A 45,096-nucleotide genomic window follows, 5' to 3' on the forward strand; every position below is an offset into this window, starting at 1 on the left:
ATCGAGCTGGTATCAGTCAGGTCGGCGAAATAAATCTGCCCAGGCCCTTACCCAAGCTGGTAAAGCTCCAGTGGCGTTCGTTGGCCAGCAAGTAGGAATAGACTTATGACTACCCGCGATCAGTACAACCGCACTACACCGCCGGCAGTATTGACCGAGCCGGTAACGCAGATTTTGGATGATCTGGCGCTCGAATATCTGAATGCCTACCGGCGCCTTCGCCATGAATGCGCTACGCATGAGGAAAGTGGGGATGTGAATGCCGCCGAGCGCGCACGCTCGCTGCTTAGCGTCGCCGAAGGTCGGTTGGCTGATGCCGTGGATGCCTTGACGCGTCGTAGGCTGGGCGAAGAGCATTTTTGGGCGGGCTTTAGGCAGGTTGTCATTCCGGACACTGTCCAAGCCAACCCACCAGAGATACCCGAACCTTTGTGGTTGGTTGAAGAACAATTGGCCAGTGGCGAGTGGATTCCCATCGAGCAAACCAACGATCTGGCCGAAGCTGAAAAGAAGCTGTCTACTGCGGAAAACAGCTTTTCCGGCCTGGCCTATAGGCTCTATCGCACAGACTGGTACGAAACAGCCGACAAGGCCAATCGCTCCCGGCCATAACTTCACGGAAAACGCCCAATTCTGCCTAAGCCCAGCCATCGAGCTAGGCAGTGGCAGTAGAACGATGTCACTTTTTGCGCCCACGACATCGAAGGACTGACGACATGGTCACTATATCCCGTAAGTACATTCGTACCGAGCCGCCGCCGCTGTTGACCGAACCCCTGGCCGTCCATCTGGATCGCAGCACCCTGGACCAACTGAATGATTACCGGCAGGCGCAACATGCCTGGCTGGCCTGCACTGGGGATGCCGGCGAGCGTACTCGCCTGCGTGCAGTGATGGAGCGCGTCGGCGCCCTTCTGGCTCTGCATATTGCCAATCAAGCAGCGCACCAGCTGGGCGAGCCCAGCAAATGGGCCGCTGCCGAGTAACCAACCAACTTCACGGAAAATCTCTATGAAAAAAGAAAAGGCTGAAGCACAAATTGCTCGCTATGAGCGAATAATTAAAGCCGCCACGGTCATAACTAAGGCGGAAAAAAGCGCGCTGGTCGAATGGGAAAAAAAGCATGTGACTGGCGACGGTGAATTTGGCACCAGCGATTGGCCTGGCTGGGAACCGATCATTTCCCGAATTTCACATTGATATGAAAAAATAGCAGCACCACCAAGCTCGCCCTGCGGGCTAAGTGCGCAGGAGAGGGATGGTTTTCGTTCCTCAGGGCTGAGCTGCAAAAAATGGATATCATCGCGCTTTTACAACAAGCATTAGACGCCTCAAACAATCTTAGGGACCTGGCTAAGAAAGTCGGGGATGCAGATTTCAAAATGCTCGTTGCGGATCTGCATTCGGCGCTTGGGGACGCTAAACTTGAATCTGGCGAGCTGAAGATGAAGCTTGCGGCAGCTCAAGACCGGATTGCACTGCTTCAGGCTCAAATTAATCAAAGTGCAACTGGTCAGCCAACGTACACGGAATAAGGTGTATACAGCTTCGATGGAGAGGTTGGGAGGTTTTGTACCTCATGTTGGGATGCTCACCAGCTCCGGGTCAGATTGGCCAACGTCTCACCTGATTTTCACTTTGCAGGTAAATGGATGTGTCCCAAGTGTAACGCACACTACAGCCCTGAGGAGTGAGGAAAAAGTCGCTGCACCACCAAGCCCGCCACTGCGCGGGCTAAGCCACTAGGAGAGGGAGCTTTTCGCGCCATGAGATTGAGCAGGGAGTTACCAATGCAGATCGTGAAAACTAAAGGGCATCTCATCTACAGTGCTAATCAGGGGGCACCAAGCCATGCATGCCTTGGGAATTGTCAGAAGGTTTGGTGGCCGGATGACGTCCAATCCAAATTGGCGATTCTGGCGAATCCAGCATGCCCTCAGTGTGGCGGGACGCTTACTAGCGATATCCCACCAGGTCATTACAGCGTGATTTCTGCTGACGCAGGAGTGCTGAAAAAAGGTGGCGCAACGATTACAAATGCTGGCCTCAACCTCGGCAAGTAATCAGCAAGGAAAATTGCGATGACTACAAAAAGTGTCGAGCGCGATGTGGCGATCTCAGAGCTTGCCAACCATTTGGAGCGCGATTTGATGCCTTGTCCGGCAGGACGCACCGCACTGCTGACGTGGATAGAAAAAAAGCTGGCTCAAATAGCGCTCAATCCTGTACCCACAGCAGCTGATGCTACGTGGTTGATCGAAAGCGCTTATATCCAATGGGCCGCTGCACAGCCAAGGGGCTAAGGGACATTCTATGAACGCGATTCCTACCCCTGCCATTGGGTTCAAGTCATGAGTGTAAATCAAGCCTTGAGATGGGAGCGGAATTCCCATCCGACGTCGACAGTGATACCCCATCGCCTGCCGTCGATTGGGCGCATGCCGCTGCTCGGGGGTGTTGGCTGACCTTGGGGACCGTCGCGGAGTTGGCCAAGAGTTGGAACAAGTGGACGATGAAACCCGCGTTGAGCTTGTCCAGGCGGTAGCCGAAATCATCAGGCTTGCGCATCAAACGAAGAGTTGAGGGAAAACGCCTCAGCAGCACACCAAGCCCTAGCCTAAAAAACCGGGGTGATACCGCTGAAGCAGAATTGACCCATGTGCCGACTTGGCGTTGCCCAATAAGTATTCAGCCCAAGGTCAGACCTGCTAACGCTTTACGGAGCAGAAGTTTGGGTCAGCGAAATTTCGGCAGCTGGGTCAACTCTGCATCAGCGGCGACATTCTCGCGTTTCCTGGGGAAGAGCCGCAATACTTGCCAAGGGGTAAGGTATGCCGCTAACGACTGACATGGTGTATGCCGCAACATGTCCCGCTCGACCACGAAACCAGGCGGCAGCTCTGTTAGCTCGTCCGTAAAGATGTCTTGGATCGTCGAAAACGGGATGGCTCCGTTCATGTGTACATGAAGTTCTGCACGATCCGGCTCGCTAGATTCTAACGCCAAGCTCTCGTGTGCAATTTCATGGCCATTGACCCCATTTGGCGTCGTTGCTAGATCCATCTGGCACTGATTCAAGCGCTATCCTTTGTTGTAATGACTCTGGCTCCACGCCGCCCAACTGCGTTTCTGTTTGCGACAATCTCAAAAAGCCATCCTGTGTATCAGTTGGTCAGGTAGTTCGTCTAGTGTTGCTGACTCAACATTTTTTACGGCTACGGCTTGCAAGGGCGCCTACCGATTCATAGCACCATCGCAAGGCGTGTTGTAGGCTGCGTTTTAAAACGAGACAGCGATGACTAATCGGCCAGCTGTCTATGCAATGAAATGGAGTAGTAATGTCTCGATTTGCATTTGGCAGCATTTTCACGGAACTGGATGATGACGAGATCGAAGATAAGAAAGGCTACGGATTCTTCGATTGGCTGGCTCATGGCGTCGTAGGTTACGACGAAGAGTCGGCGACATATTTCGCGAATTTGGACGGTAGCTGGGGAATTGGTACGGGATACCAGGAGATTCCCGCTATAGCCGACCTCCAGCGCCGACTGGTTGAAGCTTTTCAGGGGGTGGAACTTCCGTTCAATCGAGTAGGGCTTGAGCGACTGACTCAAGGTGTCGAAGACAGTCCGACGATCCTGACCCCATCCCAAGCCGCATCTAAAAGATCTTAAAGGAAATAAGATGTCCATCGTTTTGTATCACCAAGCAGGTCCAGACAAGTCCGCCGTTGATCAGGTTTTGAAACTAGTCGCATCTTTTTGCACTGACCTGAGGCTTGACGCAATTCCTGCCAGCAACGCTTTCTATAGCCTTTACCAGTGGGCGCTCGTATGTGAGGTCGAGTCGTACATCGAGCGAATCGGATACGCTAATGCCCCCGTCGAGCTGCTCTTGGCTTTTGATGAAATGAAGCAAGATGAGGTTGTTGGGTTCCTACTTTACCTCCCCGTGATGAGACAGATCGACACTTGTGGTGTTTGCTACATGGCGGTGAAGAGTACTCATCAAGGACGTGGGATTGGGAAAAACCTGCTAGCCGCGATGCTTGATCGCTATCCTCATGCTGAATTGACGTGCTCAGTCTCGAATGTAGAGTTTTACGAGAGTATGGGGTTTAGCGTGGTCGGTACTCACAGCTCTCAAGTCGCGATGAGTACCAGAGCGCAAGCTACAGAGGGAGAGATATTGCTCATAGATTCGAGATCGATCCTCGGATCACCTGAGGCACGAAAACGTCAAATGGAGCTGGAGCAGCGTTGGGGTAAAAAAGAGATGCGTTACGCCATACAGCAATTTGAACGCCATGTGTCCAAACTCGTTCTTCAAGCCGATAACTTCGTGAAGGAACGGCTTGGGAGGTAGAAAGGGCAAGCGTCTGGTTACCCGTGCGGACAAATAGCAGGCGTCTGGCCGCGAGAGTGAATTTATGATGGACGTCGACGACCCAAGTCGCCGCCGGTGAACGCATCGCAAACCTAGCCGCCCGCCAATTCATGCGAATTCGACGGGCGAACCGGGCAACGACCGTCAGTGCAGGGGTTGCCCCGCTAACGGAGGGATCTCACTCAACAGGTAAGCCAGCTCGTGCCAGGGATGCAGCCCATACTGGCTTGCCACACAGTCGGGCGCATGCTCAAAGGGTTTTTGCGCCAGGCCTATGGACTGCGCGGCCAGGCACTGGGTACACAAGACGAAATCACCTATCAGACTCCAGCGCCCGGCCCAGCCGATCTGCCGTTCATGAAGCAGCTCACTGCCATCCAGCGTGACGCAGCGAGCAAACACCGTATCTTCCGTCATACCACACCTCCATCCAGGGAATTGGGTACAACCTCACATCACCCATTCTAAAGCGTAGGCCATGCCTTGGCCGTTGGATGACCGTTCAGCGCCTCACACTTCCACCTGGAAAGCGCGAATCCCCGCCGACTCGGCAAAGCGGCCCACCGCCGTCAGGCTGGCCCAGGTGCGCAATGCTTCTCGACGCGAGCGCACCGGCAACCAATGACTGCCTGGCTCACCGGCGACGATGCGGCAGCAGGTCTTCTCCAGAATCAACCGGGCCAGATCCGGGTTGTCGATGGTCGAGGCGTCGAACGCCAGCGCGACAGCCGTGGCCAGCTCGCCCAGGTCGGGGTCGGTACGTTGCAGTGCGCGCAGGGCATTCAGTTGCCGAGCGGTGATGGGTAAGCACAGTGCGGCTGCGCCGCACCGAACACAGCGGTCACCTTGGCCAATGCCGTCTCGGTACCGGCGCGCATGTCCATAGATGACTTGGCCGGACGGTTACTGACAAACGGATCTTCAAACTAGAAGAACTGCCAAGCTGAGACACGAAGGGGTCGAAGGGGTCGAAGGGGTCGAAGGGGTCATTGTTGCTTATCCCCCTTCCGCCCTTTTGCCAGGCTCAACTCTTTAGGAAAGCTTGCGCCCGATTCGGAACAAAGCGTCTTCCAGCCACTGGTTGAAAACGCCCTGTGACGCTGGAATCAGCAGTTTTCTTTCCTCAATGTTTTTCTCACTGCGGTGCGGCATGGACATCGACGATGCGGGGGTGGTTGGCGGCTCTGCGTAGATGTGGTGAGAAATTCCGTAGATCCCCAGTTGGAACCAGCCTCCCTTACCTCGGCTAATCAAGCTAAAAACTTCTTCCGCAAAGCGTTTTAGCCGGCTGGGCGAGATGTAATAGGAGGCAAAATATTCGCCGCCCTTTCCTGGGGCTGCCAGAGGGATAGAGAGCCAGCTCATACCATTATCGTGATGCCGCCAAGAGGCCTCCTCCGTATCTAGGCCGGTGATGTCTCCCTCGTCAAATGACTTGTAACCACCCTTGATAGAAACCAAGCCCGTCTGAGAAAGCTTGAGGAAGAATTCATCATGCTGGGTATGCATGGAACGCAACGTACCCGAGAGTATGGGCTGCGGCAGAAACACGAGCTCTAGGCGATCTTCACGAGGCCGGCTATTCCAGTTCCGGCTGTTGCTACGATTCTGCAGGTGCTGAACGAAATCCTGTTCGGAAATGGCGCTGCGACTGGCTGTAAGTTGGCTTATCCCCTGGATGATTTTGTCTGAAAGGTCGCGATCACCTGTGAAGGTTGAACGGAAAAGGCCGTCGACGTAATCGGAAACCTCCCAGTGAAAGCGTTTTTGATCATCCTCGACCGGAACCTCTTCCAGAAAAGCCAGGATGGGTTTATTGGCAGCTTTGGCGCGACGGAACTCCTGCTGAGTGACGGACTCACCCGTGTGGGTTTTGAAACCGAAGTCCGCGCCAAGAATCAGCACCACTACGTCGGCTTGGTCAACCTCGGTCATGCATGCGACTTCAGAGGAATAGGGTCTTGCACCAAAATCCTCACACATCACAGGGGTGTGCCCCAAAAGAGAAACTGCTTTTTTAGCGGCCGCACGATAGTGCTCGAAATTACGTACTACAGAGCTGATAAACACGTTCATAGCAGTCCCCATCACTAATAGGTCACATCCGTTTCTCCTCATCATACCGGCCGCTCTCCTCGAAGTGACAGCTGCAGAAAAAAGCTAGCCGCTGAATCACCCCGACTTCCTAGACACTGACTATTTTTGGCCGATCTCAGCCGTTTGGGAAGGTCGGCATTGGGTCTACTCCAGCCGGTCAAGTCTCGTGCAAACGCCTGGTCACGTCGAATGCAAATGACTGGTCAGTGGCAATGCAAACGGGTGGTCAAGTGGAATGTAATTCTCCACTTACCAAGGCAAGGGCCGACTCTGGTATTTAGACGCGAGCCAATACACGGTCGCAAGGCTGCCCAAGGCGGGCGTTGGATGGAATTAGAGTATTGTGCCTCCCTTATTGCGCCAAGAGCGCGCACAGGGAGAAATGTTCGATGTCGAGTAAGGGCGTCCCTACCCTGGATAAAGCGAAGGTTCTGGAAAATGCTGTAACGTCGATTCAGCTAGGGATTGAGGGCTATCAGCTCACCCAGGGAAGTAACGGCAACCTCCTTCGAGCTGTCTCATCTGCTCGCAACCTCTTCGCAGGGGTCCTACTGCTTTTTAAGTACAGGATTGCAATGCTAGCGGACTCCCCTGAACATGCCGCCAGCCTCATCTACAAGGCCAGAAAATTTAAACCTTTCCGTGATGAGGGTGGCGTTATCCAATGGCGCCCCGAGCTTGAAAGAAATAAGACAATCGACGTAGCAGATATTGAGCTTCATTTCGATGCGCTGGGTACCTGCGGGCGATGCCCGCAGCACGCGTAGCGTGGCCCATCGGATCCTCTCCTCTAGCCTGTGACAACCTTTATTATCAATACACACAGTTATCGTCGGGGCATAATGCCCTGTACGACACATGGTAGAGAGTGAATGCATCGATGATAGAACAGCCAAAAAGGCTTACTCCGACACGCAACACTGTGCGAGAGTTGTATCTGAAATCAGGTAACCGCTGCGCTTTTCCGGGATGCAAAAAAGCTCTTTTCAACAGCAAAGGCTTGTTCGTTGCGCAGGTTTGTCACATCGAAGCTGCCGAGTCTGGAGGTGAAAGATTCAACCCCAACCAGACAAATGAGGAGCGGCGGGACGCATCGAATCTGATGCTGATGTGTTACGACCACCACATCGAAACCAACAACGTTGCACAGTTCCCGGCAGCCTTGTTGAAACGCTACAAAGCAGGTCATGAGGTTCGGTTTTCGGATGTAGTCGGAGTGATGGTGCAGCAGGTCTGTGATCACACGACGCTTAGCAACCCGCTGACTGCCGTCAATTTGCTGAAAATCAACAGAGCACTTTCGTGGGGGCATTCCAAAGTAGAGCTTGACGCTGTTCTGGAGGAAGTCGCTGAGCTCGCCAGTCAGCTAAAGAATCTTCCTATTCCTTGCCGTGAGTTTTTTCTCGTTCTCGTCAATCGTGCAGAAGAGTGCCGTGTCCTCAATACACTTGAGGTGTCCACTGTCGACATCAAGCAAGCAACGGACATGGGGCGGCGCGAGATCCGAGAGTTTTTCTCAATTCTTGATCAACACGGGCTCACGTTTGACAACGGCCAGAACGATTCTGGAATCCAGATGGTAGGCATCACTAAAGCGCGATCCGATTGGCCCGCGTGGCGTGATATCAAACTGTTTTGCAAACAAGAAAAAATTGATGTTGCCCAGATCATCTTGGGGCTGAACTTCGCTCTTCTGGACGAATAACTCCCCTTGAGGTAACCCTCTGGGCGCCGCCGAGCTTGGCCACTGAGAGTTTCAGGCTGATTCAGTCAGCGCGACACCGTCATCAGGGCAACGCCTGCCAGTCGCGCCACATCGCCCAGCGTTACACCCCGGCCAACGCGACCATTGCCGTCATGCAGCGCACCGTAGCCCCAACATGCTTGTCCAAATGCCCGTGGAATTCGCATCCCATTCTCAGCAATGGCTCCCTGCCACTAAATTACCCTTCCGACTCGCTTTCTCCCGTGATAAAAGCCCATCACACCCACAGATTGCACGGACTGCCTTACGCCATCCGGGACAGGCTTTCCAACAGGACGGAGAAGCAAGATGCATTTGAAGCGGATCAGGGCGTCAAATTTTCGTGCGTTTGGCGACGGTACGGTTGCCCCATCACTTGACTGGGAGCTTGCCTCCGGACTGAACATTCTTGTCGGGGAAAACGATTCCGGTAAAACCTCTGTAATCGACGCGATTCGCTACGTGTTGTGGACAACCAGCTACGAGTTCATTCGCCTCTTCGAAACTGACTTTCACATCACGGGCACAGCACGAGCCCGCTCCCTGTTCATCGAAGCCACTCTTGTGGACCTAGACCCCGCGCAAGAGGCTTCAGTTCTCGAATGGATGACCCACGAAGCAGACGGGTCTCATAGCTTGATCGTCTATCTGCAGGCGCGCTGGGTACCACCGAAGGCCAACAAGCGAGGACGGGTCGAGGCAATTACCTGCTCGGGTCCGAACGGCACGGGGCCAGAGATCGGCACGGCGGTTCGCGAGCTCATCCGAGCCACCTATTTACGCCCCCTTCGAGATGCCGAAGCCGAACTACGCCCCGGTCGCCAGTCTCGGCTGTCCCAAATTTTGGGCGCACATAAACGTATTGATGGGCAGGAGCAAAATGACTTCGACCTAGCGGCTCCTGCCACCGTCCCCAGCAACCTGGTCGGGCTGATGGCGTTTGCTCAGCACCACTTGGGCGAGCATCAGGTCATCAGAGATGTGCAAGACGACATCAACGACAACTACCTGAACAAGTTCGCGTTCGCTGGCGATGCCCTGTCCTCACGTATCCAGATCGCTCCAGAGTTGGGCCTGCAGCCCATTCTGGAGCGCTTCGAATTGGCGCTGCTGCCATCCTCTACCATCGATCCAGGTGAGCGGTACATTCGCGGACTCGGCTATAACAATGCTCTGTTCATGGCGACCGAATTGGTTCTGCTGCGGGACGGTGATGAACTCGGACTGCTACTGATCGAGGAGCCCGAGGCCCATCTCCATCCGCAGCTGCAGGAGCGCGTTCAGCAGCTCCTCGAACGCACCTCCAAAGCGGCGGAGCCAGATAGTCGCCCTGTTCAGATCATCATGACTACCCACAGCCCATCTCTGGCGGCGGGTGCGGACATCGCAAGCCTGACCTTGGTAAACCGTGCCCAACTGTTCAGTCTGGCTCACGGGAAGACCAAACTGCTGAAAAGTGATTACGAGTTTTTGAGGCGCTTTATCGATGCTACCAAAGCGAATCTGTTCTTCGCTCGCGGCGTTGCGATCGTGGAAGGGCCAGCAGAAGCGCTGCTGCTGCCCGCTCTGGCTGCTGCTTCAGGATACTCGTTCAACGAACACGGCATTTCTTGCGTTAATGTTGGCGGAGTTGGGCTTTATCACTACGCGCGAATATTGCAGCCGATTGATGGCTCGGCGATTCCCATTCCTGTCGCCTGCATCACGGATCGTGACATCGTCCCCAATGAGGCCACCTACATATCTCCTCCCAAGAACAACCGTAAACGATTCGAAAAAGACTACACGCCAGAGGAAGTCGAGGCACTGGTCAAAACGAAGGTCGACCGCGCCCAGGGTGGTAGCACAATTGTCTGCGTCTCCAACAACTGGACGCTGGAATTCGATCTCGCCCTTCATGGATTTGCCCAGTTGATGCATGACGCAATTCACTTGGCGAAGAAGGCAGACTCGAGGGGTGAACGGCTGACGGAGGACGATGAGAAGAAGACGATCGTCGAGGCAGGCGAGCGCTGGAAAGAACTCTCGAACGCTGGGCACACGCCAGTGGAACTGGCGTCACTCATCTATCAACCGCTCGTTGAAAAAGAGGCATCAAAAGCGATGACCGCCCAATACGCTGCTCACCTGATTTCAACAGGCGACTATGGGAAAGGCGATGAGCTGTTCAACAAGCTACCGCCTTACCTACAGCAGGCGTTACGGCATCTGACTGGCAGGGCTAAGCCATGACAGTCCCTGTGATCAATGCTGCCGATCTTGCGGCTCTACGCGAACTGACACCCGACTTGAACTTCGATGATCAAGAGCGGCGTGCCGTATTGCTGGAGAACCAGTCTCGTGACATCAACGCCGCGCCAGGCAGTGGCAAGACAACGGTACTCTCCGCGAAGCTCCTGATGCTGAGCCGCAGATGGACCTCAAGCCGCACAGGCGTTTGTGTGCTCAGCCATACCAATGTCGCCCGTGATGAAATTCAACATCGGTTAGGTACAAGCCATGACGGGAGTCGCCTGCTCACGCATCCCCACTTCATCGGGACGATTCACGCCATGGTGAATCAGTTTCTGGCTCTGCCCTACCTGCGAAGCAATGGGATGACTGTCGATGTCATCGACAACGATATCTTTGCTCGCCGGGCATTGGCGTTAGCCCAAGCTAACTTTGGCTTGAATCTGTACATGCAAAAGAATGCGAGCGTAACGCCCATGTTAGAGGGGCTGGTCTACAAGGGTGCCTCTCTGGACCTCGCCAGCGAGTTTGGCTCGCTTCCTAAACCAGGCGCAAAAACCCTTCCGACAATCGTCGGTATCAAAGAAAAACTCGCCGCTGAAGGGATTTTCCGGCACGCGGACATGTTCGCGTACGCAGAACGTTTGTTGACCCTTTTCCCTAAGGTTCGCACCCAGCTATCCCGCCGGTTCCCTATCGTCTTCATTGACGAAATGCAGGACACGTCCTGGGAGCAAGAGCGTTTGTTGCAGCTGATGTTCGATGAGACTGTCACAATTCAGCGCTTCGGCGACATCAACCAACGAATCCTTGGAAGCTCGGAAGGCGCGGAAAACCTGACTTTCCCTCGAGGCGACGTACTTCCGATCTCCTCCAGCAAGCGCTTCGGTCCCCACATCGCTAAGTCCGTGTCTAGAGCACAGCTGGCAGGTACCGCTATTACCGGAGAGGGCGAAGACCGTCAAGCTTCCATGCTGATCGTCTACAGCACCGGGCGAGTACAGGAAGTGATCTCGACGTTTGGAGACCATGTACTAGACCGGTTCAGCGATACCGATCTGACTAGTGGAAAAGTCAAAGCCCTTTGCGCTCGCAAACAGGGCGATGCTCCAACACAGATAGCTGGCCGTACTCTCCTGGACTACTGGCCGGCTTCGGGCGGCGACCAATCACCCGGCCTAAAGCTTGTGCGATTCTGGGCGCTTCTCGGGGGGCCCAAGCCTGCCGTAAACGCATCGTTCTCATCACGATTTGAGGAGATCCGCAGAGCGCTGTTTCTGGTACTGCGCGCGGCCAAGGCAGAAATTGTCGAAGGCTTGAAAACCGACCATCAGTTAATTCGAAAACTGCGTGATGCTGATGAAGATGTTTCAGCCTTCCGGCTACTGATTCGTGATCTGTGCATGAAAAACGTGAGCGATGCGGATGAAGCTAGGCGTATCCGTATCGTGAATTTTTTATACGTGAGGCTGCGCCCGTTGCTCCCAAATCACATGACGCCACAGATATTCGCCGCGCTCCCGGTTTTTGAGCGACCAGAGGCCATGGCTATTCACGGAGCCCACCGGTCCATGTGCTCTATCGAAAAAAATGGTCGCAGCTTAGATATTCATATCGGTACCCTCGCCTCGATGAAAGGCGAAACGCATCTGGCGACCCTCGTCATGGAGTCTTTAGGCCATCCAAGTCGTCGCTTCGACCTACAGCTGGCATTACCCATAATTGCTGGGATTGATACTCGCTACGCTAAAATGCCTGAGACTCAGCTTTCTCAATTTCGAAACCTGTATGTCGGTATGTCGCGACCTACAAGCTTTCTGTGCTTGGCAGTCAATGCAGAACGGGTTTCAGACGAGTGTAAAACGGCATTGACCGATCAAGGATGGACCATCACCCATTTGCTGTAGCAGGCCAAGGGGTGCAGCCTTCGAGAGCAAGGGCTTGCTGACAGGCTTTGAGTCGTTAGCACTTCTCAAGTCCCGTAAGTCGTTCTGCCGGCTGCAGTAGAGCAAAGTAAGATTTCTGGGAGGTCTGGTATGGATAACGATCACCGTTGGAAGCTTTTCAACCTGGACTCGCTACTGGATGAGATGGACGGGCCTCTTCCGGAGGCATCAACAATAGACCTCTTCATTGCCGCTATCTCATTCAAGAACTTCGACTTCGTAGAGCGGCGCTTATCTTTTGTATGTGAAAGCGTGACCTACAGGTTCGAGGTCTGGCAGAGACTGATTGACGCCGCACCTGTGAAATATTGGATTAAAAACAAACAGGAGGGCGTACTGATTTACCCTCAGTCCGACTTCTGTGGTGCTCTGAGGAGCTATCGATATAGAGGGCCGCTTCTCGATGTCAAAGCGATGTCTTCCGATTGGGTAACTGTCGCGGATACTCGAACGCTTTACAGCGCTCTCGACACCCCGGCTGCCCGCTCTGTCTACGATGCTTGGCATCGGTGGGTGACGTCGACCACCAAAGAGGCTGCCGATCTGGCTGAAGGGCGTTTCGCCAACACTACCGTGGCCAGATCCTTGATCCTTTCTAGCCTGGGTGCCTGCCTCGCCTGCAAGGAGCCTGCAATCAGCAGCGCCAGAACCACAATCGCCAGCGTGCCTGGTAGCGGGACACTCATCCAGCTGCCGCTCTGTAGGTTGCACCTAGAACAGGCCAAACAGCAGCCGAATGTGCTGAAGTTTTTGGGAACGCTGTTTTCCCTCTCGATAGATATCCCCGAGTTCGGTCGAAGCGAATTCATCCCTGACGAATTGATACCACACGTTCATGCCATGGTCGCTGAAGAGCTTGGAGGTATTGCTGCGAGTGCGGAGAAGCGTGAAAAGGGATGGCACCTCAGAATTGACCTGCCGCACGGCTGGTGGTGGCTACTGCGGCTGAAGTCGCTGATTAATTACTCCTACATGCTTTTCAGCCCTTCAGAAAAAAAGCAGGTGTACCGGGCGGACTCTGCTCCTGATCATCACGACCTCCCGTTTTTCCCTGACCACGAACATGCTCGTCCTGACAGAAATTCGGATGTCCGCTCGCCGAGTTTTTTGTACGGCAATCCATTTTTTGATTTCAAGCGACTACGACAGGTCAGCGACGAGCGAATGAGGCCGACTGAGCAGGCTCGCTAGGCCTTTCCGTTGCTCGGCACGCCCATCGCTGAATTTGCAGTTGGAGAGGGTCGTGCGTGGGTAGGGGCTGTTGATGGCTTGCCAGGCCAGAAAATTCACGCTGAAAAGCTCAAAAATGACCATTCGTGAACTAATTAAGGATCATAAAAGACTTCACTTTTTATCACAACAATATGATTTTTAAAGTTTTTTAGCAGATTTTTTGAAAAGTCGCGTCACCTATATCTAGAGAGAGGTTTCCCGATTTCGGTAGAAAGGTCCCATCAAAAGCCATTTGAGACCTAACAAAGTGAATAACTTTCGCAAAGTTGTAGAAGCTCTGGAAAAGCTCGCACCTAACGCGGACAAGCTAGTTCCGCTCATTCTGTCTTTCGCAGTCTTCGCTGCGATCATCGTCATTGGTTTGCAGCAAGGAGTAGGCAAATGAGGATTTTTCCTTGGGTGAAGATGCCAGCGCTGTGGATCAAGGGAGGAGGCCTGCGTGACTTCGGATGGGCGAACTCCAGCACCGTGCAGCGCTCCAAGGCAATCGCTGCGCTGCAGTTGTACATCGCGCTTTTGACTGTCGCAGAAGAGGACTGGCGTACAGATGGCTGCAAGATGGTTGCAGATATCACCTATAGCGATCTGATGCGGATCACCAATCTGAGTCGGCAGCTGGTCGCAACGGGACTGGACGGATTAGTGGCGGCCGGGCGGATCACCACGGAGAAACAAGGCCGGAAATGCCGGTACCTGATTACTGGCTACGACTTCACCGGCAACTGGTGCAAGCTGCCTGCGAGGGCGTTGTACGTTCCTTTGAAGCAGACACTGATCGAGCCCTTCCAGCTGTTCCAGAAGCGGTCGGTCTGCGAGTTGGATGCACTCAAGCTCTTCCTCTATTTCGCTTTCGCCCGGGATAACAAAACGCCCTACACCATGGCCTCATTCGAAACGATCTGCGAAAAGACCGGTGTGCCCGAAAAGCGCATCCCCCGGGCGAATGCATTTCTCATCAATTGCGGGTTGCTGGCCAACTTGTCGCGCGAGCATTCGGAAGACGCCAAGAAGAAGGAGCCGAACAAGTATTTCCTGCGTGGTTACAGGGCGCTTTTTGTAGGTCGGCAAGCGCTGGCCCCCGCGCCAGCAGCGTGACCGGGGCCTGACCAGTCAGCCGAAGCTGCCCAGCTGATATATCCAAGGAGCGACGGGCTCCATATACTGGCACAAGGCTATTTTTGGCGTAGAAGTGCTGTGCGCTCGGCAGTATCGATAGGAAGGAACCGATGCAAGATCTAGTGAACCCGGAATATGCTGTAGAAATTGCAGATCTAGCACCCGTCGCCAGGCGAGTTATACGCACTAGGCACCCACGGAGCGCGCCTGAAGACGTGGAAAAAGCTGAAGCACCTCAGCAGCTCTTAGGGCCTGCAGTAGCGTTCCCGGATACGCGATCGACGCGTGCGAAGCGCTGGAGCCCTTTGGAGTCAATCACTGTTCAGAACTTTAAGGCTGCCAAGCGCGCAAACATACCTTTGGGCAAGGTAACCATTCTGGTCGGCCCGAATGGTTGCGGAAAATCATCGGTACTTCAGGCTATTCACTGGGCTGCGCGCGCCGCGAGCTACATTCTGCCGAAAAACACGAAAGAAATGATTTCTTTCGAGCGGTTAGATTACATACCTTCAAGCGATCCACTATCGACGCTTCACAATGGTCAGTTAAAACCAGGAGCTACATCGACGCCTGTCGAGGTTGCTTTCAATCGCACAGCGGCCGGCGACGATCCAGTTCAGACTGTCGTGCGGTTGAGGGCGGCGAGAAATAAAGCTGGGGTTACGGCCCATATCGACGGGGGAAGTGCTGTCACACCGTACAAACAGCGGTTTCAGTTTCTAACTACCTATATACCTGGCTTGGCGGGGCTCTCTGAAAGGGAGGCTATCTTGGCTCAGCCATCATTGCGTAGACAGGCTGCCAGCGGTGATGCGGGAGGAGTCCTCCGAAACATACTATTGAACCTCAAGGCCCGCAAAGCGGATGAACCTGATAGTTTGATGGGAGAGGAGCGTTTGAAGCAGCTAAATTTGTTGCTGCAGAAAGTGCATCCTAACGTGTCTATCGATGTGTCCTACGATGACAGGGAAGACTTTCATATCTCCGCCACGGTGCAAATGGATGGTTATAAAAGGCCACTAGAAACCGCCGCTACAGGCATCCTGCAAACAATTCAGATTTTTGCTTATCTCATTTTCTTTGAGCCGAGGCTCATGTTGATTGACGAGCCAGATGCCCATCTTCATCCGAATCGACAAGAGCGGCTGATTGAAGCTCTTGAGCAGGCAGCTGATGAACATAATACGCAGATCATCTTGTCCACACATAGCCCACATGTGGTTCGTGCAGCTAGCCCTATGACGAAGCTGGTTTGGATGAGTGAAGGCTTAGTCAAGACAGATGATGACGAGGCGATACGCCGGCTTTTGGGATGGGGTGGGCTGGACAAATCTGTTTTGTTCTTCATAGAGGATGAGGATGACAAACCCTTGCGGGCCATCCTCAAACAATGGCCGGAGCTTGGTCGCCAGCTGTCGCTATGTCGATGTTTTGGGATCGAAAACCTTCCCAAAGACAAACTACTTTCCGGCTTGCTAGTTGATGGCAAGATTGATGTTGCAGCAGTAATTCACCGTGACGGTGACTTCATGACGCCTGAGGAAGCGACCAAATGGGCAGAAACATTCAATACGAAGGGAGTATATCCTTGGACAACCGCAGGTTCGGATATTGAAGGATATTTCTGCTCAGCCGACTATCTGGCATCACTGTACGAAATCTCGCTTGATGAAGCTGAGCAATGGCGGAAGACTGCGTCCAAGGCTGTAAGTAAGGCACGAGCTGATTTTTTCTCAAAACGCCAAGTCATCAATAGGCTAATTTGGCCGGATGGTGGTTCACCTGCGACCGAAGACTTATGGGCTCTGGGGGCGGGGCCTAGTCCAATTACCGTCAAAGGTAAGAAGCTATTGGCTCAAATAAAAGTTGTGGCCACCCAAAACGGGTACAGCGATAAGCTTCTGAACAACTTCACCATCCCAGAGGGTTTTACGGTCGCTCCAGATCTGAAGCTCATTTTGGAGAAAGCTTTAGCCAAGCGCTAAGCAGAAGTCATTCGCAGAGATGGAATCAGCCGCTGATCACTGGTTGGTATCTGGCGAGAGCAACAGAGCTCAGTGAGGCCCTCATAATGATACCTGCATAATGGCCTAGTATTGATAAAAAGAGAGTTAACTTGAAAGTCTTCCTCACAAGTAATAAAATTTATTTTGAAACTTGCGTCTCTGTACTGTTAGCGATCATGGCTATCATTGTTTCGATTAACGCTAATTCCATAGCCAAAGCCCAGCTATCCTTGGCGAATGATGCCCAAAGGATTGCTACGCTTCCTTATTTACCAAATATTAAGGCTCGTTTTAAGTTTGTATCTTCGGAAGATGGAGTTCGAAAAGAGAAGCTGGAAGTTACTAACTCTGGGGATTCAATGTACGAACTGCGCGCTGTTCCTATAGCGTTTTTAGAGCTGCGAGAGCTGCGAGAGCTGCAGGTTGTTCCAATTAACGGACCTTATACAAAAAATACTCATCTTAATAAATCTACTATACCCCTTGAAGGGTATTTTCCTAACGTGACATGGGTGGATGGTAGCGACAAGAATTTTGTGCTGTACCAAGATATAGAGGGTGCAGGTCTCTTGGAAGATAGATTAGATGTCTTTTCCAAGAAGTATAGTAGTAAGGAAAAACACATTATAGGCGGCATTGAGAAATATTTGCTTGTCTCATATAAAGACCGTTTCAAAGCACTCCATACAGACTATTTTCAGTTTGACCCTATGGGTGAAGGGGTGTTGATGGATAGTTCTGAAGGTGAGGCAGTGTTTAAAAGTCATAGCGAATTTTCTCAAAAAAAGATTAAGCTAGACTATAAAATTTCTACACCAGAAGAAATTGGCAATTTTTGGCTTAAACTGAAAATCTAGAGAGCTGGACCAAAATCTGCCAGAGATAGAACATTGGCGGTCCAAGCGACTGGCTGAGCCATTAATATCTCTCAGCTTCAATATTTAACTTATGCTTCTTCAATCGAATCCGAAAACCATTATGAAGATTAGATGCAAGACCCCAGGCTGTGGGCATACGGAAGAAACCAATCTTGAGCTGTTCATTAAAATTCTCGGCGGGGCACTGCCGATGGGTGGGTTCCAAGCGTGGAGATACTATCTTTTCGCCGGTACCGGATTTGCTCTCACGATTGTGACTGCGATCATTACTGGTGGTATCGCTCTTCTTGTGTTTAAAGACGAGATTGTCACATGGATCGTCAACCGTGGATACAAATGCCCTTGCTGTGAGTCCGTTGACTGGGAGGCTTGATTCCAGGCGGGGCAGTCAACGGTGCGTGGCTCGGGCTGAAGCGAATAGCTTCGTATCTGGCCTTGCAAAGATGCTGTCATTTCTTAGAAAGTTGAAGCCATCGAGAGTCTATGGTTGCTTTCTGAGATCTTCCACTTCGACCTGCAGCAGTTTGGATTCTTTAAGTAGCTTATCCATCATGGCGAAGCAACTCAGTCTGTAGCCATGTATTTCTTCGTCTGTGAATAGCTGTTTACCGTTCAGATTCCAAGTTTTCCGGTTGTTATTTGTTGCTATCGTGCATCTCTCTACCTCGCTCGACCAGAATTTTATTTCTTCAAACTTTGCTGCAGCTTGTATGCTCAGGATCTGAGCTTTTGCTAGCGCCTCTTGATGTTTGGCACTGTCTTCCAGAGCGATCTTCGTTGCTGATAGTTCTTCTTTTTGGCTCAAATATGTTTTTATAAAAAAATACAGCGCAATAAGCGAAGTTGGCGGGTTGATTAAGCCGCCAAAGTAATCGCCAATGGTGCCCCAGTCACCTGGAGACTTAGAGAATGGATAGTCGTGCAAATTAAATATATAAACTCCAGCCACTGAAACGATGTAGAAAACTATAGCGCCCCACATCCATTTTTCATTCCACTTCATTGTTGTGTCCCCAATTTAGTCAAGGCAAGCGTTATAGTCGAATTTTAGTTAGTTCGAAACTGTAATTTATGACAGTTCACTCCGTTCGGGGGTGATGAGCGGCTTTGATTCATGGCAGCAACAACTGATCTGATACGCTGAATCAGGCCGCTCCCTGAACTGAGCTAGTCACGGAAGCTCTTCAAGTTGGGCCTGTGCTTTTCCCAGATAGACGTGACCGCCCATGGGTATGTCGTATCTTGGAGGGCCGAGCCACTGTTGTGTCACGTCTGTGGATTTGAGTAGTTCTTCCAGATCAACATCCGCGCTTTTGAGCTTTTCCAAATCCAATTCGAAAAAACTCACGACCGCTTGCCAGGCTGGCCAGGGTGTCGTGGCAAGCAGATAGTAGTCGGTAGCTGTCGGAGGAAGGCTCAACCTGGCCATCTCCGCTAAAATCCAGATTGAGCGCCGCAGCAGGTAATGCCATCTGGATTCAAGATGCAACTCGAGCTGCTGAGAAACTAGAGGGAATCGTGCCTTTCGTTGGGTGGGGGACATAAGCACGCCCCGCCTACCTCGACATGCCGTAATGAATCGGCGAGCCGTGTGATGTGCGTTGCCAACGGTTCCAGCGCATCTCTTTACGAATTTCGTAACCCAAAGGCCTCGTGACAATCTTTATTGTTTGCAATGGAACCGGTTTTTTGGAGGTTTTTGAGTTTTGTGACAAACTTTATTTTTATGGAGCTAGCTTTGTAATGACCTACGGCCCCCGGAATACGAGGGGCACTGTGACAATCTTTATTGTTTCATCACAGTGTGTGAAGCTAAGAAATAAAGTCTGTCGGAAATAAACAAAGTCTGTCGCTGGCGCCTCCGAACCCTGCGGTCGAGTAGCCGGTGACGCTTTTTCCAGGCCACTGTGCTCGGGACGTACTACAAGGTTTTGACGAGCGAATGGTCTTAACTGCCGATTGATAGCGGAACATCGCAATCTTTCGTTGTCAGCTCAGACCGCTGTCGGCAGGTCCTCACCGAACCACACGACACCCAGGTCGGAGTTTGCAGTTTCAGCTTGGGCAGTGTGGCCGCTCGATTCTGCGCTGGCGGTAACAGAGTGAGGCATTTCTCGGCCGTCATAGCTCTATTGTGCTTGCGCTGGGTACATTTGCTGGTTTTATTGAAAATCATTTTTTAACCAATAGCTTACATGTCCCCGACAGACTTTATTCCGCGGGATCAGACCTGCGAGATCCAAAACTGCCGCAGGCTTATCAAAAAATCAGCCCTCACCTGCATTAAATAATCCCCCCGCCCTCTCTGTTCTGATTGATACAAACCCCAATCGCCAGTTCTGGAACCAGACTGATCCCGCTGACCACTCATCAAAAATACATGGCTGCCGGTTAGCAGTACGCGAGAGATTTTCCAGGCAGTGCCCTGTACAAGGCATCTACATCGACGAACAAATGCCGTCGCCAGGTTATTCCAAGTCAGGGTAAGTTTGTTGTCCCTACAAAAGAGTTGTTGAATAAGGAGTTTTCATGAAAGGTTCTGCGACGTTGGGTCTTTTGGTCGCCGCGCTGTTTTCCTCCGTCTCCCAAGCCGCTGACGTCAAGTCATGCAGCGATCTGGCCGGGCGGTGGGAGACAGCCGCAGACGGTCAGCATGTCGTGATGGACATATCCCCATCAGCAGAGGCGTGCGGGACTGACTGTGTGACGTTGGAGTTAAAGTACAACCTTGATAAGACGCGCGTTAACAAAGCCTACTGTCACGAAGGGGTTGAGGGCGTCAAAGGGCAGGGGCCAATGGTCATCTCGTTTGAGGGTGCCTACGGTGGGCATTCCATAGGGACATACAATCGAAAACTGAACGTGCTGTGGGCCGGCGTCATACCGAAAGACAGCAAAGGGAACTGGGAAACAAAAATGGACAATTACTGGTTCAAGCGAGTGGGCAACTAAGCATCCGGCTGTTTATCAAGTGTGTCCGGAGCAGCCTCAATCCCGCTTCATCATGAAAATGAAAAACATCCCGCCCAACAGCGCTGTCGCGATACCTATAGGCAAGTCCTCAGGCGCGATCAGCGTGCGGGAGACGACATCCACCCAGATCATCAGTAACCCGCCCAGCAGGGTGGCGACGGGCAACAGTCTTCGGTGCTCCGAACCCACCAGACGTCTGGCGATGTGCGGCACCATCAGGCCGACAAAGCCTATGGAGCCGCACAGGGCGACCAGTACGCCGGTCATCAGTGAAGCGATCAGGAAGACCAGCAGGCGCACGTTGCGCACTTGCAGGCCGAGGCTTGTGGCGGTTTGATCGCCGCCCATCAAGGCGTTCAGGGAGCGACCCAGCCCTTGCAACAGCACCCAGCCGGACAGGACCGTGATCAGTGGCACGGTCAGCAGTTCCCAGCGCGCCAGCCCCAGCCCGCCGAGCATCCAGAACAGCACTGAGGAGCTGGCGCGGTGGTCGCCCAGAAACAACGACAGGTTGGCGATCGCCATCATCACGAAGGACACGGCTACTCCGCCGAGCAGCAGACGCTGGCTGTCCAGGCGACCCTTGTGGCTGGACAGCCACAGCACCAGGCACAGGCTGACCAGCGAGCCGACAAATGCGGCCAGTGGCAACGTCAGCATGCCGAACACTTCCCCTACGTGCATGACCACGATCACCGCGCCGAGCGTCGCGCCGGAGGTTGCTCCCAGCAAATGCGGGTCGGCGAGAGGGTTGCGGGTTGCTGCTTGCAGGACGCTGCCGATCAGCGCCAGCCCCGCACCTGCCAGCACGCCCAGTAACACACGTGGCGTGCGTATCAGCCAGACGATGGTTTCCTGTCCCGCTGTCCAGAGCTGGGGGTTTTCGTTAATGCCGAACAGTTTGAACATCAGGATACCCATCACCCGGTTCAACGGCACAGGCGCTGCGCCGAAGGTGATGCACACCACGCAGGACGTCAGCAGCAATAGTGTCAGGGCGATCAGTAAACCGGTGTAACGGCTTGGGCGCTCGGTCAGCCACTGCGCCAGGGTCATCGCTTCACGTCGTGAAATGCTGCTGCAAGTGTTTCGATGGCCGTGACGTTGTCGAGCCCGGGCGTCACTGCTACGTAAGGCAGTACCACATAGCGTCGGTTGCGGATCGCGTCGATGGACTGCAGGGCCGGGTTGCTTTCGAGGAAGTGCTGTTTCTGCGCAGCGCTGACTTCGCCATAGTCGACGATCACGATCACCTCGGGATTGCTTTGCACCACCGACTCCCAGTTGACGTGGGTCCAGCTGGCGTCCACGTCGCCCATCACATTGTGCCCGCCAGCGGCGCTGATCAGTGCCTGGGGGATAGCCAGGCGGCCGGCGGTCATGGGCCGGTCTTCGCCGCTGTCATACAGAAAAACCCTGGGCTGCGATTTGCCTGCAACGCTTGCCTCGACGTCACTCACGCTGCGGCGCATTTGTGCAACCAGCGTTTCTGCACGGTTTTGCACGTCAAATATCCGGCCCAGATTAAGCAGGTCGTTATAGACATCCTCCAGTGTCGCCTCGGCGCGCGGCATTATCTGCGCGCAGGACTCGGTCAGCTCGTAGGCTTTGATGCCCAAGGGTGCCAGGCTCTGCGGCGTGACGTCGCCGCCCACCCGCATGCCATAGTTCCAGCCAGCAAAATAGAAGTCGGCGTTGGCGTTGAGCAGCGTTTCCAGAGACGGGTATTTGCTGGCCAACTCGGGCAGTTTGCCAAGATCGCGCAACAGAGCCTGATCAGGTTTGTTCCAGCCGGTGATGCCGCTGTAGCCCACCATGTTTGATTGCAAACCCAGCGCGACCATCATTTTGGTGAGGTTCACATCGTTGCTGACCGCACGCTGCGGCGCAGCCGTGAACGTTACCGAGCGGTCGCAGCTTTGCACGGTGACGGGGTAGGCAGTGGGGTCGGCTTGCGCCATCGGGCTGCACAGCAATGTGAGCAAAGTCAGCCGGGCGAACAGGGCATTCATCTCAGGGGATCCAGGTAATGCGCGGGTAGTCGCGCAAAGGATGATTGTCGACCAGCGCCTTGGCGCCGAAGACGTTGAGCAGCATTTCCGGGGTCAGCACTTCCCGAGGTGTGCCTTGGGCGATGAGCCGGCCGTGATGAATGACACACAGACGATCACAGAATGCTGCCGCCAGGTTCAGGTCGTGAATGCTGGCCAGCGTCGCGACGCCAAGCTGTTTGACCATCCCCAGCAGTTCCAGCTGATGACGCGGGTCCAGGTGGTTGGTCGGCTCGTCCAGCACCATCAGCCTGGGTTCTTGCACCAGTGCCCGTGCCAGCAGGCAGCGCTGCTTCTCACCACCGGACAGCGTGTCGAAGCGGTGCTGTTCATAGCCTGCCAGGCCCACGGCAGTCAGGGCTTTTTGCACAATGGCGCGGTCGTGCGCACTGTCAGGGGCGAAGAAACCCTGATGCGGCGCGCGACCCATGCTCGTCACGTCCAGCAGCGTCAGGCCGAATGCGTCGGGAAATTCCTGGGCAACCACTGCAACGTGCCGGGCGCACCAGCGTGGGCTGCGCGACCAGATATCGTGAGCGCTGATGGCGACCTTGCCGCTGTGCGGACGACTGAAGCGGAACGCGCAACGCAGCAGGCTGGTCTTGCCGCTGCCATTGGGACCGATCAGGCCGACGAACTCGCCAGTGTCGATCTGCAGGTCGATATCCTTCAGGGCGAAGTGCTCGTGCGCACAGACTGACGCCTGTTCCGGTGCCCACGCGAGGCGCTCTATCGCAAGCATCAGAAACTCAGGTCCGCAGTCACGTACAGCGAGCGAGGCTCACCGAGAATCCATTGCTGGCCGCCGTTGTACTGGCTTGCTGCGTATTGGCGATCAAACAGGTTGCGCGCCTGCAAGCCGAGTGTGGTATTGCGCAGTGCCTTCCAGGACAGGCTTGCATCGGCGACGGTGTAGGCGGGCAGTTTGCTGGTGTTGGCGATATCGGCGTACCGGCTGTCGACATAGCGCAGCCCGCCGCCGATCTGCACAGAACTGCCGAGCTGCTTGTCGAGCCACAGGTTGGCCGTGCGCTTTGGCACATCGACGGGCGTGTTGCCGTCGCGCGATACAGCTACGCCCGATACGCTCTGGTCAAATTGGTCATAGCGGGCGCGAACGAAGGCTGCGTTGGCGGTCAGCGCCCAGTCCTGCGGCAGTTGCAGTTTCAGGCTCGCCTCAAGCCCGTCGGAAGACTGCTGGCCTACCTGCTGGGTGAGGTCAGGATTACCGGCATCGGTGGTGAGCAGCTTCTTCTTGACGATATGGTAGGCCGCCAGCGTCCACTCCAGACGCTGATCCCAGAGCATTTGCTTGAAGCCCAGCTCCGATTGCCTGGCGGTGGCCAGGTCGAATTGTTGCTGCGTGGGGTTGAGCGAGACAAGGCTGCCCACGCCATCGGTGCTGGTCGAATATTGAGCGTAGGCGGAGCTGTCCGGCGTCAGCGCGTAAACCAGGCCAACCTTCCAGTTGTTGCCGATCAGGTCTTTTTCAGTGCGGCTGTCATCACGCAGGTTGTTGCGTTCGATATCCACGTAGTCACGCCGCACGCCGGTTATAACCGAGAGTTGGTCGCTCAGTTGCGTACGGTTTTCGCCGAACACGGACAGTTGTCGGGTCGTGCTTTTGAAAAGCTCCGAATAGGGTGACGCACTCTGAAAACGACCCGCTGCGGGGTTCTCGATATCGACCGGGTCGCCCGCCGGGTTTACATCGTCGTAGGGCGAATTGTTGGTCAGCTTGAAGCGGATGCGGTTGACATCCATGCCCAGCACACTCTGGCTGTCCAGCCCGGCGAGGCTGTGTTTGAAGATAAACGTCTGGCGATCGCCGGCCTGTTCCTGATTGTGCTTGATGCTGAAATAGCCGCTGCGCGACAGTTGCTGAGTGGCGGCGTACCAGTTGTAATTTTCGGCGTTCTGCCAGCGTCGGTGCGAGGTCAGGTAGTAAAGCTCGTTGGATGAGGCCACCTGATCGGAGATCTGCCAGTCGGTGGTCAACCGGGTCCATTGATCGTCGTAGTGCTGCTTGTCGTTCTCGATGTTGTAGTTCTTGTCGCGCAGGCCTTCGTGGTAGCGGCCGTTGATCATCGGCACGCCGAAGTAGTTCATGGGCCGCTGATTGCCACCGTCATGGGCGAGGGTGAACGACAGGTCTTCGCTGGCCTGCCAGTGCAGAGCGCCACTGACGAACGTGCTTTGCGAGTCGCCGTTATCGATCCAGCCATTGCTGTGCAGCTGATTCAGGTTCAGGCGATAGCTCAGTTGATCGGTTAACGAGCCGCCACTGTCGAGCGCTGTCTGCCGGTTATCGTAAGAGCCGTAGCCAAGGCGCAGGTGGTTCTCGATATCGCCTTCGAAGGGTTTCTTGGGGATCACATTGATCACCGCGCCCGTCGCACCTTCGCCATACAGCACAGAGGCCGGGCCGCGTAACACATCAATGCGGTCGATTGCCCAGGTGTCAACGGGCATGGTGACGGTACCCATCGAGCTGTACATGCGGCTGCCGTCATACAGCTGCATCACCGACCCCTGGCCTGTGAAACCACGCGCAGACAGAGCAGTGCCTCCGTCGCCGGGTGCACCGACAGCCGTGATGCCGGGGCTGCGTGCCACGGCTTGCTGCACGTTGGCGTCACCGCGACTGCGCACTTCGTCCCCATCGAGCGAACTGGTGCTCGCCGGAGTCTGCAACGCCGTCAGCGGCAGGCGAGAGCCAGCGCTGCTGACGGAGTCGAGATGTTCTACGTCTTGCGACCGGGCTGTGGCTTTTATCGAGGACGGAGCAAGCTCGACCTGTTCTGAAGCATTTGCATAACCCACACTGCTGGTCAGCAGACAGAACGTTGTGACTAGACGACGGGAGCGGAAAAGGGGGCTGATCATGGAGTTGAGGATCGCTTCGGAAGGCTGCGTTTGATAACCGGCAAGTGTTATAACATAACATTTGAGAGTCGGCATACACGCTTCTCGATCAGCCCAGCAGGCGTCAGAATTCTCTGTTCAGTCACATGCCTTGCTCTGTCGGCACTGCGCTCAGTAGATCGCCCAGCAGCCTGGCGTCAGCAGCTCAAGCAGATTCTCATCGGGGTCGCGGAAATAAATGCTCGAGCCGCCTCTGGGCCACTCGGTGCGGCCTTCGATGGCTACTTCGGCCCGAGCAAGTCTGTCAGTCCAGGGTTGCATCTGGTCGGCATCGATGGCGAAGCACACATGGATGCGTCCCTGCGCATCATGAGGGGGAATTTCGCCGCCGCTGAGGTGTTGCGTCTCTAGTGATGCCCCGCGTTTGAACAGCAAAAGCGTGCTCGAACCTCCGACGTTGAACGCCACCAGTGTCGGGCTTTCAAACATGATCTCCAGTTCAAGGGTGTCGGAGTAAAAGCTTCTGGCTGCGACAAGGTCGTCTACGTAGAGCGCGGTCTCGATGATCCTGTTGAGTCGTGGCATGCGTCGTCATCCTTTTCGTACTTGCGATAAATCAGCCTGATCAACAAGGGGCGTCGATCAAGGGCTTATGGCAAGTCTTGCAGAGACGCAGACAGGCTGGCCAATTCCGATTTTCTGGATGCGCGATCCAAGCGATCTATCGACAGATAACGGCAGCCAGCTTCCTGCCCTTTTTCACGCGCGGCGAGTCACTATCAGTTCGACCGCCGCAATACGGTCTACGTCCTCGTATCCGTCTTCCAGCAGTTCTTCGCCGAACACATCCGGATCAAGTTCTCGATAGGTCCACGCCAACGCCGAGTGACTGATATCGCCTCGCACCGACTCCAGAAACGGATCATGTTCGCCCACCATTGCTACGCCGGTGTACAGCACCAGCGAGCCGCCAGGTGTCAGCCGATCCAGTGACTCGCGCACGATGCGCACCGACAGGTCTGCCCCCAGTGCATCACCGCCGTGGCGATAGGCCCGGCGTTTGGCGTCTTTCATGTAAGGCGGGTTGGCGACTATCAGGTCGAACGTACCGGTGACGCCCGAAAGGATATCGCTCTGGCAGCACTCAACGTTTTCCAGCCCGGCCAACGCGGCATTGGTCTGGGCAAAGTGCAGCGCTTTGGGATTAATGTCGACGGCAAATACCTGCGCGTCGGGGCGTGCAACGGCGATCAGCAAACCTCCGGCACCGGTGCCACAGCCGATGTCTACAGCGCGGCTGATCACCTGCGATGTGTCTTGCAGGTGACGATTGATGGATTGAGCAAAACGGTAGGTATCAGGGCCGAAGAATACCGAGTCCTCATCCGACGTCGGGAAAGCCGAATGCATCAGCAGCAGGTCATCCAGGCTTGAAAACCTCACCCGGCTCTTCAAACCGTCGTCGCTGCGTTCAAGCACACCGGCCTCCAGCAGGCCTTGCGCTTCCTCGGCAGGCAGCATTGACTCCGGGATCTGACGGCTCCAGCCGAACACATCTCGCAATGATGCAGCAGTGCGATTTTCCGGGCGCTGATTCACACGCTCGTGGGTCAACGGAGTGGGCGTGATGAAGTGGTAGCCGTTGGTCTTCAGGCGTTCTGCCAGAGCGATCAATGCATTACGGTCAGGCAGCGGGTGGCTCATGCGTGTGCTCCAGTCATTCGTTCCGTCATGCTGCTGACAAACAGGCGCGTGGCGTGCAGTCCGGCGGCCGTTGCATGACGCGCTGGCGACATGCTTTCGATCAGGGTAGACATCTTTTCAGTGGCCGACGCTGACTCCAGCTTCATGTGCAATTCGCGTACATCCGGATCGGTTTCCTGAGTAGTGCTTGCCAGCGCCGGCGCTGGTTGAGCGCCGGTTTGAACGTTGCGAAAGCGCGAACGAAATGCCTCGGGCAACCGCTTGCCGGTCGATGGCTGGGCGCTGCCGTCCGGCAGCCAATCGCCAGCAATCCAGTCATGCACCAGCTGTTTTTCGTAGCCGTTGAACACGCCGAACATCGGCGCACCAGCGCCTTCGAACAACTTCCAGAAACGGCTGTGAATAGGGTCTTCGTGACGCTTGATCCAGCCCCGGTTCTCCAGCACAGCAAGAAACTCCGGAATCTGATCCGGCTCGGCCAGCCACTCATTGACTGTTTTTCCATCCAGACGGCAGTAGTCGGAATGCATATGCTGACCGAACGTGCGCTTGCGCTCGAGCATGGCCACAACTTCCTGCTCGAGATCGAACGACTGAATGACCTCGCGGGAGCCCATGCCCAGCTCGTTCAAGCGATAACCATTGGCGACACGTCGATAAAACTCGTCGCGCTCCTGACCTACCGGCATCAACTCGAGGACGCTCTGCGCCGCTTTGCGGGCATGCCCGGTACTGGCGTTATCGATGGTGACGTGCAGAGTAAAGTAATAAGGATCGATCCCCAGCTCGTTCAGCTCGAACGAGGTAATCAACAAATGCAGCGGCAGTTGTTCATAGCCCAAATTGTAGCCAATGACTTCAGGAAGGTACTGATCACTCAACTGGCCCAGCGAAAGCTGGATGGCCGCTTGCAGGTACGCTTCATCCGGCAGCGGGGCGCTAGTGTCGCAATCGAGATCGGCCAGCAGTTTGCGATACAGCGACACGTGGTTCTGCGCCTGCTCACCATCCCCCAGCTCTTCCAGGTACGTGCGAATCAGGCCGTGAAACCGGTAGTCCGCCCAGTGTGGCAACAGCCCGTACAACCAGGACCCATCCACTAGCTTGACCGGCGCAACGTGCTGAATGAAATACATCGCTTGCGACTTGTTCTTGAAAAAACGCCGTGGCTCACCATTACGGCGCTCTTCCAGATAGCGCGCATATTGATCTGCAACGACGCCAACGTTGTGCTCCATCCACTGCTCCAGCGCTTCCGGTTGCGTCGGAAGATCACTGTTTTCACGCTCTGCGCGGGCAAGGCAGTGGTTCAGAAAGGTGACCGCATCATGTTGATGTTCTGGAGCTCGATCATTCATCCATGAGTGGTAGATGGTTTTTGAACGGGCTTCTTCAACGACGGTTTTGACGACGGCTGTGCCGTTCATCACTTGAAGAGACGTCATGAAAATCGTACCTCGGCAGTTGAAAATCACATAGACGCGGTCACGCAGGACTTTCTGTTTTCTATAAAGCGTAGAGAAGGGAGTGTACAGACAGCCAGAAATTCAGCGCATTTTGCAGAGGACCGATAGGTGGCCCTCCAGGCATACGGCGTTATGCCAAGAAGGCAAATATCGGGATGGAAATCGGAATTCAGGTTGTATGGACAGGGCCTGAGTAGCGCTCGGCAAGCATGGCAAGAAGGAATGAAAAAACTCGGAACGCAGGTTTTTGAGGCAGGTCCGAATCTGTATGCCGTCGATAACGACAGCATGTTTACTCCACAAAAGCTTGCCAAAAAGGATGACCGAAAATGACCAACTATTTTCGTATGAGCGCCATTGCCGCTGTACTTACGCTGGGTTCCCAGATGGCCGTTGCTGCCCAGGACCCTGATGACTTTGTAGAAGACGCGTCTGCCAAAGGCATCGCGGAAGTTCAGGTAGGCAAATTGGCTCAGGATGAAAAAGGCGTAGCTGCGGACGTAAAAGAGTTTGCTCAGCAGATGGTCAAAGATCACACGGCTGCCAATGAGAAACTGGACGCGATTGCCAAGAAAAAGTCGATCGAAGTGTCCACTGACCCTATGTTGATGGACAAGGCCAAAGCGATGATTCTGGAAATGCGCGGAAAGTCGTTTGATCAAGCCTATGCGAACAACCAGGTTGTTGCGCATGAAGAAGCCATCAAGCTGTACAAAGAAGAAGCCGAGAATGGCAAGGACGCAGAGTTGAAAGCCTTCGCCAAAGAAACTCTTCCTACCCTGGAAAAGCATCTGGAGCACGCCAAAAAGCTGGCTGCTGCGCACGGCGGCAGCGCTGCCAAGCAATAATGTGACTGGATGTAAATTCAGATAGACCGCCTGGCCTGAACTGTTTTGCTCAGGTCAGGCGGTTACATATACGTTCACTACTTATGTGCTTGAAACTATTTACTTGAAGTGGCTGCCTGATTGCCGCCCTGTTCGGCGATAGCCGTCAGCTTCTCGTCAGCGCCTTTCTCTTCGGCCAATGTGGCACTGAGCAGTTTCACTGCCTCTTTCATCCCCAAGTGCTTGGCCATTGCGATGAGCGTGCCGTAACTGGCGATCTCGTAATGCTCGACCTTCTGGCAAGCGCCGATCAATCCTGCGTCCAGAACTTCGCCTTTTTCGATCTCGTCCAGCAGCTCCTTGCTCTCTTCGATCAAGCCTTCCATTGCCACGCATTTCATGCGCTTGAGTTTCAGGCCTTCGGCTTCCACCAACTGATCGATTCGCTCGATCTGCCCATTGGTCTCTTCCAGGTGAGCCTTGAATGCTTCGGCCAACAGCGGATTAGTGGATGCACGAGCCAGCCGCGGGAGAGCCTTGGTGATTTGCTTCTCAGCGCTGTACACGTCAGAAAGTTCGTGAATAAACAGGTCTTTTATCGTAGTACGAGCCATGCAGATGATCCTTTTTTGCACATGAAGTTATCCACAAGCGAGGCTAAAAGTCAGCCTCGCATGCGGGGTTGCAACAGGTTGAAAAGTGCAGCTGAAGACGGGTTGATCAGCGTCTGGGCAGGTTGTTGTCCAGCAACGTTCCGACGCCGAAGACTTTGGCAGCCATGACCACCTGAAACCCCCTGCGTGCCAGAAGCGCCTGTGCCTCAAAGGCACGAAGCCCATTCACGAATACCGCATCTGTCAGTGCATTCCCGAGTTCGCCATCAGGCGAAAAGTGCTTGCTGGAGCGTGTTTGCTTCATGATCCTTTCTCTTGATCGCGGTATCAGAGCTCTCTTCTATAAGTCAGCTTCTTTAAGAAGCAGTCCTCAAAGATCTTTGCCCTGAACAAAGCCCGACCCAAGGTCAGCACCAGTAATGGGGTTGGATGTCGGGTCGGACATGGTCCGTTCCTTCATCATTTCCAGAACCTCTGCGTCTTTGGCATCCAGGGTTACAGAGGCAGAACCATCACCACCGTCGACCGCTGGCTGAGGCGACTCGACGAACTCCCACTCGCCGCCCTGATTCCAGGGGCCACGTACATTCGGTTCACCGGACATGTTGAAGTACTTGTTGGTGAATTCCGGCATGCCCGGCAGTTTGCCTTGCGGGAAGTTAGGCTGAATGGCGTGCAGGGCTTTTTCGAATGACAACTGGTGAGCGATCTCACGGGTCATCAGGAAGCCCAGTGCTTCTTTTACGCCTGGGTCATCGGTAACGTTCATCAACCGCTCGTAAACGATCTTGGCGCGTGCTTCGGCGGCGACGTTGGAGCGGAAGTCGGCAGTCGGTTCACCAATGGTGTCGATGTAAGCAGCGGTCCACGGCACACCGGCCGAGTTGGTCAAAGGCGCACCGGCACCGTACAACAGGCTGGTGATGTGTGAGTCATTGCCATTGCCGTTGATAGCGCGGTACAGCTCACCTTCTTCTTCGATGCCTTCAGCCAGTTGGCCTTTGGCACCTTTGTTCAGCATGACGATAATCGAGCCTACGATTTCGAGGTGGCTGAGTTCCTCGGTAGCGATGCTCATCAACAGGTCTTTACGGCCTGGATCATCTTCGCTCAGCCCTTGTGTGAAGTAGCGTCCCGCAGCTGCCAATTCACCTTGTGCGCCGCCGAACTGCTCCAGTAGCAGATTGGCGAGTCCAGGGTTAGGGCGTGCTACACGAACGGTATATTGAAGTCGTTTGTTATGAATGAACATGTCGTTTCCTCAGGCTTTGTTTCTTGGGAAGCGTTAACCCATGTGAATGGGCCGATTCAACGCAGTTATTGGTTATGAAAAGAGAGGCCTGTAAACGTTGCTCATAACTTTCAATTCATGGGATGAACGGTGTCAAATAACGAGTTCAATAGAATTTAGTTATCTTGGTTGTCCTACAGGATCGACGCGTAAGTCACTGAACACCGGGCGCAGCGGGGCGCTCAGCGAAGGGGGCTCGACGGGTGAAATATTTCAAAAACAGTGCTTATAAGAAAAGACTATTAGTTGATTAAAGTCTTCGTCCGGGTCTTGCCCAAGCTCTTTAAGGTGGCTACATGCTATCACTTACATGATGGTGTTAATATTTTGAATTTTTCGAAAACGCCGCGATCTGTTTTTCGAGTCGACAAAGCAGGAGCTGCACAATGGCTGAAAAACACTACCGTATTGATTACCTGCTGCATGGCAGTTACAAAACGTTCTATGTAAGAGCAGGTGTCATGGACAACAGAGAAGCCTGGCATTGGGCATCAGTGGATGCGGGATTCGGTGCGATTCCCAAATACCGTTCTGATCCAGTACCAAAGCTGAGCAAACCCCAGGCTGAAAAGCTCGGGCTTTCAAATGTGGAGTGGGCCCAGGCGTGAAGCGCCTCAGGTTCACTACAGCATGATGCACACCGTCGTGCGGCACGATGCCGCATGACGGAGTGCAGCCACGTCAGTCATTGATCGACTTGAAACGTTTTATTTATGCATTTTTGATCTGAAAACACTCTTTTTGATCAGTATCTACGAATGATACGCAGGTGCTTGACCTCCTTTTGTCCCCCTTCCGTTTTTATCCTGTTCACGTTTGACGCTGCTTCGCCGATAGCCCGGTATCAGATGACGGTCATCATTGAACTTCCTATGGAGGCTTAGCTCTGAAGTGATATCACATTGCCTTCATCTGGGTGGGCGTCCCTACTCAGCGTGGTTAAACATGGCTTTTGGCATCTGTCGAGATACGAAGAAAGGAGTTCTTTTAGCCGTATCAGGCCTCCCTATCTAAAAGAGAACAACATGAACATTCTGTCGCCGGGCATCTACCTCACCAATCGCTTGCGCTTCCCTGCCAAATTCGCCGTTCTGGCCATCATCATCGCCATACCGTTAATCGTCCTCGGGCTGCGCGTTTTCGACAGCCTGAACACCAGCATCGACTCTATTTCGCAAGAACGCACCGGCCGTGAATATCTGCAGGTCGTGACACCCATCCTGCGACTTTCAATGCTGCAGCGAGCGCACACTAACCGTCTGCTCTCTGGTGATGCCTCTGCCGCGCAGGACCTGAGCACCAACCGGACACAACTCGACGCCGCCTTCAACAGCCTCGCTGATGTGGATGCTCGCCAAGGCGCAGCGCTGGAAACAGAGAGTCGCGTGCAGCGTCTTCGTGACGGCGCTCGATCTCTGATGGATAGCGTCAAGCCGGGCGCAGCCCCGGACGAGCTGTTCGCGCAGTGGAATGATCAACTGGCCCAGACGCTGAACTTTATCTACTACGTTTCGGCCACGTCGGGCCTGGTGTTGGACGAAGATTACGCATCGTTGTTCTTGATCGATCTGAGCACCATCCGTATGCCCCGAGAAATCAACGTCGCCGGGCAGATCCGCGGGCTTACTGCAGGGCTGAGTACCGGCCAGGGCCTGAGCCCGACAATGCGTGGTTCGCTTGAGGGCCTGTTGAAGAACGAACTGCAATTTCGTGGTGAGCTGGAGCAAAGTATCCGGCTGCTGAAGCGTCGCGCTCCAGAACTTGCCAGCCATGTCGGTGAGTCCATCGCGGTTGCCACTACCACGATGGACAGTTTTCGCAGCGATTTGCAGGCTTATGTAAAGGGCACAAATTTCTCGGCAGAGCAGGGCCTGGCATTGAGTGCGCGCGGTAACGTCGCAGTGTCGGGCCTCTATAAAGCTCAGGACGATATTCAGATTGCGCTGAAAAATGAATTGGACTCGCGTTACGACGCATTGCTGTTGCAGCGCGAAGTCGTGATCGGCATGTGCGTAGTGATGGGGCTGCTGTTGTTCTACGCGTTCCTCAGCATCTACCGCGCTCTGCGTCTGGCCATCGACAGCCTGCTGGGTGTCACCCGCCGCTTGGCCGACGGTGATCTGAGCGCTCGCGTTCAGGTGGTCAGCAAGGACGAAGTCGCTGATATCGGTAATGGTCTCAACCTGATGGCAGAGGCGTTTGCCAGCTCCATCTCGCATATGGATCGTACGTCGTATGAACTGTCCGATGTGGCCGCACGATTGGGTACTTCAATCGGCCTGGCCAAGCAGTCGATGAACGCCCAGCAGGCCGAAACCGAGCAGGTGGCCACAGCCATCAACGAGATGACCGCAAGCGTTGCCGATGTGGCGCAGAACACCGAAGGTGCAGCGCTGGCTGCGGATGAGGCGAACACAGCCTCGCGGAACGGCCTGCGCATCATGCATCAGGCCCACTCGACCATCCAGGCGCTGGCCGAAGAGGTTGAAGTCAGTGCTCAGAAGGTTCAAGCGCTGGCCCTGCACAGCCAGTCGATTGGCGGCGTCATCCAGGTCATCAGCACCATTGCCGACCAGACCAACCTGTTGGCGCTCAACGCTGCCATCGAAGCAGCGCGTGCCGGTGAGCAGGGGCGCGGCTTTGCGGTCGTCGCCGATGAGGTTCGCACGCTGGCATCGCGCACTCAGGCATCCACCGAAGAAATCCGCACCATCATTCAGCAATTGCAGGCTGCAACCGACGCTGCTGTTCAGCAAATGCAGGCCGGCCAACACAAGGCTCAAGCGTGCATCAGCGCTGCCAGCGAAGCCTCCGGCAGCCTGTCGAGTATCAGTCAGGGCGTCGAGCGGATCGTCGAGATGAACACGCAGATCGCCAGCGCCGCCGTGCAGCAGCATGCTGTTTCCGAGGACATAAACCGTAACGTTATGGAGATCCGTAACAGCTCCGGGACGTTGATGATGGGTATCGATAACAACGCCGTGACTGCCGAAGAGCTGGCACGTGTGGCGCACGACATGCGCAATGTGGTTGCGCGCTTCAAGCTGAATGCCTGATATGACCGGGGGGCTCACAGCCCCCCTGTCTTCACCTGAATCAACGGCCGAACGTTGATTCTTTTTTTTGATCAAGTTTTGCTTGTCTGCGGCCGATAGCTCTGGCGCGCGGGTTTGCTGTCCATAAAAACAAATCTTCAGCTCCTTCAGTGCGCATAAAAAAGCATATTCAGGAGATGTTATGAACAGCAGATTTGCCAATATCAGCGTCAACATGAAGTTGGCTCTGGGCTTTGGGACCGTTCTTTTTTTTACTGCCGTCCTCGCTTTCGTCGGCTGGACCAGCCTCGACAAACTCATCTACCGCACCGACAGAATCGGTGACATCACTCAACTTGGGGATAACCTGACCTCGTTGCGGGTCGCGCGTCTGCAATACATGCTCACCGATGGCGATGAAACCGCCGCCCAGAACATGCAGAGCAAACTGGACGTTTTCAAGACGCAACAACAATCGCTTCTGAAAAGATTCAGCAACCCGCTCAACCTCAAACCTCTGGGCGAGCTGGCTGATGTCACACGCGATTACGAAGCCTCGCTCACCCGCATGCGTGCGGCTTATCAGGCCGGTTCCAAGGTTCGGACCGAGATGGCAGTCAATGCGGCAGCTGCAGCGCAGACGATTGAATCGCTGAACACCGCCGTGATACAGACGGACCCTTCGGAGCCGACGCGTTTCGATCAGATCCTGTTGGTTAATACGGCCCGGCAGGACCTGCTTCTGGTGGGTAACGAAGTTCGCAGCTATACCGTGAAACCGGATGAGAAGTCTGAGAAAGCGGTCTTCCAGCAACTGGATACTGCGATCGGCCACCTGGACGCACTCAAATCCACTTTTGACGCGACCAATCGCGAGCAGATAGTACGGCTGGAAACGGCCCTGCGCAGTTATCGCGGCTCGGTCGAAGCGTTCAAGGTGACGACCCAGACAGCCGGCGCGGTCCGTAAAGACCTGACCGCTCAAGGCGCGGCCATCGTCCAGCTTGGCGAGCAGCTGTATGGCATTCAGATGCAGCTTGCCAAGGAGGATGCCGCACGAGCGCGGAACCTGCAGCTGGGCTGCGTATTGCTGGTTATGCTGCTGGGCATTCTCGCTGCTGTCGTGATCACGCGTCAGATCACCCGTCCGTTGCGCGATACGCTGGCAATTGTCGAGCGCATTGCTTCCGGCGACCTGACACACACCGACGCCATCACCCGACGCGATGAGCTGGGCGTGTTGCAACAGGGCATTCAGCGCATGGGCACCACCCTGCGCGAGCTGATTTCCGGTATTCGCGATGGCGTCACGCAGATTGCCAGCGCGGCCGAGGAACTGTCGGCGGTCACCGAGCAGACCAGCGCCGGGGTCAATAGCCAGAAGGTGGAAACCGATCAGGTCGCCACAGCAATGCAAGAGATGTCCGCGACCGTCCATGAAGTGGCACGCAATGCCGAGCAGGCTTCCGTAGCCGCCTCTGATGCCGACAAGCAGGCTCGCGAGGGTGACAGGGTGGTCGGCGAAGCCATTAAGCAGATCGAACGACTGGCTGCTGAAGTGGCTCGTTCATCCGATGCCATGAATGTCCTGGAGCAGGAAAGCGACAAGATCGGCAAGGTCATGGACGTGATCAAGGCGGTTGCCGAGCAGACCAACCTGCTCGCGCTCAATGCGGCTATCGAGGCTGCGCGTGCCGGCGAGGCGGGTCGTGGTTTTGCTGTAGTTGCCGATGAAGTTCGCGGTCTTGCTCAGCGTACCCAGCAGTCTACCGAGGAGATCGAAGGCCTGGTCGCTGCCCTGCAGAACGGCACCCGCCAGGTGTCGGGCATCATGCTGGGCAGCCGCACGTTGACCGACAGCAGTGTCGAGCTGACCCGCAAGGCTGGTACTTCACTGGAAAGCATCACCAGGACCGTGTCGAGCATTCAGGCGATGAACCAGCAGATCGCGGCAGCGGCCGAGCAGCAAAGCTCGGTTGCAGACGAAATCAGCCGCAGCATCGTCAACGTACGCGACGTATCCGAACAGACAGCAGAAGCCAGCGAAGAAACAGCCGCGTCCAGCGTTGAACTGGCCCGCCTGGGCGGCCAGTTGCAGATGATGGTCAGCCACTTCCGCGTTTGATCCAGCCAACGCGAAGCTGCAGAACGCATTTCGTGACGCTCCGCGCCGCACCTCTGACCCGAGGTCGGACGCGGAGCGTCCAGAAATGCATACCCACGCGGAGCATGGGCACGATGGTGTTCCAAGTAGGGGACGATAGTGTTCTTCCAGTCGCCTATCGTTCCCGCGCTCCAGCGTGGTAACGCATTTCGTGACGCTCCGCGCCACACCTCTGCGCCACGCCGCTGACTCAAGGTCTGATTATCAGCACAGGCATGAACACACTTATTAGATAACTATACGTTCGTATATATAGCGCATACAGACGGATCAACATGACCTACTTTTGCAGGTTTTAACAGTTGTTCGAAACTCTATAAGCTTGTCCTCATTATCCGGCAACCACTATTGCCCTTTATTTGTAATCGCTGAGAGCCCGTCTGCTTATAAAGCTGGCCGGGCCGTGCCTGTGCAGCCGATTCGAGGTGAGCTATGCATTCAATATTTGAATTCGGTAAAAGCCTGCGAGCGCCCCGTTTTATCAAACACGGTGCGCGTAATACGTATTGGGCCGATGGTGTCTGTCTGGTCCTGCTGGCGGTGTTTGTCGGGCTGTTGCTGTATGGCGCAGGCCAGATGCTGCAGCCAATTGACGTACTGACTTCAAGCCCGGTAAGCCTCGACCCCGCGCGGTTGCCCGAGTATGCCTGGCGTACCACTTTGCGCATGTTTATCGCGCTGGCGGCTTCGTTGGTTTTTACCTTTGTGGTGGCCACGCTGGCGGCAAAGAGTCGCAAGGCTGAACAGGTGATTATTCCGGCGCTGGATATTCTTCAGTCGGTTCCGGTGCTGGGGTTTCTGACGTTTACCGTCACGTTTTTCATGGGCCTGTTTCCCGGTCGGCAACTGGGCGTCGAGTGTGCCGCCATCTTCGCCATTTTTACCAGCCAGGCGTGGAATATTGCATTCAGTTTCTATCAGTCGTTGCGCACCGTACCGAGTGACTTGAGCGAAGTCAGCCGCCAGTTCGGTCTGTCGCCCGTGCTTCGTTTTACCCGGCTGGAGCTGCCGTTCGCCATTCCCGGGCTGGTCTGGAACATGATGATGTCGATGTCCGGAGGCTGGTTTTTCGTGGTGGCCTGCGAGGCGATTTCGGTGGGCGATACCACCGTCAATCTGCCGGGCATCGGTTCGTGGCTGGCGTTGGCCATCGAGCAGAAAAACCTCATGGCCATTGCATGGGCAGTGGGCGCAATGGCGCTGGTGATCCTCGCCTACGACCAATTGCTGTTCCGTCCGATTGTCGCCTGGGCGGACAAATTCCGCTTTGAGCAGACGGCGTCGTCGAAGCGTCCGCGCTCCTGGATGTACAGCCTGCTGCGTCGCTCTCGTCTGGCGCCAATGCTCGGCGCGCTGCTGGCCGCCCCGTGGAAGGGCCTGATGCTGATCGACTGGCGCGTGCTGTCGAACGTCTGGAAGGTCAGGCCCACGCCCGCCGTGTCGCGGTTGATCGATTATCTGTGGCTGGGGCTGGTCATGGCCGGTTGCCTGGCCGGTGGTACGTACCTGTTCCGGTTCATCGAGGCCTCGTTGGGCCTGAGCGACATGGCCACGGCGTTTGGTCTGGGCCTGGCGACCATGTTGCGGGTGATTGTGTTGATCATCATCGCCAGCCTGATCTGGGTGCCGATCGGGGTGTGGATTGGTCTGCGTCCAGTGTGGGCCGAGCGGTTGCAGCCAGTTGCGCAATTCATGGCGGCGTTTCCGGCCAACGTCCTGTTCCCGTTTGCAGTGATCGCGATTGCCGGCTTGCACCTGAATCCGGACATCTGGCTCTCGCCGCTGATGGTCCTCGGTACCCAGTGGTACATCCTGTTCAACGTGATCGCCGGGGCCAGTGCCTTGCCGACCGATCTGCGTGAGGCGGCCAGCATGTTCAACATGCGCGGCTGGCAGTGGTGGCGCCGTGTGGCCCTGCCGGGCGTGTTCCCCTACTACGTCACTGGGGCGTTGACCGCTTCGGGCGGTTCGTGGAACGCCAGCATCGTCGCCGAAGCGGTGTCATGGGGCGATCAGCATCTGCAGGCGGCAGGGCTGGGTTCGTACATCGCCAACGCGACACAGGCGGGGGATTTTCCGCGCGTCGCACTGGGCATCGTCGTGATGTCGGTCTTCGTGATTGCTTTCAACCGGTTGTTGTGGCGCCCGCTGTACGGGTTTGCCGAGCGACGTCTGAGTCTTGTGTGACCTTGGGTCATCTTGTTTAAGGGAGGGCGCCATCATGATGGCTGTCGAAACGCGTTGCCTGGTTGATGTTCAGAAAGTCCGACACGTGTACGGCACAGGCAGCAAAGAGCGCCTGGTGCTGGAAGACGTGACACTGCAACTTAACGAGAACGAAATCGTCGGTCTGCTGGGCCGGTCGGGCTCTGGCAAGTCCACGCTGCTGCGCTCCATTGCCGGGCTGGTGGTGCCGACCGAGGGCGAAGTCAACTTCCCTCGCCGGGCGCAAGGGCGGGCGATGTCAGTGGGCATGGTGTTCCAGAGTTTCGCTCTGTTTCCTTGGCTGACCGTACTGGAAAACGTCGAAGTCGGGCTTGAAGCGCAGCGTGTGCCCGCGGCTGTCCGGCGCAAGCGCGCGCTGGCAGCTATCGACCTGATCGGCCTGGACGGATTCGAGAGCGCCTACCCCAAGGAGCTTTCCGGGGGCATGCGCCAGCGAGTGGGCATGGCACGGGCGCTGGTGATCGACCCTGACGTGCTGCTGATGGACGAGCCTTTTTCCGCGCTCGACGTGCTAACCGCCGAGACCCTGCGCACCGATCTGCTGGACATGTGGAGCGAAGGGCGCATGCCCATCAAGTCGATCCTGATGGTGACGCACAACATTGCCGAGGCTGTGCTGATGTGTGACCGCATCCTGCTGTTCTCCTCCAATCCGGGGCGAGTCATCAGCGAGATCAAGGTCGACCTGCCGCAGCCGCGCAATCGCCAGGACCCGATCTTCCGGGCGCTGGTCGAAGAAATCTATGTACTGATGACGCAGGACAACGACGCAAGCGAAATCCGTCAGGGTGTATTCCCCGGCACTGGTCTGGGTATGGTCTTGCCACAGGTCTCGACTAATGCGCTGGCGGGTCTGATTGAAGCGATCCATGCGCCGCCTTACAGCCTCAAGGCTGACCTGCCGGAGCTGGCCAGCGCGCTGCATTACAACGCCGACGAATTGTTTCCGATTGCCGAGGTGCTGCAACTGTTGCGCTTTGCCGAGCTGAAAGGCGGTGACATCCGTCTGTTGCCTGCGGCGAATCGCTACGCACTGGCCGACGTGGATGAACGCAAGCAACTGTTCGCTCAGCATTTGCTGAGTTTCGTGCCACTGGTGGCGCATATTCGACGGGTGCTGGATGATCGCCCCACGCACACGGCACCCGCGCGGCGTTTTCGCGATCAGCTGGAAGACTTCATGTCTGAAAGCGATGCCATGCAGACCCTGAACGCGGTGACTCAATGGGGCCGTTACGCCGAGCTTTTTGCCTACGACGAACTGGCCGATCAGTTCAGTCTGGATAACCCGTCGTGAGGTTTGTACGACATACTCTGCGGGCCTTTTGAAGAGCGAGATGGTGCAGATGGACGAGCCGCAATCCTGCAGCACGGCTGCGATGGCAGTCAGGTGGGTCGCTTTGCTGGCGTTGGCGCTGGTCATTGCGATTGCCGACACGTTGACCGATCTGGAGATCGCCGTGGGGGTATTCCAGATCGCGGTGGTGCTGCTGGCTGTCAGACTGTTGCCGGTCAGGGGCGTTATTGCTGTCGCGGTGGTGTGCATGGTGCTGACGGTGGTCAGTTACGAGATGACCACCTCCAGGGGCAGCGAGGCATCCGGGCTGATCAATTGCGTTATCAGTCTGTCCGCCATCGCCATCACGACCTGGCTGGCATTGCGCATGGCCCGGGCGATCAGCACAGTTCATGAAGCGCGCTCACAACTGGCCCGGATTGCCCGAGTCAATCAGTTGGGCGAGCTTACGGCGTCCATCGCCCATGAGGTCAATCAACCGCTGTCCGCCATCGTCATCAGCGGCAATGCCTGCCAGCGCTGGCTGGCCGCCGAGCCGGTCAATCTGGACAAGGCACGTCAGGCGGTCGAGCGCATGATGAGTGATGCGAACCGTGCCGGCGATATCATCGTGCGGGTGCGCGCCCTGGCAAAGCGCTCCTCGACGCACAAAGAGTGGATCAGCGTGGCTGACACCGTGGCTGAAATCGTGGCCCTGGCGCACAGCGAGATAGACGGGCAGGGCGTCGCGCTGACGGTCGAGGTTCCGGAAGGCCTGCCGCCGTTGCTGGCTGACCGGGTGCAGATCCAGCAGGTGCTGCTGAACCTGATGCTCAACGGTGTGGATGCGATGAAAAAGGTCGCGCCGGATCAGGCGCAACTGGAGGTTCGGGTGGATTGGCGCGAGGGCGGCGATATCGGATTTTCGGTGCATGACAATGGCGTCGGCGTGCCGCCGGAACATGTTCATCAGCTGTTTGATGCGTTCTACACCACCAAGGAGGAAGGCATGGGGATCGGCCTGGCGATCAGCCGGTCGATCATCGAGGCCCACGGCGGGCGTATCTGGGTCACACCCAACCCGACAATGGGTGCTACGTTTCACTTCACGCTGCCCACTGGAAAGATGGAAACCTGATGATGACACCCACCGCAGACCCGCAGGCCGCCGAGCCGATCATCTACGTTATCGATGATGACCTCTCGGTGCGCTCTTCACTGGAAGACCTGCTGGCCTCGGTGGGTTTGCGCAGCCTGCTGTTCGGCTCGACCCGGGAGTTCATGGAGGCTTCGCGCCCTGATGCGCCGGGCTGCCTGATTCTGGACATCCGCATGCCTGGCATGAGCGGCCTCGACTTTCAGGAGCATATGGCCAGGTCAGGTATCTTCCTGCCCGTCATCTTTATCACCGGGCACGGCGACATTCCTATGTCGGTGAGGGCGATGAAAGCCGGAGCCGTGGAGTTTCTGACCAAGCCCTTTCGCGAGCAGGACTTGCTGGATGCCATCCAGCAAGGGTTGGCTCAGGACCGCAATCGCCGCCAGAACGACGCAGTCGAAAGCGAATTGCAGCGCCGTTATCTCAGCCTCAATCAGGGTGAGAAGCAGGTGATGGACCTTGTGGTCAGCGGCCTGTTGAACAAACAGATTGCCGCTCGACTGAATGTCAGTGAGATCACCGTCAAGGTCCGACGCGGCTCGGTTATGCGCAAGATGGAAGCTGACTCGCTGGCTGATCTGGTCAAGTTTGCCGAGCGTCTCAAAGAGCTTCACTGAGCCTCTACGGGTTCATCAACTGCGGCAGCACGTAGTTGCGCACGACGTACAGCGAGCCTTCAGCACTCAGGTGCCCCGAGTCGATCTGCAAAAGCGAATTGCTGTCTTCCGGGCGCACCCGACAGGCATCGGCAATGCACAGTTTGTCGATCAGCGAGACGAAGCGGATGCCTGCCGAAGCAGCCAGCTGGCGGGCGGTCTGATCGGTTGCCATGATGCTGCGGTCCAGTGCCGGGTCGTTGATATACGGCTCGGTCAGCCCCCAATGGCGGTTGACGATGACACTTGGCAGCGATGGGTTCCACTGTGGCAGCGGGCCGATCAGCACAACATGTCTGACGCCAAAGCCTTTGAGTCGAATTGCTATGCGGCGCCAGTCAGTCTTGTCGTGGCCGTCTTTCTGCGCAATGACCACGGTCTCCGGACGCAGCCTCTCAATACTTTGCAGGGCCGTTCTGTTGGAGTAGTCACAGGCCCGGCTGGTGGCCGATGCCCGTCCGGCGTGGTCGAGCAGATCAGGCAGGCAACTGGCCGATGCCACCTGATAGAACGGCGTATTGCGCGCCAGTAACTTGCGCAGCCCAAGTGACAGCGCCTGCGCGTGGGAGTCGCCCCACAGGAATACTCCGCCTGCGCCCTGCTGATGCGTGCAGGCCTCGTCGATCCCGGTCTGCCCGCGCTGGGTCATGGCGGAAAAGGCGTCGCACTTCAGCCAATAGGGTTCATACAGGTGGTGCTGGCGATCGACGTATTCTTCGATAAACAGCGCTTTGTCCGAAACACTGATTGCACGCAGCGGCGTTATCACGCCTCGGTTCATGCTCACCAGCGCGCCTGCGACGAAAACCAGAGCGGTCAGCGAGGCAAATTTCCAGCGGCCGACGCGCGCAGGCTTGCTGACAGGCTGTTCGATCAGTCGCCACGAGACCAGGCCCAGTGTCAGCGCCAGCAGCATGCCCGGCAATACCGTACGCATTTCGCCCAGCCAGCCGGCGTAGCTCATCCACACCACCACCGGCCAGTGCCAGAGATACAGCGAATACGACAGTTTGCCCAACCACTGCGACAGCGGATTGCCGGTCAGCGACGAGTCATTGCGTGCCGCCGTGATCACCGCAAAAGTCCCCAGCACCGGCAGCGCCACCAGATACCCCGGCCAGGTGTCCTGCACCGAGAGCAGAAAGAAGCCGGCCACTATCATTGCCAGCCCTAGCGCTTCCAGAGCCCGCTGCTGCAGCGCCCTTAACTGAAACGGAAACACACACGCCACGCCACCCGACAGCAGTTCCCACGCGCGAGCCGGCAGCAGGTAAAACGCAGCTTCTGGCGCTTGCCACGAGGCCACGATGCACAAACCAAAACCGGTCATGCATCCACCAAGCACCCACCAGCGCAGGTTGTGCAGCGCAACGACGCGGCTGAGGAGCAGCAGCGTAATCGGGTAGAGCAGGTAAAACTGCCATTCGACCGACAGCGACCACGTGTGCAGCAACCATTTTTCATGGGCGCTGGCGGTGAAGTAACCAGCCTCGCGCCAGTAGACGAAATTGGAAACGAACCCCAGGCTGCTCGCCACATGGCTGCCCAGCGCGCTGTAGTCCAGTGGCAGCAGATAAAACCAGCCCAGCAGCAAGAGGCAGAAACACAACACCGCCAGTGCCGGAACGATGCGTCTGGCCCTGGAAGCGTAAAACGTCACCAGCCTGAATGTGCCGTTTTTCAGCCCGCGCATGATGATCCCGGTGATCAGATACCCCGAGATAACGAAAAAAACATCTACCCCCGCAAAACCGCCCGGCAGCCAGGCGGGGTGGAAGTGGAACAGCACTACGGCAACCACCGCTATGGCACGCAGTCCGTTGATGTCTTTTCGGAAGGCCGTGGGTACGCCGGATGTCGGAGGAGCGGCAGGGGCTGGCGCGACTGTGCTGCAGTCGCCTTGGCGATTCATCACTGGCTGCCAAGGGCGGGTGCCGGTGTTCTGGCAGTGATTGCATAACCGATGGCCAGGCCAGCAAACAGGTTTGCGACCGCGACCTCGAACATGTCGGTAGTCCAGCTGATCAGGCACCAGCAAAAAACGACCGTCAGCAGCATTCGGCCGACGCGGGTCTTATCGTCGATCAACCTGAAAAACAACGGAATCTGCAGCGCATACAGCAGTAGCCCGAGTACACCCAGCATCGTCCACAGGTACAGGGCGGAACTGTCCATGCCGAGAAAGATCCCTGCGCCTTCGACCGGAAATATCCCCATGGTGCTGCCGACCATGCCGAAGCCTGCTCCCGTGATCATCCAGCCTTCACGGCGCATGGCATCAATCAGATTGGGCCACGTGTTGATCTGCCGGTCATACAGCGAGGCCATCGAGCTGCCGTTGCTGACCTCGTACGCATCAAGGTTCAACACCAGCCCCAGCGTTGGCAGCAGCAAACCGACAAACACCGCCACCACACCGATAACCCGACAGGTCCAGCTCATCCGCTGGATCATCAACAGGCCGATGGTGGCGGCGAATGCGGCGGCGGGGGCTTTGCTGGTGGTCATCACGATGGCGTAAAGCGCCACGGCGCCCAGCATTGCCATGAGCAGGCGCGAGCGCAGGAACATGAACAGGTACAACGTGTAAAAAGCGATCATGATCGACAGCACGTTGGACACTCTGGCAAAGCCTGCGAGGCGGTCCGATTCGTCAGCGCTCCATGTGGTGTTGGCGCTCAGTTCGGTTCCGCCGACGTTGTAGCTGTAACCCTTCCATGGCACCGAGAGAAGCCTGTCCAGCGCAATCCCCAGCAAGGACGCCAGCAGGCAGAACACGATGGCCTGGCAAAACAGCTTGCGACGGTGCAACAGGTGTTTCCCGCAGACAAGGCCAAACAGCAAAGGGCTTAGGGCGAATAAGCTGAACGCCAGGTTGTGAACGCTGGCGCGATGCAGCATGGCCAGCAGGCCCGAGATCAGCCACAGGACCACAAACGTCCAGAACAGCGGCCCGGCCTTGAACGTGCGCAGTTCAAGCACAGCCAGCAGAATGCAGGCTGCCTTTGGCAAGTAGAGCAGGGGGCCTGTGCCGGCCTGATCGAAGTAGAAGCGCAAGGCTCCGGAGAAAGTCTCGACCAGAATCAGGCTGATGGCGACCCACACCATTACCGTCGACTTATCAAAGGACATGATCGACGCGCGCGCGTCG

44 protein-coding genes and 2 pseudogenes are annotated in these 45,096 nt (G+C 55.7%); 27 read left to right on the forward strand and 19 right to left on the reverse strand.

Translation table 11 applies throughout. The features are described from left to right. Positions 1 to 105 precede the first annotated feature (105 nt). The 6 genes from ALO43_RS00065 to ALO43_RS00085 all read left to right on the forward strand — a co-directional run bounded on the left by ALO43_RS00065 (position 106) and on the right by ALO43_RS00085 (position 2,303). Positions 106 to 612, forward strand: coding sequence for a hypothetical protein (locus ALO43_RS00065; RefSeq protein WP_054996927.1), 507 nt, complete (start codon positions 106 to 108; stop codon positions 610 to 612). A gap of 104 nt (positions 613 to 716) precedes the next feature. Further along, the gene (locus ALO43_RS00070) at positions 717 to 986 is read left to right on the forward strand and encodes a hypothetical protein (RefSeq protein ID WP_054996928.1); all 270 of its coding nucleotides are present in this window, start codon (positions 717 to 719) and stop codon (positions 984 to 986) included. A 25-nt stretch (positions 987 to 1,011) separates the two neighbouring features. Beyond that, on the forward strand, positions 1,012 to 1,200 hold the full coding sequence (locus tag ALO43_RS00075; RefSeq protein WP_054996929.1) for a hypothetical protein: 189 nt from the start codon (positions 1,012 to 1,014) through the stop codon (positions 1,198 to 1,200). 92 nt (positions 1,201 to 1,292) lie between these two features. Then, positions 1,293 to 1,535, forward strand: a complete 243-nt coding sequence (locus ALO43_RS00080) for a hypothetical protein (protein WP_054996930.1) — start codon at positions 1,293 to 1,295, stop codon at positions 1,533 to 1,535. Between the two features lie 255 nt (positions 1,536 to 1,790). Continuing rightward, on the forward strand, positions 1,791 to 2,063 hold the full coding sequence (locus ALO43_RS29805; protein ID WP_147461985.1) for a hypothetical protein: 273 nt from the start codon (positions 1,791 to 1,793) through the stop codon (positions 2,061 to 2,063). A gap of 18 nt (positions 2,064 to 2,081) precedes the next feature. Next, on the forward strand, positions 2,082 to 2,303 hold the full coding sequence (locus ALO43_RS00085; protein WP_054996931.1) for a hypothetical protein: 222 nt from the start codon (positions 2,082 to 2,084) through the stop codon (positions 2,301 to 2,303). 433 nt (positions 2,304 to 2,736) lie between these two features. Here the strand turns inward: ALO43_RS00085 and ALO43_RS00090 are convergent, their stop codons facing one another. Then, positions 2,737 to 3,078: a hypothetical protein gene (locus tag ALO43_RS00090; protein WP_235812519.1), complete on the reverse strand. Its 342-nt coding sequence runs from the start codon at positions 3,076 to 3,078 to the stop codon at positions 2,737 to 2,739. A gap of 260 nt (positions 3,079 to 3,338) precedes the next feature. Between ALO43_RS00090 and ALO43_RS00095 the strand changes: the two genes are divergently transcribed. Continuing rightward, complete coding sequence (locus ALO43_RS00095; protein ID WP_054996933.1) at positions 3,339 to 3,674, forward strand: hypothetical protein; 336 nt, start codon at positions 3,339 to 3,341, stop codon at positions 3,672 to 3,674. A 10-nt stretch (positions 3,675 to 3,684) separates the two neighbouring features. Next, on the forward strand, positions 3,685 to 4,365 hold the full coding sequence (locus ALO43_RS00100; protein WP_054996934.1) for a GNAT family N-acetyltransferase: 681 nt from the start codon (positions 3,685 to 3,687) through the stop codon (positions 4,363 to 4,365). A 165-nt stretch (positions 4,366 to 4,530) separates the two neighbouring features. On the opposite strand, the gene ALO43_RS00105 is transcribed toward ALO43_RS00100, so the two are convergent. The 3 genes from ALO43_RS00105 to ALO43_RS00110 form a co-directional block, all read right to left on the reverse strand. Beyond that, entirely contained in the window at positions 4,531 to 4,803 is a 273-nt protein-coding gene (locus tag ALO43_RS00105; protein ID WP_054996935.1) for a hypothetical protein, read from the reverse strand. A gap of 93 nt (positions 4,804 to 4,896) precedes the next feature. Continuing rightward, entirely contained in the window at positions 4,897 to 5,199 is a 303-nt protein-coding gene (locus ALO43_RS31240; RefSeq protein WP_083492082.1) for a hypothetical protein, read from the reverse strand. 219 nt (positions 5,200 to 5,418) lie between these two features. Further along, positions 5,419 to 6,462 carry a DUF4062 domain-containing protein gene (locus ALO43_RS00110; protein WP_083492086.1) on the reverse strand — a complete coding sequence of 348 codons (1,044 nt, stop codon included), beginning with the start codon at positions 6,460 to 6,462 and terminating at the stop codon, positions 5,419 to 5,421. Between the two features lie 410 nt (positions 6,463 to 6,872). Here ALO43_RS00110 and ALO43_RS00115 point away from each other — a divergent pair, with 410 nt between their 5' ends. Both ALO43_RS00115 and ALO43_RS00120 read left to right on the forward strand, forming a co-directional pair. Continuing rightward, the gene (locus ALO43_RS00115; RefSeq protein ID WP_054996936.1) at positions 6,873 to 7,250 is read left to right on the forward strand and encodes a hypothetical protein; all 378 of its coding nucleotides are present in this window, start codon (positions 6,873 to 6,875) and stop codon (positions 7,248 to 7,250) included. Positions 7,251 to 7,363: 113 nt separating this feature from the next. Continuing rightward, on the forward strand, positions 7,364 to 8,188 hold the full coding sequence (locus tag ALO43_RS00120) for a hypothetical protein (protein ID WP_054996937.1): 825 nt from the start codon (positions 7,364 to 7,366) through the stop codon (positions 8,186 to 8,188). Positions 8,189 to 8,253: 65 nt separating this feature from the next. On the opposite strand, the gene ALO43_RS28030 is transcribed toward ALO43_RS00120, so the two are convergent. After that, positions 8,254 to 8,394: a helix-turn-helix domain-containing protein gene (locus tag ALO43_RS28030; protein WP_083492083.1), complete on the reverse strand. Its 141-nt coding sequence runs from the start codon at positions 8,392 to 8,394 to the stop codon at positions 8,254 to 8,256. Positions 8,395 to 8,536: 142 nt separating this feature from the next. Between ALO43_RS28030 and ALO43_RS00125 the strand changes: the two genes are divergently transcribed. The 6 genes from ALO43_RS00125 to ALO43_RS00150 all read left to right on the forward strand — a co-directional run bounded on the left by ALO43_RS00125 (position 8,537) and on the right by ALO43_RS00150 (position 17,617). Beyond that, entirely contained in the window at positions 8,537 to 10,459 is a 1,923-nt protein-coding gene (locus ALO43_RS00125) for an ATP-dependent nuclease (protein WP_054996938.1), read from the forward strand. After that, positions 10,456 to 12,366, forward strand: coding sequence for a UvrD-helicase domain-containing protein (locus ALO43_RS00130; protein ID WP_054996939.1), 1,911 nt, complete (start codon positions 10,456 to 10,458; stop codon positions 12,364 to 12,366). Before ALO43_RS00125 ends, ALO43_RS00130 begins: the two co-directional genes overlap by 4 nt. Before the next feature lie 129 nt (positions 12,367 to 12,495). Further along, on the forward strand, positions 12,496 to 13,596 hold the full coding sequence (locus tag ALO43_RS30585) for a hypothetical protein (RefSeq protein WP_054996940.1): 1,101 nt from the start codon (positions 12,496 to 12,498) through the stop codon (positions 13,594 to 13,596). A 423-nt stretch (positions 13,597 to 14,019) separates the two neighbouring features. Beyond that, on the forward strand, positions 14,020 to 14,733 hold the full coding sequence (locus ALO43_RS00140; RefSeq protein WP_054996941.1) for a helix-turn-helix domain-containing protein: 714 nt from the start codon (positions 14,020 to 14,022) through the stop codon (positions 14,731 to 14,733). Positions 14,734 to 15,059: 326 nt separating this feature from the next. Beyond that, the gene (locus ALO43_RS00145; protein WP_054996951.1) at positions 15,060 to 16,739 is read left to right on the forward strand and encodes an ATP-dependent nuclease; all 1,680 of its coding nucleotides are present in this window, start codon (positions 15,060 to 15,062) and stop codon (positions 16,737 to 16,739) included. 131 nt (positions 16,740 to 16,870) lie between these two features. After that, positions 16,871 to 17,617, forward strand: coding sequence for a hypothetical protein (locus tag ALO43_RS00150; RefSeq protein ID WP_054996942.1), 747 nt, complete (start codon positions 16,871 to 16,873; stop codon positions 17,615 to 17,617). A 502-nt stretch (positions 17,618 to 18,119) separates the two neighbouring features. Here the strand turns inward: ALO43_RS00150 and ALO43_RS00160 are convergent. Both ALO43_RS00160 and ALO43_RS00165 read right to left on the reverse strand, forming a co-directional pair. Next, positions 18,120 to 18,641 carry a hypothetical protein gene (locus ALO43_RS00160; RefSeq protein WP_147461986.1) on the reverse strand — a complete coding sequence of 174 codons (522 nt, stop codon included), beginning with the start codon at positions 18,639 to 18,641 and terminating at the stop codon, positions 18,120 to 18,122. 168 nt (positions 18,642 to 18,809) lie between these two features. Then, on the reverse strand, positions 18,810 to 19,181 hold the full coding sequence (locus ALO43_RS00165) for a hypothetical protein (RefSeq protein ID WP_147461987.1): 372 nt from the start codon (positions 19,179 to 19,181) through the stop codon (positions 18,810 to 18,812). Positions 19,182 to 20,167: 986 nt separating this feature from the next. Between ALO43_RS00165 and ALO43_RS00170 the strand changes: the two genes are divergently transcribed. Further along, complete coding sequence (locus ALO43_RS00170; RefSeq protein WP_054996945.1) at positions 20,168 to 20,590, forward strand: hypothetical protein; 423 nt, start codon at positions 20,168 to 20,170, stop codon at positions 20,588 to 20,590. A gap of 36 nt (positions 20,591 to 20,626) precedes the next feature. On the opposite strand, the gene ALO43_RS00175 is transcribed toward ALO43_RS00170, so the two are convergent. The 7 genes from ALO43_RS00175 to ALO43_RS00205 form a co-directional block, all read right to left on the reverse strand. Next, positions 20,627 to 21,667, reverse strand: coding sequence for a FecCD family ABC transporter permease (locus ALO43_RS00175; RefSeq protein WP_024671586.1), 1,041 nt, complete (start codon positions 21,665 to 21,667; stop codon positions 20,627 to 20,629). Then, positions 21,664 to 22,623, reverse strand: coding sequence for an ABC transporter substrate-binding protein (locus ALO43_RS00180; protein ID WP_054996946.1), 960 nt, complete (start codon positions 22,621 to 22,623; stop codon positions 21,664 to 21,666). The genes ALO43_RS00175 and ALO43_RS00180 overlap by 4 nt, the downstream gene beginning before the upstream one ends. A 1-nt stretch (position 22,624) precedes the next feature. Next, a complete protein-coding gene (locus ALO43_RS00185) occupies positions 22,625 to 23,404 on the reverse strand; it encodes an ABC transporter ATP-binding protein (RefSeq protein ID WP_005894937.1) in 780 nt (259 codons plus the stop codon). Next, on the reverse strand, positions 23,404 to 25,548 hold the full coding sequence (locus ALO43_RS00190; protein ID WP_235662561.1) for a TonB-dependent receptor: 2,145 nt from the start codon (positions 25,546 to 25,548) through the stop codon (positions 23,404 to 23,406). The genes ALO43_RS00185 and ALO43_RS00190 overlap by 1 nt, the downstream gene beginning before the upstream one ends. Positions 25,549 to 25,698: 150 nt before the next feature. Then, positions 25,699 to 26,112 (reverse strand): VOC family protein, encoded by a 414-nt coding sequence (locus tag ALO43_RS00195; RefSeq protein WP_005894940.1) that lies wholly within the window; start codon positions 26,110 to 26,112, stop codon positions 25,699 to 25,701. A gap of 174 nt (positions 26,113 to 26,286) precedes the next feature. Next, positions 26,287 to 27,231 (reverse strand): methyltransferase, encoded by a 945-nt coding sequence (locus tag ALO43_RS00200; RefSeq protein WP_005894941.1) that lies wholly within the window; start codon positions 27,229 to 27,231, stop codon positions 26,287 to 26,289. After that, complete coding sequence (locus tag ALO43_RS00205; RefSeq protein WP_054996947.1) at positions 27,228 to 28,676, reverse strand: iron-containing redox enzyme family protein; 1,449 nt, start codon at positions 28,674 to 28,676, stop codon at positions 27,228 to 27,230. The genes ALO43_RS00200 and ALO43_RS00205 overlap by 4 nt, the downstream gene beginning before the upstream one ends. Positions 28,677 to 29,026: 350 nt before the next feature. Between ALO43_RS00205 and ALO43_RS00210 the strand changes: the two genes are divergently transcribed. Continuing rightward, the gene (locus ALO43_RS00210; protein WP_024671581.1) at positions 29,027 to 29,545 is read left to right on the forward strand and encodes a DUF4142 domain-containing protein; all 519 of its coding nucleotides are present in this window, start codon (positions 29,027 to 29,029) and stop codon (positions 29,543 to 29,545) included. A gap of 95 nt (positions 29,546 to 29,640) precedes the next feature. On the opposite strand, the gene ALO43_RS00215 is transcribed toward ALO43_RS00210, so the two are convergent. The 3 genes from ALO43_RS00215 to ALO43_RS00225 form a co-directional block, all read right to left on the reverse strand. Continuing rightward, complete coding sequence (locus ALO43_RS00215) at positions 29,641 to 30,138, reverse strand: YciE/YciF ferroxidase family protein (protein ID WP_005894948.1); 498 nt, start codon at positions 30,136 to 30,138, stop codon at positions 29,641 to 29,643. A 106-nt stretch (positions 30,139 to 30,244) separates the two neighbouring features. After that, positions 30,245 to 30,442 (reverse strand): hypothetical protein, encoded by a 198-nt coding sequence (locus tag ALO43_RS00220; RefSeq protein ID WP_005894950.1) that lies wholly within the window; start codon positions 30,440 to 30,442, stop codon positions 30,245 to 30,247. Positions 30,443 to 30,508: 66 nt separating this feature from the next. Beyond that, positions 30,509 to 31,390 carry a manganese catalase family protein gene (locus ALO43_RS00225; RefSeq protein ID WP_005894953.1) on the reverse strand — a complete coding sequence of 294 codons (882 nt, stop codon included), beginning with the start codon at positions 31,388 to 31,390 and terminating at the stop codon, positions 30,509 to 30,511. A gap of 425 nt (positions 31,391 to 31,815) precedes the next feature. Here ALO43_RS00225 and ALO43_RS00230 point away from each other — a divergent pair, with 425 nt between their 5' ends. The 9 genes and pseudogenes from ALO43_RS00230 to ALO43_RS00260 all read left to right on the forward strand — a co-directional run bounded on the left by ALO43_RS00230 (position 31,816) and on the right by ALO43_RS00260 (position 41,906). Further along, a complete protein-coding gene (locus ALO43_RS00230; protein ID WP_005894955.1) occupies positions 31,816 to 32,037 on the forward strand; it encodes a DUF6555 family protein in 222 nt (73 codons plus the stop codon). 1,410 nt (positions 32,038 to 33,447) lie between these two features. After that, positions 33,448 to 33,615: pseudogene (locus ALO43_RS31935) on the forward strand (HAMP domain-containing protein); the annotation flags it as partial. A gap of 108 nt (positions 33,616 to 33,723) precedes the next feature. Next, on the forward strand, positions 33,724 to 34,485 hold the full coding sequence (locus ALO43_RS31940) for a methyl-accepting chemotaxis protein (protein WP_371903807.1): 762 nt from the start codon (positions 33,724 to 33,726) through the stop codon (positions 34,483 to 34,485). A gap of 214 nt (positions 34,486 to 34,699) precedes the next feature. Next, positions 34,700 to 35,686 (forward strand): annotated as a pseudogene (locus ALO43_RS31945) (methyl-accepting chemotaxis protein); the annotation flags it as partial. Between the two features lie 198 nt (positions 35,687 to 35,884). Next, complete coding sequence (locus ALO43_RS31950) at positions 35,885 to 36,589, forward strand: methyl-accepting chemotaxis protein (RefSeq protein ID WP_412778904.1); 705 nt, start codon at positions 35,885 to 35,887, stop codon at positions 36,587 to 36,589. 471 nt (positions 36,590 to 37,060) lie between these two features. Beyond that, entirely contained in the window at positions 37,061 to 38,815 is a 1,755-nt protein-coding gene (locus tag ALO43_RS00245) for an ABC transporter permease (RefSeq protein ID WP_005894963.1), read from the forward strand. A 31-nt stretch (positions 38,816 to 38,846) separates the two neighbouring features. Further along, positions 38,847 to 40,151, forward strand: coding sequence for an ABC transporter ATP-binding protein (locus ALO43_RS00250; RefSeq protein ID WP_024669553.1), 1,305 nt, complete (start codon positions 38,847 to 38,849; stop codon positions 40,149 to 40,151). A gap of 49 nt (positions 40,152 to 40,200) precedes the next feature. Continuing rightward, positions 40,201 to 41,268, forward strand: coding sequence for a sensor histidine kinase (locus tag ALO43_RS00255; protein ID WP_024669552.1), 1,068 nt, complete (start codon positions 40,201 to 40,203; stop codon positions 41,266 to 41,268). Continuing rightward, positions 41,268 to 41,906: a response regulator transcription factor gene (locus tag ALO43_RS00260; protein WP_053479794.1), complete on the forward strand. Its 639-nt coding sequence runs from the start codon at positions 41,268 to 41,270 to the stop codon at positions 41,904 to 41,906. Before ALO43_RS00255 ends, ALO43_RS00260 begins: the two co-directional genes overlap by 1 nt. A gap of 4 nt (positions 41,907 to 41,910) precedes the next feature. Here ALO43_RS00260 and ALO43_RS00265 read toward each other — a convergent pair whose 3' ends face one another. Then, complete coding sequence (locus tag ALO43_RS00265; RefSeq protein WP_083492085.1) at positions 41,911 to 43,857, reverse strand: acyltransferase family protein; 1,947 nt, start codon at positions 43,855 to 43,857, stop codon at positions 41,911 to 41,913. Continuing rightward, positions 43,857 to 45,096: hypothetical protein (locus ALO43_RS00270; protein WP_234778483.1), on the reverse strand; the 1,240-nt coding region annotated here is incomplete at its 5' end. The genes ALO43_RS00265 and ALO43_RS00270, both read right to left, overlap by 1 nt.

It is taken from the genome of Pseudomonas tremae, assembly GCF_001401155.1.
Classification (GTDB): domain Bacteria; phylum Pseudomonadota; class Gammaproteobacteria; order Pseudomonadales; family Pseudomonadaceae; genus Aquipseudomonas; species Aquipseudomonas tremae.

What these genes read in the sequence shown, in the direction of transcription:
- ALO43_RS00065 (WP_054996927.1), top strand. Translation starts at nt 106, where the DNA reads ATGACTACCCGCGATCAGTACAACCGCACTACACCGCCGGCAGTATTG.
- ALO43_RS00070 (WP_054996928.1), top strand. Translation starts at nt 717, where the DNA reads ATGGTCACTATATCCCGTAAGTACATTCGTACCGAGCCGCCGCCGCTG.
- ALO43_RS00075 (WP_054996929.1), top strand. Translation starts at nt 1,012, where the DNA reads ATGAAAAAAGAAAAGGCTGAAGCACAAATTGCTCGCTATGAGCGAATA.
- ALO43_RS00080 (WP_054996930.1), top strand. Translation starts at nt 1,293, where the DNA reads ATGGATATCATCGCGCTTTTACAACAAGCATTAGACGCCTCAAACAAT.
- ALO43_RS29805 (WP_147461985.1), top strand. Translation starts at nt 1,791, where the DNA reads ATGCAGATCGTGAAAACTAAAGGGCATCTCATCTACAGTGCTAATCAG.
- ALO43_RS00085 (WP_054996931.1), top strand. Translation starts at nt 2,082, where the DNA reads ATGACTACAAAAAGTGTCGAGCGCGATGTGGCGATCTCAGAGCTTGCC.
- ALO43_RS00095 (WP_054996933.1), top strand. Translation starts at nt 3,339, where the DNA reads ATGTCTCGATTTGCATTTGGCAGCATTTTCACGGAACTGGATGATGAC.
- ALO43_RS00100 (WP_054996934.1), top strand. Translation starts at nt 3,685, where the DNA reads ATGTCCATCGTTTTGTATCACCAAGCAGGTCCAGACAAGTCCGCCGTT.
- ALO43_RS00105 (WP_054996935.1), bottom strand. Translation starts at nt 4,803, where the DNA reads ATGACGGAAGATACGGTGTTTGCTCGCTGCGTCACGCTGGATGGCAGT.
- ALO43_RS00110 (WP_083492086.1), bottom strand. Translation starts at nt 6,462, where the DNA reads ATGAACGTGTTTATCAGCTCTGTAGTACGTAATTTCGAGCACTATCGT.
- ALO43_RS00115 (WP_054996936.1), top strand. Translation starts at nt 6,873, where the DNA reads ATGTCGAGTAAGGGCGTCCCTACCCTGGATAAAGCGAAGGTTCTGGAA.
- ALO43_RS00120 (WP_054996937.1), top strand. Translation starts at nt 7,364, where the DNA reads ATGATAGAACAGCCAAAAAGGCTTACTCCGACACGCAACACTGTGCGA.
- ALO43_RS28030 (WP_083492083.1), bottom strand. Translation starts at nt 8,394, where the DNA reads ATGCGAATTCCACGGGCATTTGGACAAGCATGTTGGGGCTACGGTGCG.
- ALO43_RS00125 (WP_054996938.1), top strand. Translation starts at nt 8,537, where the DNA reads ATGCATTTGAAGCGGATCAGGGCGTCAAATTTTCGTGCGTTTGGCGAC.
- ALO43_RS00130 (WP_054996939.1), top strand. Translation starts at nt 10,456, where the DNA reads ATGACAGTCCCTGTGATCAATGCTGCCGATCTTGCGGCTCTACGCGAA.
- ALO43_RS30585 (WP_054996940.1), top strand. Translation starts at nt 12,496, where the DNA reads ATGGATAACGATCACCGTTGGAAGCTTTTCAACCTGGACTCGCTACTG.
- ALO43_RS00140 (WP_054996941.1), top strand. Translation starts at nt 14,020, where the DNA reads ATGAGGATTTTTCCTTGGGTGAAGATGCCAGCGCTGTGGATCAAGGGA.
- ALO43_RS00160 (WP_147461986.1), bottom strand. Translation starts at nt 18,641, where the DNA reads ATGAAGTGGAATGAAAAATGGATGTGGGGCGCTATAGTTTTCTACATC.
- ALO43_RS00165 (WP_147461987.1), bottom strand. Translation starts at nt 19,181, where the DNA reads ATGTCCCCCACCCAACGAAAGGCACGATTCCCTCTAGTTTCTCAGCAG.
- ALO43_RS00170 (WP_054996945.1), top strand. Translation starts at nt 20,168, where the DNA reads ATGAAAGGTTCTGCGACGTTGGGTCTTTTGGTCGCCGCGCTGTTTTCC.
- ALO43_RS00175 (WP_024671586.1), bottom strand. Translation starts at nt 21,667, where the DNA reads ATGACCCTGGCGCAGTGGCTGACCGAGCGCCCAAGCCGTTACACCGGT.
- ALO43_RS00180 (WP_054996946.1), bottom strand. Translation starts at nt 22,623, where the DNA reads ATGAATGCCCTGTTCGCCCGGCTGACTTTGCTCACATTGCTGTGCAGC.
- ALO43_RS00185 (WP_005894937.1), bottom strand. Translation starts at nt 23,404, where the DNA reads ATGCTTGCGATAGAGCGCCTCGCGTGGGCACCGGAACAGGCGTCAGTC.
- ALO43_RS00190 (WP_235662561.1), bottom strand. Translation starts at nt 25,548, where the DNA reads ATGATCAGCCCCCTTTTCCGCTCCCGTCGTCTAGTCACAACGTTCTGT.
- ALO43_RS00195 (WP_005894940.1), bottom strand. Translation starts at nt 26,112, where the DNA reads ATGCCACGACTCAACAGGATCATCGAGACCGCGCTCTACGTAGACGAC.
- ALO43_RS00200 (WP_005894941.1), bottom strand. Translation starts at nt 27,231, where the DNA reads ATGAGCCACCCGCTGCCTGACCGTAATGCATTGATCGCTCTGGCAGAA.
- ALO43_RS00205 (WP_054996947.1), bottom strand. Translation starts at nt 28,676, where the DNA reads ATGACGTCTCTTCAAGTGATGAACGGCACAGCCGTCGTCAAAACCGTC.
- ALO43_RS00210 (WP_024671581.1), top strand. Translation starts at nt 29,027, where the DNA reads ATGACCAACTATTTTCGTATGAGCGCCATTGCCGCTGTACTTACGCTG.
- ALO43_RS00215 (WP_005894948.1), bottom strand. Translation starts at nt 30,138, where the DNA reads ATGGCTCGTACTACGATAAAAGACCTGTTTATTCACGAACTTTCTGAC.
- ALO43_RS00220 (WP_005894950.1), bottom strand. Translation starts at nt 30,442, where the DNA reads ATGAAGCAAACACGCTCCAGCAAGCACTTTTCGCCTGATGGCGAACTC.
- ALO43_RS00225 (WP_005894953.1), bottom strand. Translation starts at nt 31,390, where the DNA reads ATGTTCATTCATAACAAACGACTTCAATATACCGTTCGTGTAGCACGC.
- ALO43_RS00230 (WP_005894955.1), top strand. Translation starts at nt 31,816, where the DNA reads ATGGCTGAAAAACACTACCGTATTGATTACCTGCTGCATGGCAGTTAC.
- ALO43_RS31940 (WP_371903807.1), top strand. Translation starts at nt 33,724, where the DNA reads ATGAACGCCCAGCAGGCCGAAACCGAGCAGGTGGCCACAGCCATCAAC.
- ALO43_RS31950 (WP_412778904.1), top strand. Translation starts at nt 35,885, where the DNA reads ATGTCCGCGACCGTCCATGAAGTGGCACGCAATGCCGAGCAGGCTTCC.
- ALO43_RS00245 (WP_005894963.1), top strand. Translation starts at nt 37,061, where the DNA reads ATGCATTCAATATTTGAATTCGGTAAAAGCCTGCGAGCGCCCCGTTTT.
- ALO43_RS00255 (WP_024669552.1), top strand. Translation starts at nt 40,201, where the DNA reads ATGGACGAGCCGCAATCCTGCAGCACGGCTGCGATGGCAGTCAGGTGG.
- ALO43_RS00260 (WP_053479794.1), top strand. Translation starts at nt 41,268, where the DNA reads ATGATGACACCCACCGCAGACCCGCAGGCCGCCGAGCCGATCATCTAC.
- ALO43_RS00265 (WP_083492085.1), bottom strand. Translation starts at nt 43,857, where the DNA reads ATGAATCGCCAAGGCGACTGCAGCACAGTCGCGCCAGCCCCTGCCGCT.